This window comes from Rhizobium aethiopicum, from assembly GCF_900094625.1.
GTDB lineage: Bacteria > Pseudomonadota > Alphaproteobacteria > Rhizobiales > Rhizobiaceae > Rhizobium > Rhizobium aethiopicum.
Genome location: NZ_FMAJ01000004.1, coordinates 170,544 through 225,459, shown reverse-complemented (window position 1 = coordinate 225,459; position 54,916 = coordinate 170,544). Strand labels below are relative to the sequence as shown.

The 54,916-nt window shown below is 61.6% G+C and carries 59 protein-coding genes (2 of these 59 only partly in view); 30 read left to right on the top strand and 29 right to left on the bottom strand.

Annotation, left to right across the window (positions count from 1 at the left end):
- The 4 genes from GA0061105_RS10875 to GA0061105_RS10860 all read right to left on the bottom strand — a co-directional run.
- Window positions 1–154: the 5' portion of an ABC transporter substrate-binding protein gene (locus GA0061105_RS10875; RefSeq protein ID WP_092750089.1), read on the bottom strand. The gene continues 830 nt to the left of window position 1, outside the view; only the first 154 of its 984 coding nucleotides appear in the window; the start codon lies at window positions 152–154; the stop codon falls past the left edge of the window.
- Window positions 155–194: 40 nt separating this feature from the next.
- A complete protein-coding gene (locus GA0061105_RS10870) occupies window positions 195–1,046 on the bottom strand; it encodes an ABC transporter permease (protein WP_092750087.1) in 852 nt (283 codons plus the stop codon).
- Window positions 1,047–1,056: 10 nt separating this feature from the next.
- Window positions 1,057–2,409: an LLM class flavin-dependent oxidoreductase gene (locus tag GA0061105_RS10865; protein ID WP_092750085.1), complete on the bottom strand. Its 1,353-nt coding sequence runs from the start codon at window positions 2,407–2,409 to the stop codon at window positions 1,057–1,059.
- 328 nt (window positions 2,410–2,737) lie between these two features.
- Window positions 2,738–3,523: an IclR family transcriptional regulator gene (locus GA0061105_RS10860; RefSeq protein WP_092750083.1), complete on the bottom strand. Its 786-nt coding sequence runs from the start codon at window positions 3,521–3,523 to the stop codon at window positions 2,738–2,740.
- A 220-nt stretch (window positions 3,524–3,743) separates the two neighbouring features.
- Between GA0061105_RS10860 and GA0061105_RS10855 the strand changes: the two genes are divergently transcribed.
- The 8 genes from GA0061105_RS10855 to GA0061105_RS10820 are packed head-to-tail and all read left to right on the top strand — an operon-like array spanning window position 3,744 to window position 11,922.
- Window positions 3,744–4,814: an ABC transporter substrate-binding protein gene (locus tag GA0061105_RS10855; protein ID WP_092750081.1), complete on the top strand. Its 1,071-nt coding sequence runs from the start codon at window positions 3,744–3,746 to the stop codon at window positions 4,812–4,814.
- 21 nt (window positions 4,815–4,835) lie between these two features.
- On the top strand, window positions 4,836–6,350 hold the full coding sequence (locus tag GA0061105_RS10850) for a sugar ABC transporter ATP-binding protein (protein WP_092750079.1): 1,515 nt from the start codon (window positions 4,836–4,838) through the stop codon (window positions 6,348–6,350).
- Window positions 6,347–7,306: an ABC transporter permease gene (locus tag GA0061105_RS10845; RefSeq protein WP_092750078.1), complete on the top strand. Its 960-nt coding sequence runs from the start codon at window positions 6,347–6,349 to the stop codon at window positions 7,304–7,306. The genes GA0061105_RS10850 and GA0061105_RS10845 overlap by 4 nt, the downstream gene beginning before the upstream one ends.
- On the top strand, window positions 7,303–8,244 hold the full coding sequence (locus GA0061105_RS10840; protein ID WP_092750339.1) for an ABC transporter permease: 942 nt from the start codon (window positions 7,303–7,305) through the stop codon (window positions 8,242–8,244). The genes GA0061105_RS10845 and GA0061105_RS10840 overlap by 4 nt, the downstream gene beginning before the upstream one ends.
- The gene (locus GA0061105_RS10835; RefSeq protein WP_092750076.1) at window positions 8,241–9,197 is read left to right on the top strand and encodes an amidohydrolase family protein; all 957 of its coding nucleotides are present in this window, start codon (window positions 8,241–8,243) and stop codon (window positions 9,195–9,197) included. The genes GA0061105_RS10840 and GA0061105_RS10835 overlap by 4 nt, the downstream gene beginning before the upstream one ends.
- Window positions 9,190–10,497, top strand: a complete 1,308-nt coding sequence (locus GA0061105_RS10830) for an alanine racemase (RefSeq protein ID WP_092750074.1) — start codon at window positions 9,190–9,192, stop codon at window positions 10,495–10,497. Before GA0061105_RS10835 ends, GA0061105_RS10830 begins: the two co-directional genes overlap by 8 nt.
- 35 nt (window positions 10,498–10,532) lie before the next feature.
- Window positions 10,533–10,877, top strand: coding sequence for a RidA family protein (locus GA0061105_RS10825; protein WP_092750072.1), 345 nt, complete (start codon window positions 10,533–10,535; stop codon window positions 10,875–10,877).
- Between the two features lie 31 nt (window positions 10,878–10,908).
- Window positions 10,909–11,922 carry a succinylglutamate desuccinylase/aspartoacylase family protein gene (locus GA0061105_RS10820; protein ID WP_092750070.1) on the top strand — a complete coding sequence of 338 codons (1,014 nt, stop codon included), beginning with the start codon at window positions 10,909–10,911 and terminating at the stop codon, window positions 11,920–11,922.
- Here GA0061105_RS10820 and GA0061105_RS10815 read toward each other — a convergent pair.
- The 7 genes from GA0061105_RS10815 to GA0061105_RS10785 form a co-directional block, all read right to left on the bottom strand.
- Window positions 11,919–13,103, bottom strand: a complete 1,185-nt coding sequence (locus GA0061105_RS10815) for a hypothetical protein (RefSeq protein ID WP_092750068.1) — start codon at window positions 13,101–13,103, stop codon at window positions 11,919–11,921. The two genes, GA0061105_RS10820 and GA0061105_RS10815, sit on opposite strands and share 4 nt — an antisense overlap.
- Window positions 13,104–13,234: 131 nt before the next feature.
- Window positions 13,235–13,909 carry a 4-carboxy-4-hydroxy-2-oxoadipate aldolase/oxaloacetate decarboxylase gene (locus tag GA0061105_RS10810; RefSeq protein ID WP_092750066.1) on the bottom strand — a complete coding sequence of 225 codons (675 nt, stop codon included), beginning with the start codon at window positions 13,907–13,909 and terminating at the stop codon, window positions 13,235–13,237.
- A gap of 88 nt (window positions 13,910–13,997) precedes the next feature.
- Window positions 13,998–14,831 carry an ABC transporter substrate-binding protein gene (locus tag GA0061105_RS10805; protein ID WP_092750064.1) on the bottom strand — a complete coding sequence of 278 codons (834 nt, stop codon included), beginning with the start codon at window positions 14,829–14,831 and terminating at the stop codon, window positions 13,998–14,000.
- A 31-nt stretch (window positions 14,832–14,862) separates the two neighbouring features.
- Window positions 14,863–15,627, bottom strand: coding sequence for an amino acid ABC transporter ATP-binding protein (locus GA0061105_RS10800; protein WP_092750062.1), 765 nt, complete (start codon window positions 15,625–15,627; stop codon window positions 14,863–14,865).
- The gene (locus GA0061105_RS10795) at window positions 15,624–16,382 is read right to left on the bottom strand and encodes an amino acid ABC transporter permease (RefSeq protein ID WP_092750060.1); all 759 of its coding nucleotides are present in this window, start codon (window positions 16,380–16,382) and stop codon (window positions 15,624–15,626) included. Before GA0061105_RS10795 ends, GA0061105_RS10800 begins: the two co-directional genes overlap by 4 nt.
- Window positions 16,379–17,086 (bottom strand): amino acid ABC transporter permease, encoded by a 708-nt coding sequence (locus GA0061105_RS10790; RefSeq protein ID WP_092750058.1) that lies wholly within the window; start codon window positions 17,084–17,086, stop codon window positions 16,379–16,381. Before GA0061105_RS10790 ends, GA0061105_RS10795 begins: the two co-directional genes overlap by 4 nt.
- The gene (locus tag GA0061105_RS10785) at window positions 17,083–17,862 is read right to left on the bottom strand and encodes an SDR family oxidoreductase (protein WP_092750056.1); all 780 of its coding nucleotides are present in this window, start codon (window positions 17,860–17,862) and stop codon (window positions 17,083–17,085) included. The genes GA0061105_RS10790 and GA0061105_RS10785 overlap by 4 nt, the downstream gene beginning before the upstream one ends.
- 255 nt (window positions 17,863–18,117) lie before the next feature.
- Between GA0061105_RS10785 and nac the strand changes: the two genes are divergently transcribed.
- Window positions 18,118–19,023: a nitrogen assimilation transcriptional regulator NAC gene (nac, locus tag GA0061105_RS10780; protein ID WP_092750338.1), complete on the top strand. Its 906-nt coding sequence runs from the start codon at window positions 18,118–18,120 to the stop codon at window positions 19,021–19,023.
- 12 nt (window positions 19,024–19,035) lie between these two features.
- On the opposite strand, the gene GA0061105_RS10775 is transcribed toward nac, so the two are convergent.
- From GA0061105_RS10775 to GA0061105_RS10730, 9 genes are all read right to left on the bottom strand, one after another.
- On the bottom strand, window positions 19,036–20,238 hold the full coding sequence (locus tag GA0061105_RS10775) for a pyridoxal phosphate-dependent aminotransferase (RefSeq protein WP_092750054.1): 1,203 nt from the start codon (window positions 20,236–20,238) through the stop codon (window positions 19,036–19,038).
- Window positions 20,239–20,298: 60 nt separating this feature from the next.
- Complete coding sequence (locus tag GA0061105_RS10770; protein WP_064695101.1) at window positions 20,299–21,066, bottom strand: 5-oxoprolinase subunit PxpA; 768 nt, start codon at window positions 21,064–21,066, stop codon at window positions 20,299–20,301.
- A 21-nt stretch (window positions 21,067–21,087) separates the two neighbouring features.
- The gene (locus GA0061105_RS10765; RefSeq protein WP_092750052.1) at window positions 21,088–22,083 is read right to left on the bottom strand and encodes a 5-oxoprolinase subunit C family protein; all 996 of its coding nucleotides are present in this window, start codon (window positions 22,081–22,083) and stop codon (window positions 21,088–21,090) included.
- Window positions 22,080–22,787, bottom strand: a complete 708-nt coding sequence (gene pxpB, locus GA0061105_RS10760; protein ID WP_092750050.1) for a 5-oxoprolinase subunit PxpB — start codon at window positions 22,785–22,787, stop codon at window positions 22,080–22,082. Before pxpB ends, GA0061105_RS10765 begins: the two co-directional genes overlap by 4 nt.
- The gene (locus tag GA0061105_RS10755; RefSeq protein WP_064695098.1) at window positions 22,784–23,209 is read right to left on the bottom strand and encodes an acetyl-CoA carboxylase biotin carboxyl carrier protein; all 426 of its coding nucleotides are present in this window, start codon (window positions 23,207–23,209) and stop codon (window positions 22,784–22,786) included. Before GA0061105_RS10755 ends, pxpB begins: the two co-directional genes overlap by 4 nt.
- Window positions 23,206–24,600 (bottom strand): acetyl-CoA carboxylase biotin carboxylase subunit, encoded by a 1,395-nt coding sequence (locus GA0061105_RS10750; protein ID WP_064695097.1) that lies wholly within the window; start codon window positions 24,598–24,600, stop codon window positions 23,206–23,208. Before GA0061105_RS10750 ends, GA0061105_RS10755 begins: the two co-directional genes overlap by 4 nt.
- Window positions 24,600–25,031 carry an acetyl-CoA carboxylase biotin carboxyl carrier protein gene (locus tag GA0061105_RS10745; protein ID WP_092750048.1) on the bottom strand — a complete coding sequence of 144 codons (432 nt, stop codon included), beginning with the start codon at window positions 25,029–25,031 and terminating at the stop codon, window positions 24,600–24,602. Before GA0061105_RS10745 ends, GA0061105_RS10750 begins: the two co-directional genes overlap by 1 nt.
- A gap of 480 nt (window positions 25,032–25,511) precedes the next feature.
- A complete protein-coding gene (locus GA0061105_RS10735) occupies window positions 25,512–25,790 on the bottom strand; it encodes a CopG family ribbon-helix-helix protein (protein WP_092750046.1) in 279 nt (92 codons plus the stop codon).
- 135 nt (window positions 25,791–25,925) lie between these two features.
- Window positions 25,926–26,996 (bottom strand): LacI family DNA-binding transcriptional regulator, encoded by a 1,071-nt coding sequence (locus GA0061105_RS10730; protein WP_092750044.1) that lies wholly within the window; start codon window positions 26,994–26,996, stop codon window positions 25,926–25,928.
- A 221-nt stretch (window positions 26,997–27,217) separates the two neighbouring features.
- Here GA0061105_RS10730 and GA0061105_RS10725 point away from each other — a divergent pair, with 221 nt between their 5' ends.
- The 12 genes from GA0061105_RS10725 to GA0061105_RS10675 all read left to right on the top strand — a co-directional run bounded on the left by GA0061105_RS10725 (window position 27,218) and on the right by GA0061105_RS10675 (window position 40,382).
- On the top strand, window positions 27,218–28,171 hold the full coding sequence (locus tag GA0061105_RS10725; protein WP_092750042.1) for a sugar phosphate isomerase/epimerase family protein: 954 nt from the start codon (window positions 27,218–27,220) through the stop codon (window positions 28,169–28,171).
- A gap of 57 nt (window positions 28,172–28,228) precedes the next feature.
- Window positions 28,229–29,461 (top strand): ABC transporter substrate-binding protein, encoded by a 1,233-nt coding sequence (locus GA0061105_RS10720; protein WP_092750040.1) that lies wholly within the window; start codon window positions 28,229–28,231, stop codon window positions 29,459–29,461.
- 93 nt (window positions 29,462–29,554) lie between these two features.
- Window positions 29,555–30,442, top strand: a complete 888-nt coding sequence (locus GA0061105_RS10715; protein WP_092750337.1) for a carbohydrate ABC transporter permease — start codon at window positions 29,555–29,557, stop codon at window positions 30,440–30,442.
- Window positions 30,442–31,326 carry a carbohydrate ABC transporter permease gene (locus GA0061105_RS10710; RefSeq protein WP_092750038.1) on the top strand — a complete coding sequence of 295 codons (885 nt, stop codon included), beginning with the start codon at window positions 30,442–30,444 and terminating at the stop codon, window positions 31,324–31,326. Before GA0061105_RS10715 ends, GA0061105_RS10710 begins: the two co-directional genes overlap by 1 nt.
- A gap of 7 nt (window positions 31,327–31,333) precedes the next feature.
- Window positions 31,334–32,416: an ABC transporter ATP-binding protein gene (locus tag GA0061105_RS10705; protein ID WP_092750036.1), complete on the top strand. Its 1,083-nt coding sequence runs from the start codon at window positions 31,334–31,336 to the stop codon at window positions 32,414–32,416.
- An 83-nt stretch (window positions 32,417–32,499) separates the two neighbouring features.
- Complete coding sequence (locus GA0061105_RS10700; RefSeq protein ID WP_092750034.1) at window positions 32,500–34,152, top strand: GMC oxidoreductase; 1,653 nt, start codon at window positions 32,500–32,502, stop codon at window positions 34,150–34,152.
- 219 nt (window positions 34,153–34,371) lie between these two features.
- Complete coding sequence (locus GA0061105_RS32370; protein WP_141130194.1) at window positions 34,372–34,581, top strand: hypothetical protein; 210 nt, start codon at window positions 34,372–34,374, stop codon at window positions 34,579–34,581.
- 308 nt (window positions 34,582–34,889) lie between these two features.
- Window positions 34,890–38,045 carry a putative Ig domain-containing protein gene (locus tag GA0061105_RS10695; RefSeq protein WP_208601639.1) on the top strand — a complete coding sequence of 1,052 codons (3,156 nt, stop codon included), beginning with the start codon at window positions 34,890–34,892 and terminating at the stop codon, window positions 38,043–38,045.
- A 66-nt stretch (window positions 38,046–38,111) separates the two neighbouring features.
- The gene (locus GA0061105_RS10690; protein ID WP_245294391.1) at window positions 38,112–38,684 is read left to right on the top strand and encodes a phage tail protein; all 573 of its coding nucleotides are present in this window, start codon (window positions 38,112–38,114) and stop codon (window positions 38,682–38,684) included.
- Between the two features lie 36 nt (window positions 38,685–38,720).
- Window positions 38,721–39,248 (top strand): phage tail protein, encoded by a 528-nt coding sequence (locus GA0061105_RS10685; protein WP_064695087.1) that lies wholly within the window; start codon window positions 38,721–38,723, stop codon window positions 39,246–39,248.
- Window positions 39,249–39,276: 28 nt separating this feature from the next.
- Window positions 39,277–39,810 carry a phage tail protein gene (locus GA0061105_RS10680; RefSeq protein WP_064695086.1) on the top strand — a complete coding sequence of 178 codons (534 nt, stop codon included), beginning with the start codon at window positions 39,277–39,279 and terminating at the stop codon, window positions 39,808–39,810.
- Window positions 39,810–40,382: a GNAT family N-acetyltransferase gene (locus GA0061105_RS10675; protein ID WP_082929012.1), complete on the top strand. Its 573-nt coding sequence runs from the start codon at window positions 39,810–39,812 to the stop codon at window positions 40,380–40,382. Before GA0061105_RS10680 ends, GA0061105_RS10675 begins: the two co-directional genes overlap by 1 nt.
- Here the strand turns inward: GA0061105_RS10675 and GA0061105_RS10670 are convergent.
- The gene (locus GA0061105_RS10670) at window positions 40,375–40,758 is read right to left on the bottom strand and encodes a DUF6916 family protein (RefSeq protein WP_245294390.1); all 384 of its coding nucleotides are present in this window, start codon (window positions 40,756–40,758) and stop codon (window positions 40,375–40,377) included. The genes GA0061105_RS10675 and GA0061105_RS10670 overlap by 8 nt on opposite strands.
- Before the next feature lie 130 nt (window positions 40,759–40,888).
- Between GA0061105_RS10670 and ppk2 the strand changes: the two genes are divergently transcribed.
- The gene (gene ppk2, locus GA0061105_RS10665) at window positions 40,889–41,803 is read left to right on the top strand and encodes a polyphosphate kinase 2 (RefSeq protein WP_064695084.1); all 915 of its coding nucleotides are present in this window, start codon (window positions 40,889–40,891) and stop codon (window positions 41,801–41,803) included.
- 78 nt (window positions 41,804–41,881) lie between these two features.
- On the opposite strand, the gene GA0061105_RS10660 is transcribed toward ppk2, so the two are convergent.
- Entirely contained in the window at window positions 41,882–42,757 is an 876-nt protein-coding gene (locus tag GA0061105_RS10660; protein WP_092750030.1) for an aldo/keto reductase family oxidoreductase, read from the bottom strand.
- A gap of 97 nt (window positions 42,758–42,854) precedes the next feature.
- On the opposite strand from GA0061105_RS10660, the gene GA0061105_RS10655 reads away from it, so the two are divergent.
- Window positions 42,855–43,766, top strand: a complete 912-nt coding sequence (locus GA0061105_RS10655; RefSeq protein WP_092750028.1) for a LysR family transcriptional regulator — start codon at window positions 42,855–42,857, stop codon at window positions 43,764–43,766.
- A gap of 48 nt (window positions 43,767–43,814) precedes the next feature.
- On the opposite strand, the gene GA0061105_RS10650 is transcribed toward GA0061105_RS10655, so the two are convergent.
- The 4 genes from GA0061105_RS10650 to rpsU all read right to left on the bottom strand — a co-directional run bounded on the left by GA0061105_RS10650 (window position 43,815) and on the right by rpsU (window position 45,418).
- Complete coding sequence (locus tag GA0061105_RS10650; protein WP_064695081.1) at window positions 43,815–44,294, bottom strand: pyridoxamine 5'-phosphate oxidase family protein; 480 nt, start codon at window positions 44,292–44,294, stop codon at window positions 43,815–43,817.
- A gap of 61 nt (window positions 44,295–44,355) precedes the next feature.
- Entirely contained in the window at window positions 44,356–44,925 is a 570-nt protein-coding gene (locus tag GA0061105_RS10645) for an alpha-ketoglutarate-dependent dioxygenase AlkB (protein WP_064695300.1), read from the bottom strand.
- Window positions 44,926–44,945: 20 nt separating this feature from the next.
- A complete protein-coding gene (locus GA0061105_RS10640; RefSeq protein ID WP_064695080.1) occupies window positions 44,946–45,140 on the bottom strand; it encodes a hypothetical protein in 195 nt (64 codons plus the stop codon).
- A gap of 44 nt (window positions 45,141–45,184) precedes the next feature.
- Window positions 45,185–45,418: a 30S ribosomal protein S21 gene (rpsU, locus tag GA0061105_RS10635; RefSeq protein WP_011427834.1), complete on the bottom strand. Its 234-nt coding sequence runs from the start codon at window positions 45,416–45,418 to the stop codon at window positions 45,185–45,187.
- 637 nt (window positions 45,419–46,055) lie between these two features.
- Between rpsU and rapA2 the strand changes: the two genes are divergently transcribed.
- Together rapA2 and GA0061105_RS33320 are read left to right on the top strand one after the other, a co-directional pair.
- A complete protein-coding gene (gene rapA2 / locus GA0061105_RS10630) occupies window positions 46,056–46,772 on the top strand; it encodes a calcium-binding lectin RapA2 (protein ID WP_064695079.1) in 717 nt (238 codons plus the stop codon).
- Window positions 46,773–46,941: 169 nt separating this feature from the next.
- The gene (locus GA0061105_RS33320; protein WP_064695078.1) at window positions 46,942–47,130 is read left to right on the top strand and encodes a hypothetical protein; all 189 of its coding nucleotides are present in this window, start codon (window positions 46,942–46,944) and stop codon (window positions 47,128–47,130) included.
- Window positions 47,131–47,229: 99 nt separating this feature from the next.
- On the opposite strand, the gene GA0061105_RS10620 is transcribed toward GA0061105_RS33320, so the two are convergent.
- On the bottom strand, window positions 47,230–47,868 hold the full coding sequence (locus GA0061105_RS10620; RefSeq protein ID WP_064695077.1) for a TetR/AcrR family transcriptional regulator: 639 nt from the start codon (window positions 47,866–47,868) through the stop codon (window positions 47,230–47,232).
- A 281-nt stretch (window positions 47,869–48,149) separates the two neighbouring features.
- On the opposite strand from GA0061105_RS10620, the gene GA0061105_RS10615 reads away from it, so the two are divergent.
- From GA0061105_RS10615 to GA0061105_RS10595, 5 genes are all read left to right on the top strand, one after another.
- Window positions 48,150–48,713 (top strand): TRAP transporter small permease, encoded by a 564-nt coding sequence (locus tag GA0061105_RS10615; protein WP_064695076.1) that lies wholly within the window; start codon window positions 48,150–48,152, stop codon window positions 48,711–48,713.
- An 11-nt stretch (window positions 48,714–48,724) separates the two neighbouring features.
- On the top strand, window positions 48,725–50,005 hold the full coding sequence (locus GA0061105_RS10610) for a TRAP transporter large permease (protein ID WP_092750026.1): 1,281 nt from the start codon (window positions 48,725–48,727) through the stop codon (window positions 50,003–50,005).
- Between the two features lie 70 nt (window positions 50,006–50,075).
- Window positions 50,076–51,092: a TRAP transporter substrate-binding protein gene (locus GA0061105_RS10605; RefSeq protein WP_092750024.1), complete on the top strand. Its 1,017-nt coding sequence runs from the start codon at window positions 50,076–50,078 to the stop codon at window positions 51,090–51,092.
- Window positions 51,093–51,155: 63 nt separating this feature from the next.
- Window positions 51,156–52,016 (top strand): shikimate dehydrogenase, encoded by an 861-nt coding sequence (locus GA0061105_RS10600; RefSeq protein ID WP_064695073.1) that lies wholly within the window; start codon window positions 51,156–51,158, stop codon window positions 52,014–52,016.
- A gap of 23 nt (window positions 52,017–52,039) precedes the next feature.
- Window positions 52,040–53,929, top strand: a complete 1,890-nt coding sequence (locus GA0061105_RS10595) for a bifunctional sugar phosphate isomerase/epimerase/4-hydroxyphenylpyruvate dioxygenase family protein (RefSeq protein ID WP_092750022.1) — start codon at window positions 52,040–52,042, stop codon at window positions 53,927–53,929.
- Between the two features lie 87 nt (window positions 53,930–54,016).
- Here the strand turns inward: GA0061105_RS10595 and GA0061105_RS10590 are convergent, their stop codons facing one another.
- Window positions 54,017–54,781 carry an SDR family NAD(P)-dependent oxidoreductase gene (locus tag GA0061105_RS10590; RefSeq protein ID WP_092750020.1) on the bottom strand — a complete coding sequence of 255 codons (765 nt, stop codon included), beginning with the start codon at window positions 54,779–54,781 and terminating at the stop codon, window positions 54,017–54,019.
- A gap of 41 nt (window positions 54,782–54,822) precedes the next feature.
- On the bottom strand, window positions 54,823–54,916 hold the end of the coding sequence (locus tag GA0061105_RS10585; protein ID WP_064695070.1) for an SDR family oxidoreductase. Its footprint extends 635 nt past the window's final position; the window shows 94 of its 729 coding nt (coding positions 636–729); its start codon lies off the right edge, out of view — the gene reads right to left on this strand; the stop codon is at window positions 54,823–54,825.

Here is a 54,916-nt window from a genome sequence, read left to right as displayed (position 1 = left end):
TGAAATAGCCGAGCTCTTCGGCGAGTTCATGGGCGGCAAGACCGCCTTGGCTCGCGAGGTAGCGCAGCTTCACCGTATCGGTGGCAGTGGCCGGCGTGGCAAAACCGAGAGCGATCACGGCCGGCAGGAGAAGATTGCGGGGATGGAATGTCATGGAATGTCCTTTCGGGAGAGGAAAATCGGGGGAAGCCGGGTCAGGTGCTCGGCTGAGACCAGCGGCAGAGACGGCGCTGCAGGAGAACGAGCAGCCCATTGGCTATCAGGCCGAGGAAGGCGAGCAGCAGGATCGCCGCAAACATCAGCGGGATCTGGAAATTGTACTGGGCGTTCATCACCTGAAAGCCGATGCCTTTGTTGGCGCCGATCATCTCGGCGGCGATCAGCAGCAGAAGTGCAGTCGTCGCCGAAAGACGCAGGCCGACGAAAATTGCCGGCACGGATGCCGGGAGAATGACGCGGCGGAAGACGGTGAGCGGTCTGGCGCCATAGGTGCGCGCCATCTCGATGAGCTTCTTGTCCACTTCCTTGACGCCGCCGATCGTCGAAAGCAGCACCGGAAACAGTGTCGCCCAGAAGATCACGAAGATCTTGGACGTTTCGCCGAGGCCGAGCAGCAGGATGAAAACCGGATAGAGCGCCAGAGCGGAGGTCTGTCGGAAGAGCTGCAGGATCGGATCCAGCGCCTGCTCGACCAAGCGGAACTGGCCCATAAACAGGCCGAGCGGAATGCCGATCACGACGGCAAAGGCAAAGGCTGTTCCCGATCGCTGCAGGCTGATCGCGATGTCATCGAGCAGCGCGCCGTTGGCGAGATTGGTCCAAAGAGCCGACAGGATCACGTTCAAGGGCGGGAAGACGGCGGGATTGATCCAGCCCCTGGTGCTCGACACTTGCCAGAGCACGAGAAAGCTGATGAGCAGGCCGTACCGCGGCAAAAGTGAAGCGAGAACCCCGCGCAAATGCAATGCGAAAGTGGGCGTGTTGCTTTCTCGGGTTTTTAAGCGGCCAAAGCTTCTCGGAAGAGTCGGGTTGATCTCAAAGGTCATGGATTTGTCCTCACTCTGCTGCCTGCAGGGCTGCGGGTCCGGTAGCCCATCGGTTGGTCGGGAACGGCAAGCCGAGGTTCTCCCGCAGTGTCTTGCCCTCATATGCGGTGCGGAACAGGCCGCGGCGCTGCAGTTCCGGAATGACCAGATCGACGAAGTCGTCGAGCGCCGTCGGCAGCCAGGGCGGCAGAATGTTAAAGCCGTCGGCCGCTTCATTTTCGAACCATGTCTGCAGCGTGTCGGCGATCTGCTCGGCCGTGCCGACGATGGTGTAGTGGCCGCGGGCCGATGCGATCCACTGATAGAGCTGGCGGATGGTGAAGTTGTTTTCGTCGGCGATCTGGCGGATCAGCGCCTGGCGGCTTTTCATGCCTTCGGTCGGCGGTGCCGGCGGAAGGGGCCCGTCGAGATCATAACCGTGAAGGTCCAATGTGCCGCCGGTGAGGCCGTTGAGCAGACCGATCCCGTCTTCTTCCAGGATGAGCGAGGTCAGGCGATCATACTTTTCGCGTGCCTCCGCCTCGGTCCTGCCGACGAAAGCGGATACGCCGGGCATGACCAGGATGTGATCAGGGTTCCTGCCGAGACCACTGGCGCGCGCCTTGATGTCCCGATAGAACTCCTGGGCGGTTTCGATATGCTGGTGGGCGGTGAAGATGACTTCGGCCGTTGCGGCGGCGAGCCCGCGTCCGTCGTCGGACTGTCCGGCCTGCACGATGACGGGGTGGCCCTGCGGCGAGCGCGAGACGTTGAGCGGACCGCGCACGCTGAAATGCTCGCCGCGGTGATCGGTGTCGTGCAGTTTTGCCGGGTCGAAGAAGACACCGGTCTCCTTGTCGCGGATGAAAGCGTCGTCCTCGAAGCTTTCCCAGAGTTTGCGGACAACATCGACATGTTCGGCCGCACGGCGATAGCGCTCGGCATGCGGCAGCTGTGTGTCGCGGTTGAAATTTTGTGCCGTGGGATCTCCCGTCGTGGTGACGACATTCCAGCCGGCCCGGCCGCCCGAGATCAGGTCCAGCGAGGCGAACTTGCGGGCGGTGGTGTAAGGCTCCTCATAGGTGGTCGAGGAGGTCGCGATAAAACCGAGATGGGTGGTCAGAGGCGCAAGGGCGGAAAATAATGTGACCGGCTCGAAGCCGGCCACCCGGGCGTTGCCGCCTTCGCGCGCTCCGCCAAAACCGACGGCCAATCCATCGGCCAGGAAGTAGGCATCGAAGAGCCCGCGCTCGGCTGTCAGCGCGAGCTGCTTATGAAATTCGAAACTGGTCGCGCCGTCTGCCGGCTGATCTGGATGCCGCCAAGAGGCAACATGCTGTCCGCCACCGGGAAGAAATGCGCCAAGCCTGATTTTCCGTGTCATTTCGCGTCCTCTCCGTTTGCCGTCGACAGCCGGTCTTCCCCAAGGCAAAGGTGAAGATATCTGTCGTGAGAACGGTAAGATACGAAGTCTATAAATTTAATAGAGAAACTTCATTCCGTTGTTTCGGGCGAAGAGTGAATAGATTTTCGGGAATGGCTCAAACGGGGAAACAATCGGAGCGAACCGCACAGATCACTTACTGCAGCCGATCGATCGATCAGCGGTGCATGCGGCGAAGAGCCGGGCGCTATGATTAGAAGAGGATGCGGCTTGGTACTGATCGCGCGCGAAAGTCCAGCCGCCGATCAGTACGCTTTGCTCGGGAGCGTCAGCCACGCCTCGGCCGGGCCGGGGCATGCTCCAGGCCGGCGGCGGCCTTCTTCAGGCAGTCGAGATAACGGTCGCGGTTCGCAATGCCATCGTCGCGCGGGGTGACGAGGCAGAGCGTTGCGGCTGCGTGACCTTGCTCGCCGCGCACCGGCACGGCGAAACAATGGGTAAAGCTGTCGACGATGCTGTTGAAGGTGAAGAGACCTTCGCGCTCGGCTTGGCGGACCTCGGCGATGAAACTTTGCGGGTCGAGCCACTCGCCGTTCGGCAGACGAAAATCCTGCTGAGGAATGAAGTTAAGGATTTCCTGGTCCGGCAGATGTGCGACCAGCAGGCGTCCGGAGGCCGTCCACGGGATCGGCACCGACTGGCCTATATCCGTGGAAATGCGGAAGGGCCGCGCGCCTTCGCGCATGCGCACGACCGTATATTTGTTGCCATCCAGCATGCAGAACTGCGCCGTCTCCCGCGTCTCGTCGGCAAGCTGTTCCAGTGCGGCCTCGCATTCGCGGGTGAAATCGAAATGGTTTTCATAGGCGGCGCCGAGGAAATAGAGTTTGCGGCCGAGATAGACGCGCCCCTCGCCGCCGGTGAATTCGAGAATGCCGTTGCTCAGCAGCAAGTTGACGAGCTCGTATACCGATGAGCGCGGCGCGCCGATCTGGGCGGCGATTTCGTTCGGCTTCAAAGCCTGGCGCTTCTGGCGCAGGAAATCGAGGATTTCGAAGGCGCGGTCGAGCCCGCGTGCGCGTTTGCTGACCGCTTCGTCCTGAATTGCGTCCATTGCTGTCGATCCCAATTTCTGTTCGGCCAAGCTTTTCAAACCCTCTTCCGGATCTGTCAACCGATCCTGCTACTGCCAGCGAACGAAAATTTTTTTCACCCCTCTTGCGAGGCGGAAAAATCGGCATAAGATCGCCTCGTCCGCTATATAGATCACATGTACATTATAGCGGACAAAAATGAATGGCAAGTGATAACGCCGCCACAAAAAGGGGATCGATATGAAGAATTTTGAAAACAGCATTTCCGCTTCACTGCGCCGCCGCCTTCTCGCCGGCGCTGCCGCCGCCGCGGCCCTCCTCGTCTTTTCCACGAGTACGGCCTCAGCCGCCGCTAATTGCATCAAGGGCGACAAGAAGGCGCCCTACACGATCGGCTGGGCGAACATCTATTCCGTGCCGACCTGGATGAAGCAGACCGAAGGCACGATCACCGCCGAAGTGGAGGAGTTGAAGAAGGCGGGCCTGGTGAAGGACCTGATGATCACGGACGCGCAGGGCAACGCCCAAACGCAGATCCAGCATATCCAGTCGATGATCGATGCCAATGTCGACGCCATCGTCGTGATCGCCGGTTCTTCCACGGCACTCGACCGCGTCATATCGGATGCCTGCGACAAGGGCATCGCAGTCGTCAACTTCGACAGCCTCGTCGACACCGACAAGGTGACCGCCAAGATCAACACCGATTCCAATGAATGGGGCGCGACCGCCGCCAAGTGGATGGTCAGCCAGCTCGGCGGCAAGGGCAAGATCATCATCATGAACGGCCCGGCCGGCATCTCGGTGAGCGACGACCGCCGCAAGGGCGCCCAGCCGGTTCTCGACTCCAATCCAGGCCTGCAGGTGATCACCGAGACGAACACCGAATATAACGTCGCGCCGGCGCAGGAAGCGATGACCAGCCTGCTCTTCGCCAATCCTGAAATCGACGGTGTGCTGTCGCTCGGCGGCGCATTGTCGGCCGGCTCCGTCCTCTCTTTCGAGCGCCAAGGCCGCGATCAGGTGCCGACGACAGGCGAAAACGCCAGGCAGTTCCTGGAACTCTGGAAGGAGAAGGGCCTGAAGGGCTGGGCGACCATGCAGCCCAACTGGCTCGGCGCGCTTTCCGTCTACACCGCCGTACAGGCACTGCAAGGCAAGGACGTGCCCGCTTTCGTCAAGGTGCCACTGCCCGTCATCGACGACAGCACCATCGGCAGCTATCTCGCTCGCGCCGACAAGTTCCCGGCTGACGGCTATATCTACTCGGATTACGACCAGGCGCTCTTCGACAAGCTGCTTGCCAAGTAATCCTGAGCTGAGGAAACCGTCATGACGGAAGAACGGCCCCTGCTGGAAGCCCGGCAGGTGTTCAAGGGATTTTTCGGCAACCCCGTTTTGAAGGGGGTCGATATCGCCCTTCAGCCGGGCAGGGTTCACGCCCTGCTCGGTGAAAACGGCGCAGGCAAGTCGACGCTGATCAATCTCCTGTCCGGCGCCCTCCAGCCGGACAGCGGGTCGATCCTTGTCGACGGCAGGCCGGTCGGCCGCTTCAGCCCGGCGGCGGCGCGGGCGGCGGGCATCGCCGTCGTTCAGCAGGAGCTGAGCCTGACGGCCAGCCTGTCGATTGCCGAAAACATCGGGACCGGCGCCTTTCCGCGCCGGTTCGGACTCATCGATTACAGAGCGCTTCATCGCCGCGTGCAGGATGTCTGCGACATGGTCGGGCTCACCGAGCCGCTCGACATGCCGGTCGCCGATCTCGCGCTCGGCCGCCGTCAGATGGTGGAGATCGCCAAGGCGCTGTTCCGCAAACCGCGCGTGCTGATCCTGGACGAGCCGACCTCGTCGCTCTCCGCGCACGAAGCCGGCACCCTTGCCCGCCTCATCGAGACGCTCAAGGTTCGCGGCACCGCGCTTCTCTATATTTCCCACCGCCTCAACGAGGTGCAGGCGCTCTGCTCGCACGTCACCGTGCTCAAGGACGGCGGCGTCACGGCCGACCAGTCACTCTCCGGCATCGACGGCGAAGGCCTGGTCCGCCTGATGGTCGGCCGTGAAACCGGCGACCTTTTCCCGCCGCGCGCCGCGACCGAGCCGGGCGCAATACGCATCAACGTCGAAGATTTTTCCGCCGGCATGGTGCGCCATATCGGCTTTTCCGCCCGCGCCGGCGAGATCGTCGGCATCGGCGGGCTGGTGGGACAAGGCCAGGAAGACCTGCTGCTCGGCCTCTACGGCGCGATCCCGGCCTCCGTCGCGCGTGCGGAAGTAGCGGGCAAGTCAGGCTTGCCCGCCGATGTCGGTGCGGCTAATGCGGCCGGTATCGTCTATGTGCCGGCCGACCGCAAGCACGAGGGACTGGTACTGCCCCACTCCATTGCTTCCAATCTCATCCTGCCTTCGCTCGGACGGCTCGCCCGCAAGGGGTTACGCGACCGGCCTGCGGAAAACGGCCTGATCGCCGATCTCGCGCGTCGCCTGACGATCAAGGGCGATACGGCCCGCCCGGTGCAGGCGCTTTCCGGCGGCAACCAGCAGAAGGTGGCGCTCGCCAAATGGCTGCCGCTCGATCCGTCGGTTCTGCTGCTCAACGATCCGACGCGTGGCGTCGACATCGAAACCAAGCGTGAGATCTACCTGATGCTGCGCGCCTTCGCCGCCGAGGGGCGGCTCGTCATTCTCGCCAGTTCCGACACGCCCGAACTCGTGCATCTCTGCGACCGCGTCGTGGTTCTGCGCGAGGGGCGCGTCGCGGCCGTGCTGTCGGGCGATGCGATCACCGAAGGCGCGATCGTCGGCGCAGCCATGGGCATTGCGGCCACGACGCAGGGAGCGGCGGCATGAGCACGATTTCGTCGTCCCTCTACGGCTCGATCCAGCTCCGCCGCAATCGCGGCCTCGCCGGCCTTTATCTCGTCGTCGCCGCCTTTCTAATCCTGTATGCCATGCTCTTTCCCGGCATCCTTTCCATCGGCGGCTTCTCCAAGTTCACACAGAACTGGTTCCCGCTCGCGCTCGTCACCATGGCGCAGGCGCTGCTCATGCTGAACGGCGGCATCATGCTGGCGATCGGCCCACTCGTCAGCCTCGGCGCTGTGATCGCGGCGACGACAATGGAAGGAGCGCTCGGCGTCTCCGGGGGTATTCTTGCGGTCGCGCTCGCCGGCCTTTTGATCGGCGCGGTCATCGGCGCCATCGTCACGTATCTGAGATTGCCGGCGATCATCGTCACGCTTGCCGGTTCCTTCATCATCAGCGGCATCGCGCTCATCCTGCTGCCGCGACCGGGCGGGTCCATTCCCGATTGGCTGTCGACCGTGCTCGCCGGCCATACGCCCGTCGCCTTCCTGCTGCTCGTGGTGATCCTGGCGCTCTGGAAGGCTTTCCTGGCGACGCCGCTCGGTCTCGGCATCTATGCGGCCGGTGACAACCCGGTCGGCGCATTCCGCTCCGGTGTCGCGGTCGAACGGGTGAAGATCGCAGCCTTCGCGCTCTCCGGCCTTCTTGCCGCGCTGACCGGTCTTTTCGTCGCGGCGCAGACCGGCTCGGGCGATCCTGTGATCGGCACGCCCTTCACGCTGAACTCGATTGCCGCGGCTGTGCTCGGCGGGGTGGGTTTCCTCGGCGGCAAGGGCACCATGCGCGGGGCGATCTGCGGCAGCCTGCTGCTCTCGGTCATGATCAACGTCATGTTCTTCCTCGGTTTCCCGCCGGTTGCGCAATATGTCGCGCAAGGCCTGATCATCGTCGGGGCGGTCGCCGTTCCTGAGCTTCTTGGGGCATGGAGGGCAAGACGATGAACATCATCCGGTCCGCGTTGCGCAATCCGCCGCTTCTGACCTTGCTTCTGGTGGCGCTTGTCTGGATCGTTGCGAGTTTCACGCTGCGTGGTTTCGGCGCCTATGGCCATCTGCGCTATCTGCTCGAACTCGCCGCGGTGATCGGCATTGTCGCCGCCGGGCAGACGCTCGTCATCCTGATGGGCGGCATCGATCTTTCCGTCGGCGCTGTCATTACCGTCACGGCGATCCTGCTGCCGCTGATGTCGCCTGCCTGGGATCCGACCGGCCTTGCCGGCATCGCGGCTGCCCTTGCCATCGCCACCGGCATCGGCCTGATGAACGGCGCCGGAGCCGCCTATCTTCGCGTGCCGCCGATCATCATGACGCTTGCCATGGCGACCTTCCTGCAAGGGTTGCTCGTCATCGTCGCCGGCGGCAGTGCGGTCACCGTCAGCAATCCGGCGGTCATTCTGCTCGGGCAGGCGCGGCCGCTCGGCATTCCCTCGGGCATCATTCTCTGGCTTGCCGTTGCAGTTGTCGTCCTCCTGCTCGTCCATCGCATGCCGATCGGCGCCCGTTTCCTGGCGCTCGGCGCAAGCCCGCTCGCCGCCCGGCTTTCCGGCGTCAGCATCACCCGCAACACGCTGATCGTCCATACCCTGTCCGGCTTCTTCGCCGGGCTGGCGGGCATTCTCGTGCTCGGCATGAACCGGCAGGGTTATGTCGGCATCGGCGACCCCTATCTGCTGACGTCGATCGCAGCCGTCGTGCTCGGCGGCACCTCCATCCTCGGCGGCCGCGGCACCTATGCCGGGACCATTCCCGGCGCGATCCTGCTCGTCACCACGACTGCGCTGATCACCGTCGTCAACGCCTCGCCCGGCTGGCGGTCGATCATGTTCGGCACGCTAATCCTCGCGCTTCTGCTCGTTTCCGGGCGCGAGGCGCGCCGATGACGGGACGCTACGACGGGCCGGTGATCGACCCGCACCACCATCTCTGGGACCTCGGCCTGCAGCGTCACCCCTGGCTTCAGAAAGCGCGGGAGACCGGTGAAGGGATGGTGTTCGGTAGCTTAGCGCCGATCCTGCGCGACTATGGCATCGACGACTATCGCGCCGACGCCGCGCACCAGAATGTCGTAGCAACGGTGCATGTCGAGGCCGGCTGGTCCGCTGCCTATCCGCTAGAGGAGAGCCGTTGGCTTGACGGTCTCGACCGCAGCTCCGGCGTGGCGCACCGTTATGTCGCCGGCATTGCCCTCGACCGGCCGGACGCCCCGCGTCTGATCGAGGCGGAAGCGGAAAATCCCAATGTCGTCGGCATTCGCGATATTCTGAGCTGGCATGCCGATGCAGCGAAGAGTTTCGCGTCGCGTCCGGATCGCATGAGCGATCCTGCCTGGCGGGCGGGGCTTGCTCAAGCGACGCGGCTCGGGCTGGTCTTCGACCTGATGCTCTATCCCTGGCAGATGGCTGAAGCGCTCGAACTCGTACAGGCCTTTCCGGAGACGCTTTTCGTACTGAACCACGGCGGCAGCCCCGTCGACCGGACGCAGGAGGGCATGGCGCTCTGGCGCCGCGGCCTGCGGGCGCTCGGCAGAGAGCCCAACGTGCGGCTCAAGATTTCCGATCTCGTCGCCTATGATCACGCGTGGACGCTCGAAAGCCTGCGACCGGTGATCGAACATTGCCTCGATTGTTTCGGTCCGGCGCGGTCGATGTTTGCCAGCGACTTTCCGGTCGCCGGCCTGCACGCTTCTTTTGACGAGGTCTATGAGGTTTTCCGCACGGTTGCCGGCGGGCTCTCTCTCGACGAGCAGCGCGCCGTGTTCCTTGCCACAGCCAACGACACCTATCGCCTCGGTTTGGACGATCCGGCCGAGATCGGGAGAGGCCGCCATGTCTGACCTTCATGCCGCCAGGGAAAATATACTGATCGATGAGCGGGTGCGCGGTTTTCCGCCGGGCCATCCGCCGCTTCCGCCCTCGGAAATCGGCAAACAGGGGTGGAAGCCCTTCGACGGCAGGATGGCCCTGCCGCTGATCTCGCTCGACCGGCAGGCCTTCGCCGGTAATGTCGACCTGATGATGGCCTATGTGAAAAGCCATGGCATCGAAATCGCGCCGCACGCCAAGACGCCGATGTCGACGGCGCTGGCGGGGGCGCTTCTGGCGGCGGGCGCCTGGGGTACGACCGTTGCCGACATCCGCCAGGCCGCCGTCCTGCTCAAGGCGGGACAGCGCCGGCTGATCCTCGCCAATGAGATCGGCGGGATCGCCGCCGCCCGCCGACTTGCGGCCCTGCTCGGCCATTATCCCGATGCGGAATTGCATGTCTTCGTGGATTCGACGGCGCTCGTCGAGGCGCTCGCGTCCGCCTGGCAGGAGCGCGCGGATCTGCCGCCTCTCGGCCTCATGGTGGAGTTCGGCGCCAGCCGCGCCGGTCTGCGCAGCGCGAAAGCCGCGGCGGCAGTTCTCGACGCGATCCTGGCGGTAGAGACGCCGGCCTTCCGGCTGACAGGTATCGCCGCCTATGAGGGTGCTGCCGCGACCGCCGATGCGGAAGAGACGATGCTTCGTATCGACACGCTGATGGCGATGACATCGGATTTTCTGCCGAATATACGCACCCGCATCGGCAAAGAGCGGCCCCTTCTTGTCACCGCAGGCGGTTCGGTGTTTTTTGACGTGGTGGTGGCGCGGCTTTCGACCACCGTCTTGGCCGATCCCGCCTGCCGGCTCGTGCTGCGCAGCGGCGCGATCTTTTTCCACGATCACGGCATTTACGAGCGCGGCCTTGCCGGCCTCGATGCGCGCGGCTGCTTTCGCATCGGCGACAAGATTGTTTCCGCCACGGCCGGGTTCCGTCCGGCGCTCAGGGTCTGGGCCGAGGTCTTGTCGCGGCCGGAGCCGCGGCTTGCGATCTGCGGCATGGGCATGCGCGACGTGGCGATGGACCAGGGCCTGCCGCGGCCGTTGGCGCTCTATCGCGATGGGGCGTATCTCGCCGATCTCAGCGCCGAAGTTTCCCGCCTCAACGACCAGCATGCCTTCGTGGCACTTGCCGACGGCAGTGACGTTTCCGTCGGCGATGTTATCGAGTTCGGCATTTCGCATCCCTGCACCTGCCTTGACCGACACGCCATTCTCTACGGCCTTGGCCCCGACCATTCGGTGACGGCCGCCTATCTCACGAGCTTCGGCTGAACTTTCCCTCCAAAAGCAAGAAAAGGAAAAGCTGCATGATCCAGCGTTACCAGAAAGGTTCGCGTATGAGCCAAGCCGTCAGCTATGGCGGTCTCGTCTATATTGCCGGCCAAGTGGCGGAAAACCGCAAGGCCGGTATCGAAGAGCAGACTAGAGACGTGCTCGGCAAGATCGACGCCCTTTTGAAGGAAGCCGGCACGGATCGCTCGCGCCTCCTCGCCGTCGATGTCTTTCTGCCGGCGATCACCGATTTCGAGGCGATGAACGGCGTCTACGACAGCTGGATCGATATCGAAAACCCGCCGGCCCGCGCCTGCACCGAAGCACGCCTCGCCGATCCCGATCTGCGGGTCGAAATGACCGCGGTCGCGGCGCTGTAACGGCACGGCAACCGCCGGCACTGGAGAGATCATGCACAGCGGCCTCGTCAACCCGATCGACTTTTCGCGCGAGGGCCGGCAGGCCGGTCATCTCGCCATCCCCTATTCGGTCGACCGTTCGCCCTATTATCAGATCCGCATTCCAATCCTTCGGCTGCGGAATGGCGAGGGACCGTCCTTGCTGCTGACGGCCGGCAATCATGGCGACGAATATGAGGGCGAACTCCAGCTCGGGCGGCTGATGCGGCTGCTGGACGTCGCGGATATCCGCGGCGCCGTCACCATCCTGCCGCTGGCGAACCTGCCGGCGGTGATGGCGGGCAGGCGCTGCTCACCCTTCGACGGCGGCAATCTCAACCGGGCCTTTCCCGGCGATCCCATAGGGTCGCCGACGGCGCGCCTGGCGCATTTCCTTGAGCACGACCTCTTTCCGCGCCATGACGTCATGCTCGACCTGCATTCGGGCGGCACATCGATGGCCCACCTGCCCTGCACGCTGATCGAACGGCAGGCCGATGCCGATCGCTTTGAGCGATCCGTCTCGCTGATGCGCGCGATGGGCGCGTCGCATGCCTTTATCGCCGACAATGGGTCAGCGGCGCCGACATCGATGGGGGCTGCGGCACGGGCCGGGATCATCGGTCTTTCCGGCGAATTCGGCGGCGGCGGAACCGTGACGCCGGAGACGATGGCCTTCACGGCGGCGGCGATCGACCGGTTGCTTGTCACGCTCGGTATCGTCGGGTGTCCGGTCCTTTCCCGAGCGCCGCTCCCGGAGCCGGGGCCGTTGCAGCTGCTTTCGCTCTCCCGGCACAGCCAAGGCATCTACGCCAACCGCAGAGGCTGGTTCGAGCCGGCCGCAGCCCTCGGCGCCACCGTTTCCGCCGGCGATCTCGCCGGATGGTATCACGATCTGGAACGCCTGGAGCAGCCGGAGGAAGAACTGCGCTTTGCCGAGGACGGCATCGTCATTTCCCATAGGCTGCATTGCGGCAGTCAGGCCGGCGACTGCCTGATCCAGGTTGCCGAGCCGATCGCGGCTTAGCTTATGGAGGCAACCGCCGCCCTGATCCAGTCGAGCCGCTTTGCCGGGATGAGGCCGTAATTGTAGAAGTTCACGCCGTCGGCACCGGCATCGACGGCGGCCCTGGCGCGGGCGGCGAGCACCGCGGCTTCGCCAACTTCGGGATAGAAGACACGCAGGCCGACCCCGAGAAATTTTTCCGATCCAAGTGCCGCCCGGCCGGTGCGGATGACATCGCCGACGGCATTGGGCTCCATGTCGTAGCAGCAGAGAATGGCGCCGTCGCAGAGCCTGCCGACCGCCGCGAGATCGACGCCACCGAGCCAGCCGTCCTTCAGGTCGATAAGCACGATGCGGCTCGCCGGATCGGCCGCGGCCTTGATCTCGCCGATAAGGCTCGTCACCGGTTCGCAGCGCCATGAGAGATAGGCATAGAGATCGGGATGGTCGCGGAAGGCCTCGATGCCGGCTGCCGGGAAATCCGGGAACTGCCGCTCCGGCACGGCCCGTTCGCAGAGTTCGGCGATGAAGTGCGCAACCGTTCTGCGTGCCCCTTCGACCGGCACGCCAGCCGCTTCGGCGCGCGCGGTGCAATGATTGCAGAAGCAAAGCGACAGCAGGAAATCATCTTCGGCATTTAGGCCGACGCCGTCTTTTTCGTGATGGTATTCATGCGCGAAGCCCATGAAGTTGGGGCTCTCGAGCTCGACCATGTCAGGCCGGTAGTTCGTCGTGATGTCCTGCACGAGAGTGACGACATAATTGCGCGCCGCCGGGCTGGAAGGGCAGAGGTTGTAATAGTTGGGATTGCCGAAGGCGTTTCGTGTCACGTGGTCGGGATGCAGCATGCCGAGGCGGCTATTGTGGAGGCAGACCGTCCAGCAGGAGACCTTGAGACCTGTCGTCTCCCGCTCCCTGACGAGCGCTTCGAGCATGTCGCCGCGTTCGGTCACATTCCGTGCCATCAGCGGCCGGATAAGCTTGTTCTGCCACAGGCTTTCATCCGGTCGGAAATAGACCGTCCCATCCTCGGGGAAGTAGGCCTTCTGCTGCGGACTGCGCGGCTGGAGGAAACGGCCGGCATGATAGGAGGTCGCCAGGCTGACCGTTGTCAGGCCCGCCCGGCCGGTAAGCTCGGCGGCGAGCGGGCGGACCCCCTGCTCCTGAACGTCCCAGGGGTATGTCCACATGGAAAGATGCATCGCCTGCTCCCAACAAGTCTGTCCGCTTTATAGAACATGTGTCCATAATAGTGTCCAGACGGAGCTGTAGAAATCTCTGCAGGCGAGCCAAGCTTATACGGCCGTCTTGTAATGACGGCGTCAATGCCGTCTCAGATGTCGACGACAAGGCCCTTGGCTTTCAGCACTTGCGCCAGATTGCTGACCTCGATGACCGACCTCCCCTGCTTGTATGCGGCGATATAGCCGGCCTCGGCGTCTTCACGGGCCTGCGAGAGCCTGGTGGCTTCCTGGGCTTCGTGCCTGCGCACGACCACCAGCCCATCGGCATCGCCGACGATGATGTCGCCCGGATTGATGGTTTCACCGCCGACGATGATCGGGTCGTTCACCGCGGCGATTGATTCCTTGACCGTCCCCTTGATGCAGACGCTGAGCGAGAAGACCGGGAAACCGAGTTCCCGCAGCTGCAGCGTGTCGCGCACGCCGGTATCGGTCACGAGACCGCCGATGCCCTTTGCAAGGCAGGCATTGGCAAGCACATCGCCGAAGGAACCAGCCTCTTCGTATTCGCCGGCGGAGACGACGATGATATCGCCCGGCTTTGCATAGTTGATGGCGAGCTGCAGCATGATGTTGTCGCGCGGCGCGCATTTGACCGTGAATGCCGGACCACACAATTTCATGCGGTAATCGACGGGCTTAAGGCGCGAGGAGAGTGCGCCGCGGCGGCCCTGGGCTTCGTGAATGGTCGCGGGCGAAAATTTCGAAACCGCCTCGATGTCAGCTTTGCTGGGCCGTTCAGCGATATCTTTTATATGAATCATGGATGCCTCACATCGTTGGCAGACGGCGGGCAAATCCCGCCGTCTTATTTCGGTTGATTGTCATCGGGAGGTTCCGAGACCGGTCGGTCTACGGGATCGGGTCGAACTTCAGCTGCGTGAGCGGCACGACTTTGTCGGTGCGGGTCATCTTGTATTCGGTGCTCGGGCCGAGCCACTTGTCCCAGATCTTGTTGATCTCGCCTGATGCGTCGAGCTTGTGCAGGATCTCGTTGATCTTGGCGGTCAGCGCCGGTTGATCCTTGGCCATGCCGATGCCGATCGGTTGGTAGAGCATCGGCTCCTCGATCATCCGCATTTGTTTGCCCTTGCTCTTCGATTCATTGACGAACTTGGTCGTCGTCATGGTGTTCGCCACCATGCCGCGCGCCTTGCCCTGCTGAACGGCGAGATAGGCCGAGGCGGTATCCTGGAAGGTCAGCGGTTCCGATTTGTTGAGCTTGATCGACATTTCCGAGGTCGAGCCCTTGGTCGAAGCGATGCGCTGGCCGGCATAATCGGCCTTCGTCTTGCCGGCATCGTCGGCCGGTACGATCAGCATTTCCTTAGCGAGATAATAGGGATCGCTGAACTGGATCTGCTCGGCTCGGCTCAGCGTATAGGCAAGGTTGGCGACGGTGATGTCGACGCGGCCGAGTTTGACCTCGGGCACGCGGGCCTCGACCGAAACCGGCTTGATTTCAGCCTTGACGCCAAGCTCCTTGGCGATTGCGCTGCAGAGATCGACGTCGAAACCGGCCATTTCGCGGGTCTTCGGATCGGGCGAAGCGAAGGGAGGAACGTCGGCGAAAGTCGCGCAGCGCAGGGTCTTTGCCGACATGATGGTATCGAGCTGATCGGCCTTTGCGGGCATGGCTGCGGCCAGGCCGGCGAATGCGACGGTAAGGCTGAGGTATTTCCTCATTGCTGTTCTCCTTTGTTTTTGGTGGTTGGTATCAATGCCTGAGATCAGCGAGGAAACGCTGAGCCCGGGGATGGGTCGGATTGGTGAAGAAGTCCTCAGGCGTCGCCATTTCGATGATCTGACCGGCATCGATGAACCAGATCCGGTCGGCGACCTCGCGCGCGAAAGCCATTTCGTGGGTGACGCAGAGCATGGTCATGCCTTCCGACGCCAGGCTCTTCATGACGGCGAGCACTTCGCCGACCATTTCGGGGTCGAGCGCACTCGTCGGTTCGTCGAACAGCATCACCGGCGGCTCCATCGCAAGGGCGCGGGCGATCGCCACCCGCTGCTGCTGGCCGCCCGAGAGCTGGCCGGGATAGGCCCGGGCCTTGTCGGCGAGGCCGACGCGGTCGAGGAGCTTGAGCGCCTTTTCATGCGCGACATCGGGCGCCACGCCTTTCACCCGGATCGGCGACATCGACACATTTTCAGCCACCGAAAGATGCGGAAAGAGGTTGAAGTTCTGGAAGACGAAGCCGATCCGGCTGCGCATTGCGTTGAGCTCCTTCGCCCGCATCGACGCGTGGATGTTTTGCCCGTCGAGCGTGATTGATCCGCTGTTGATCTCCTCCAGGCGATTGATCGTGCGGATCAGCGTGGATTTTCCCGAACCGGAGGGACCGCAGATCACGACCACCTCGCCGCGCGCGACCTCAGCATCGATGTCCTTCAGGACCGGATAGTCGCCGTAGCTCTTGCAGACCTGCGAAAGCCGGATCGTCTGCGCTTGCTGCGCGGGAACTGACGTGGTCATAACTGCTCCGATACGATTTTCGCTGGCGTGACCAGGGAGGTCGTGGGAATGTTGAGAAGTCCCGCACGCCGCCGCGTGATGCGCCGCTCGAGGCGATTTGCGAAATAGGTGAGCGTCCAGCAGATGATGAAGTAGACGATCGCCAGGATGAGGAAGACCTGGAAGGGCTGCGTCAGGAGCTGGTTGTTGACCTGGCTTGCCGCAAAGGTCAGGTCCGGCACGTTGATCACATAGCCGAGCGTCGTATCCTTGATCGTCGAGACGAACGTGGAGATGATACTCGGGATCATGTTGTAGAGCGCCTGCGGCAGGATGATGTAACGCATCGCGCCGATATAGCCGTGGCCAAGCGCACGCGCGGCATCCATCTGGCCCGGTCCGAGCGCGACGATGCCGGCGCGGACGACTTCGCTGAGAAACGCGCTCTGATAGACCACGAGCGTCGTCAGCATGGTGACGAAGCTCGGCACATCGGCGCCGGTCAGGAGCGGCACCAGGAAATAGCTCCACAGGATGAGCATCAGGAGCGGCACGCCGCGGGTGAAATAGACAAGCGCGGTGACCGGCCAGCGCAGTAGCGGCGATTTGGAAAGCCGCGCCATTGCGAACAGAATGCTTACCGGAAAGGCGAGAGCGATGCTGAGCGCCGAAAGGATCAGCGTATTGGCGAGCCCGCCGAGCGGCCCGTTCGGATATTGGCCGATCAGGAGCAGCAGCCAGTAGTCGCGGACGATGGCGATCATGTCCTGGATCATGCCCGCGCACTCCGGGCAGGATCGGCGCGCATCGACAGATAGGCGCCGATGCTCATGATCACGAGCGAGAAGAAGAGGTAGAGGACCGTGCCGATCAGGTAGATCTCGAAGGTGCGGAAGCTGAGGTTTTCGATTTCCTTGACGGCATGCGTCAGCTCCGACGCGCCGATGACGACGGCAAGACTGCTGTTCTTGAAAAGCGAGACGCTGTGATTGATGAGCGGCGGCAGCGCGTTGCGTAAGCCCTGCGGCATGATGACGAAGCGCATCGCCGAGACGTAGCCATGGCCGAGCGCACGGGCCGCCTGCATCTGGCCGTCACTGACCGAGCGTACGCCCGAACGAAGATCTTCGCTGAAATAGGCTGCCTGGCAGAGCCCGAGACCGATCACCGCGAAAATGGCTTCCGCATTATGGCTTGCAAGCCATGTCGCGATGCCGCTCGGCATCAGCGTGAAGATCCCGAAATACCAGAGCATGAGCTGCACCAGGGTCGGGACGTTGCGGTGATAGGATACGTAAGCGGCGACCAACGGATTGCCGAAACGAACGGGCGACAACCGCACACCGAGCAGCAGAAGTGCCAATACCATCGCCAGCGACCAGGATCCGGCATAGATGATGAAGGTCATCTCGATGCCATGCAGCAGCATGGCGGCATATTCGGGATTTCCCACGATTGCCGATAGGTCGAAACCGCTCACGGTTTTGGTTCCCCGGCTTGATCAGTCGTCGCCGCCGGCTGTGGCTTGGCCGTCTGAAGGCCGCCCATGACCTGAAGCGTCGGCGTGATCTCCATATGTCCGATGTTGACGGCGATCGGAGCTGATATCGCGAAGGCGATCGCGTCGGCGATATCGGTAGCCTGCGGCAGCTCGAAACCGTCGATGAACCGTTCCCGAATGCTCGGGTCGTTGCCATGGACGTGATTGAAAATGTCGGTGGCGACCCGGCCGGGGCAGATTTCGGTGACCCGTACCCGCTTGCCGAAAGCGTCGAGCCGCAGCTGGTTGGAGAGCATGCTCACGCCGGCCTTGGTGGCGTGGTAGGATGAGTTGCCGCCGAAATTATAGGCGCCGGCGATCGACGAGATATTGATCACGTGGCCGCGATCGCGCGCCACCATGCCTGGCACCACCAGGCGGCAGAGGTGCAGCACTGCCCGGAGATTGACGTCGACGATGAGATCGATGTCGCCTTCGTCGGCTTCCAGGAACTTCTTCGGCCGGTCGACGCCGGCATTGTTGACGAGAATGTCGAATTCCACCCGAGCGGCGAGCTCGGCCATCGCCTGTCGGTCGGTCACATCGATGACATGAGGGATGCAGCCCGTCCGCGCGGCCAGCTGCTGCAGTGCCTCAGCGCTGCGAGCGACAGCATGAACCTCGATGTTCTCCCGACGGAGCCGCTCAACCACGGCTGCGCCGATTCCCGAAGATGCGCCGGTCACCAGTGCGGTCTTGTAGTCGGAGAATGGCATTGTCGTTCCCTTGTTGTTGGTAGAACAGTAGCGAAGCTTTAACCCCTTGCCTAAGACCGATTATCTCTGGAGCAATAAGCAACGGTTATGGAGCCTTGGGCGGCTGGCGAAGTAGAGAAAGAGGCGATGTCGGCGCCATTTTGCGGTGTGCGTGCCTCAGGCAAGCCCGGCGGATCGACGGTTGCGTCGCGTTGCAAAAGCAAAGCGCCTCTGCAAACATGGCGCCATGCAGATCAGAATGGTACCCCGATCCTCATGGACATCAGACGCCTCAAATCTTTCATCGTGATCGTCGACAGCGGCAGCATCACGCGCGCGGCGGATCTCTTGCATATCGCCCAACCGGCGCTGAGCCAGCAGCTTGCGGGGCTGGAGGAGCATTTCGGCCACAAGCTGCTGATCCGCAGCCAGCAGGGTGTGAGCATGACCGATGCGGGGCATGCGGTATATCGCCATGCGCAGATCATCCTTCGGCAGATGGAGCAGGCGCAGGCCGATGCCTCGGCCGCCGGCAATTCGCTTGCCGGACGGGTATCCGTCGGCCTCGTGCCGTTCAGCAGTGCTGCGACGCTCTCGGTCGATCTGCTGGCCGAAACCCGGAAATTGCATCCCGGCATCCTGCTGCATCTGACTGAAAGCGTCGGTCAGACCTATAGCCAGATGATCATGAACGGCCGGCTGGAGATGGCGCTTCTGCATGGAACCGGGCCGATCAAGGGGGTGCGGTTCGAGCCGATCCTCAGCGAAGAATTCTTTTTGGTCGCCCATCGCCATTTTGCGATCGAGGCGGATGCGAAACCCGTTCCGGTCGGCGCGCTCGACGGGATACCGATGCTGTTGCCGCCGGCCTATAATTTCGTCCGCCGGGCGGTCGATACCGCCTTCACCCGCACGCGCACTAACCTGAAGGTCGTGGCGGAAGTCGAAATCGTGCGCACCCTCGCGCGTGCGGTCGCGAGCGGTCTCGGCGCGACGATCATGCCGAAAGCCATCGCCGATCGCATCGTCTCGGAATCGGGCGAGCCGCTGATCTGCCGGCTCGTCTCGCCGAGAATAGAGGAAACCTTGTCGCTTTGCGTTTCCGACCAGAATCCCTTGTCGGAGCCGGCCCTTGCCGTGCGCGACATCCTTCTCGAGCTGACGGCGCGGCTGAAAACCTAAGGCCGTCGCGCGTCAGCGCATATCCTTGCAGAACTCAGCGATGCGGGCGCAGCCTTCGGCGAGTTTTTCCAGGCTTGTCGCATAGGAAATACGAAAGAAGGGGCTCATCCCGTAAGCGGCGCCTTGCACGGTCGCGACATGATGCTCGTCCACCAGCGCCATGACAAAATCGACGTCGGTCTCGATCTTACGACCGCCCTTGCTCGTCTTGCCGATCAGCCCTGAAATGTTGGGATAGATGTAGAAAGCGCCTTCGGGTCGGTGGCAGCGCAGCCCTTCCACCTCCGACAATTTGTCGAGGACGAAGTCGCGCCGCGTCTTGTAGATCGCCGCCCGCTCCTTCAGGAGATCCTGAGGTCCGTCGAGCGCCGCGGTCGCGGCCGCCTGGGTGAGCGTTGCGATGCCACCGCCATTCTGGCCGTTGACGTTGCTGATGGCTGCAATCAGCTCTTTCGGGCCGGCGCAGAAACCGAGCCGCCAGCCCGTCATCGCGTAAGCCTTGGAGACGCCGTTCATCGTCAGCACGCGATCGTACAATCGCGGCTCGACTTCCGCGATCGTGCAGAACTGGAAGTCGTCATAGACGAGGTGTTCGTAGATGTCGTCGGTCATGATCCAGACATTGGGATGGCGCTGCATGACCTCGGCGATCGCGGCCATCTCGGCCCGGGAGCAGGCCGCACCCGTGGGATTGTTCGGGAAGTTCAGAAAGAGCCATTTGGTGCGTGGCGTGATCGCCGCCTCCAGATCCTCCGGGCGAAGCTTGAAGCCGGCCTGCTCGTGGCAGGGGACAGGAACCGGGACGCCACCGGCGAATTTGACGATATCGGCATAGCTGACCCAGGAAGGCGTCGGGATGACGACCTCGTCACCCGGATTGCAGGTGGCCAGCATCGCATTGAAGATCACCTGCTTGCCGCCGCCCGAGACGACGATCTGGCTGGCGTCGTAGTCGAGATTGTTGTCGCGCTTGAACTTCCTGATGACGGCGGCCTTGAGCGCCGGCGTCCCGTCCATCGGCGGATATTTCGTATCGCCCGCAAGCGCTGCGGCATGCGCCGCTTCGATCGCGTGCGCCGGGGTGGGAAAATCCGGCTCGCCGGAGGAGAGGCTGACGACCTTGATCCCTTGGGCGGCAAGTTCCCTGGCGCGCTGGGTCATGGCGGCTGATGCGGAAATGGAGACGTTCTTCAGGCGGTCGGCTTTGATGGACATCGGAATGGTCCTTCGGTGAGGATTGAAGTTGTGGACCGCCCGCGGGCGATCGGACTTGTGTCATTCGACGAGTTCGGCAGCGGGAGCGAGTGCCGCGCCCGTAGCTTCGATTTCGCCGCGAACGATGCCGGCAAGTTCGAGGGCGCCGGGCGTGTCGCTGTGAACGAGAATGGAGCGCGCCGGCATGGCGATCACGGCGCCGTCGATCGTCCGGACGGTTCCGTCGAGCAGGAATTTTCTCACGCGGGCGCGCACGTCGGCTTCGTCCTTGACGAGGGCACCAGGGAGCCCGCGTGCGACAAGTCTGCCGGCGGCGTCATAGGCCCGGTCCGCGAGGAAAAGTGCCAGCGTCTTCAGGCGCGCACGTCTGGCCGCCGATTCGATCTCGCTGCCCGACGTGACGAAGACCGCGAGACCGGGGTCCACGGTAGCAATCGCATCCATCATCAGGTCGGCGAGGGCGGGATCGCGGTTGACCATATTGCCCATGGCCGCATGGAAGCTGATATGGGAGACGGTGACCCGCTCGGCTCTCGCGATCGCCATCAGCGCGCCGAGCTGGTAGAGCATCTGCTGGCGAAGCTCGTCTGCCGAGAAGGGTATTTCGCGCCGGCCGAAGCCGAGCCGGTCGGGCAGGCCGGGATGAGCGCCGATGCCGACGCCATTCTGTTTCGCAAGCCGGACCATGCGCCCCATCGTGTCGGGGTCACCGCCGTGGAAGCCGCAGGCGATGTTGGCCGAGGAGACGATTTTCATCATCGCTTCGTCGTCGCAAAGCCGATAGGGGCCAAACCCTTCACCCATGTCGGAATTCAGATCGATCTTCATCGGTTCCTCCTTGCGACGGTCCTACGCCATCGCCTTCAAAGCGCGCTTGACCATCAGGGACGTTTGCTTGACGTCGTCGACATAGCGGGCAACGGCCTGTTCGACCTCGCGCGCTTCGGCATGCGTCGAGCGAACAAAGCTCAGGCGGGCGCCGATGGGAGCCTGCCCGAGCCGCCAAAGATCGCATTCGATCACGCCGGCGATCTTCGGATATCCGCCGGCGGTGTTCGCATCGCTCATCTGCACGATCGGTTCGCCGCCGGGCGGCACCTGGATTACGCCGGGCACGACGCCGTGGGAGCGCATCTCGATCGATGCCGTCGGCTGGATCGGTTCGCCTGACAGGCGGTAGCCGGTCCTGTCGCTTCGGGAGGAAATCCTCCAGCTCTGGCTCCAGAAGGCTTCGCCATCTCCTGCGAAAAGATCGTGCTCGCCGGCCGGCAGGGCGCGGATCGGCAGCACGCCGTCGACCGGGGCCGGGAAGACATCGCTGAGTGCTGCAGCTGGCTCGACGACGGCGAGGCCCGTAGCCGGCATCATGGCAATCTCCGCGTTCTCGCCGACCGCAATCCGATCGCCTTTCGCCAGGGGCCGGCCAGCATTGCCGCCGAAGCCGCCACGCAGAGACGTGCTGCGCGAGCCCATGACGAGAGGGATATCCAGCCCGCCTCCAAGCGTGACGTAGGAGCGCGCAAGCCGCGGAGGCCGCTTCAGTTCGAGAACCTGGCCCGGCTCGGCGATATAGGCGCACCAGGCAAGCCGTTCCGATCCGTCGAGATGAGGATTGCCGTCGGCGCCGGTCACGGCGAAGGCGACGCGCCGCTCGAAACGCAGACTGAACGGGAAAGTCTGCACCTCGATAGCGGCCGCATTCTCGTCATTGCCTAGGAGAATATTACCGATCCGGACCGCAAGCGGATCCATCGCGCCGCTCGCCGATACGCCGATATCGCGATAGCCGGGACGGCCAAGATCCTGCACGGTGTTGAAAGGGCCGCTTTCCAGAATTTCGATCATAGCTCGAGCCTCGCCGGCAGAAACCGCACCGTATCTCCCGGCGCCATCATGGCCGGGTTCGGCGAATTGGGGTCGAACATCTCAAGCGTCGCGAAGCCGATGGAATTCCAGCCGTTCGGCCCTGTCAGCATGGCGACGCCGGTCTGCATGCCGCCGATGGTCACGCAGCCCTTCGCCATCTTCAGCGAGGGTACGGTCTTGCGCGGCATGTAGATGCGCGGATCGAGGCCATGGAGATAACCGAAACCGGGCGCGCTGCCCACGGCGAAGACACGATAGGTGGCTTCATGATGGATGCGCACCACCTCGCGATCGGTCAGGCCCGAGAGATCACAAAGGGCCGGAAGATCGCTCGCATGTTCGCCGCCGTAATGGACGGGGATTTCGATGGTCTTGCCGTCGAGATCGATGCTCTCGGCATTCGCCCATGCATCGAGGAGACGGGCGACCACCGCATCGGGATCTTCGGGCGTCTCCTTGAAAATCACCAGCAGGTTGGTCATCCCCGGAATGTCTTCCGCAAGGTCCGCCCAGCCTTTCACGGTCCGGGAGAGAGCCCAGATCCGCCGCTGCGCGGCAAGATCGAAATCGCCCGGCGCCTCGAGCAGGAAGGATCTGGCGCCGATCGAGGAAACCCGCGCCCGGCTTTTGGTGGCCGGAATGATCTCGCGTTGCGATGCGTGCCTGTTCGTCGTGACGATCATGATGGGGACTCGATTTCGAACAGTGGATCGCCGAAGCCGACCAATGCACCCGGTTCGGCCAATAGCCTGGTCAAACGACCGGAACGGCCGGCGCGAAGGGGAAGCAGAATATGCCCTACCCCAACGAAGGCGACGACATCGGCTTCGGATACGGAGCGCGGCACCTTTCGGTGTGCGGCGCAGAATGCGGAGTGATCGACACAGAAGCGGCCCGCCATCGGCGCGTTTACGACTACAGGAGGGGAACCCGAAGAACGGGGCGTTGCTTCACGCGCGCTCTTTTGGGCGCTGCCCTCCCCTGAGGTGACGATGCGAAGCTGTCCGCCCGGCCGGGAGATTTCGAGGCCTTCCACGCCCGCAGCTATCAGCGCGTCGGTCAGCAATGTGATGGTCGCCGGATCGCTGAAATCGATCGCGCTCATGCGGCCGCCCTCCGCAGCTTCAGCCATTGCTCAAGATAATGGATATCGGTCTGGCCGCGGGCGAATGCGTGGTCCTCGAACAGGGCGCAGAGGAAGGGGATGTTGGTGGCGATGCCCTCGATTTCAGTGCCGGCAAGCGCCTCGCACATTCTGGCCATCGCTTTCGCCCGCGTCGGCGCATGGACGATCAACTTGGCGATCAGCGAATCGTAATAGGGCGAGACCCTGTAGCCGGGATGAATACAGGTGTCGACGCGGATGCCCGGCCCCTCGGGGAAAGCCAGGTGGGTAATGACACCTGCCGACGGCAGGAAGGTGTCGGGATCTTCGGCATTGATGCGGCATTCGAACGAGTGGCCTTCGCAGGTTACGTCGCTCTGGACGAGGTTCAGAACGTCACCTTGTGCCGCCTTGATCTGCGCCTGGACGATATCGACCCCGCTTGTCAGCTCGGTGACGGGATGCTCGACCTGAAGCCGCGTGTTCATCTCGATGAAATGGAAGGCGCCGTCCTCATAGAGGAATTCGAAAGTGCCGACGCCGCGGTAGCCGATCTGGCGGCAGGCCTCGACGCAGGCCATGCCGACCGGCCGAATGATATCGGGCGAAATCCCAGGCGCCGGCGCCTCTTCCACAACTTTCTGATGGCGTCGCTGCATCGAGCAATCCCGATGTCCCAGCCACACGGCATTGCCGTGGTCGTCGCAAAGAACCTGTATCTCGATATGGCGCGGATGCTCCAGGAATTTCTCCATGTAGAGCGAGGGTGAGCCGAAGGCCTTGCGCGCCTCCTCGCGTGTCAGGGCGATCGCTTCATGCAGCTGGTCGGCCTTCGGAACGACGCGCATGCCGCGGCCGCCGCCGCCGCCTGATGCCTTGACGATGACGGAATAGCCGATCTCCAGCGCTATGCGTTCGATCGAGGCGAGGTCGTCGGGCAGCGCGCTATCAGGGCCGGGAACGCAAGGGACGCCGGCCGCAATCATCGCCCGCTTTGCCGCGATCTTGTCGCCCATCGTCGCGATCGATGAAGCCGTCGGACCAATGAAGGTCAGCCCAGCCTTTTCGACGGCGTCGGCGAATGCGGCATTTTCCGATAGAAATCCGTAACCGGGATGAATGGCGCCGGCGCCGGTCAGGCGCGCCGCGAGAAGAATGGCATCCTGATTGAGATAGCTCTTGCCGGCAGTGGAGGGACCGATGCACAGAGATCTGTCCGCGGTCGCGATGTAGGGCGCGTGCCTGTCGGCCTCGGAGCAGATGGCAACCGTCTTGAGGCCGAGTTCGCGGCAGGCGCGCTGAATCCGGGCGGCGATCTCGCCGCGATTGGCGATGAGGACGGTGTCGAAACGGCCCCCTGGGGCAGCGGATTGTTCCAGCGTTTCCGGCATCAGCCGATCTCCGCCAGCAGGTCGCCGGTCTCGACCTCGCCACTGTCCATATCGGTCAAATGCGTGATGCGCCCTGATCGCGGCGCGGCGATCGTGTTGAAGACCTTCATTGCCTCGATGATGAAAAGGGTCTGCCCCTCCTCCACCTGGTCACCGATCGCGACGAAAGGAGGCTCGCCGGGCGCCGGTGCCCGGTGCAGCACGCCGAAGACGGGCGCCTTCACCCCATGGGAGGTTTTTTCAGCCCTCGAAGGCGCATCGGTGACGGGACTGATCGTCGATTCCGGCTTTTGGGAGGCCCCGGCAATAGTGATCTCTCCCGGCGACGTGCGAAAAATCCGAACCGTCACGTCCTTTTCCGTCACGGTCAGCTCGGTAATATTAGATCGTCCGACAAAGTCGATCAGCGTCTTGATCTTCGAGAGGTCCATGTGCGTGCTCGGAATTTCAGAATTCCACCGGGCAGACCTGAAGTTTCACGTCGCCCGGTGTCGTGATTTCGTACCACGACGCGCTGGCTGATGGGGTCAGACGAAGTTTTGATGGAGCGCTATCGGCCCTGTGGGAGCTGCCGCCGAACGCTTGCGAATTCCTCAACCGACAGGCGTGGGACCCCTCGAAATCCTGATCAGAACCCTGCTTCCTTTTGGTGTCGCACGGCGAGGATCGTCAAAGTGTCGCTATCCATACGATAACGAGCGACGTATCCGCTATCGCCGAAATCGATGAGCCATTCCCGGTATTGCTCTGGCAAGTCTTCGATGAGACCTCCCATATGGGAATGTGCGCTGAGGAGGCGAGGCCCACACCTTTCAGGATAGTTTCGCCTGCCCGCTTGGCGACTGATGGGTTTTTGGGCCGCAAGAATTCCCGGAGCCGTTCGAGGTCGCGGATTGCGGCCGGCGAGAAGATCACTTGTGGCATTCGGGTGCGGGCAATTCGTCGTCAGTTCCCCAAGTCGAAAGCCATTTTTCGACCTCGGCGCCGGTGACGTGCAGTCCCGTCGCTTCAAATTCATTCCAGGCACCAAGCGTCTCCTGCCGCAGCTTCTCGCGCTTTTCCTCGCGCTCGACATATTGCGCAATCGCTTCACGCATGATCCAGTGGGACGAACGGCGGCGAGCCTTGGCCAGTTGTTGGACGCGGCCCTTCAGCTCGTCATCGAGCTTGAGCGAGGTTGGCGATGCCATAGTGCTTTCCTTAGCTACAGGTAATACCTGGCGCTAACTTAGGTTTCCCTGCGGGTATTTGTCGATGAATTTACCATCGCGCAGCGCTTATTCTTACGGTCATGTGCTTCTGTGCAGTGGTTGGTTCCGGCACCGTCAATCCCTCGCAGGGGCAATGCTCTCCCGCAGGATAAGCTGGCTGCGGATGACGGTGCGCATCGTTGCCGCATCCTGCGTCTGGCCGATGGCGCCGAGCAGAAGTTCCACGGCCGTGCGTCCCATCTCTTCCACGGGCTGTTTGATCGTCGAGAGCGGCGGCGAACAGAATTCGCAGACCGGGGAGCCGTCGAAGGAAACGACGGACACATGCTCTGGAATAACAAGGCCTGCGCGTTGAATAACGCTCATGAACGAGATTGCCATGTCATCGCTCGTTGCGATGACAGCCGTCGGCCTGACGGCGAGCTTCATGAAATCATCGGCTGCGCGAATGCCGATCTCGAAGCCATGCTGGTATTCGAGGTCGCCGCCAGATCTCGACACGGCTTCCTCGGAAAGTCCCCCTGTGCGTAGAGCCTCAAGGACCCCGGCGTAGCGCTCGACGTCGTGGTAGTTTCCCTCGGGGCCGGCTATATAGAGGAAGCGCCGATGACCCGAACGGATCAATTCCATCGTCGCGTCACGGATCGCCTCGCGGTCGTTGGTGACGACGCTCGGCAAACCGGCATCACTCATGTCGAACAACATCGAGACGATCGGCAGGCCTGCCCCCGCAGGCGAACGTCCGTCGATCTCCGGAAGTTTCGAGGAGAAGATAATGGCTCCCCGAACCGTGCCGCTGAAGGCAAGATCAAGTATGTGCCGTTCGGAAGCTTCCTCGCGATCGAGATTGGCAATCATCAAGTTATACCCCCTCTGGATCAGGGATTTATTGATGCTTTGCAGGACCTGCGGGATGATCTGCGAGGCGCCATAATAAGGCGAACCCGGCAAAATGATCATGATGGTATTGGATTTCCCGACCCTGAGGCCGCGCGCCATTGCGTTCGGCGTGTAGCCGAGTTGCCTGGCGGCTGCATTGATCTTGGCGCGGGTCTTCTCGTTGACCCGTCCGGGATTGGCAAGCGCCCGGCTGACCGTTGATATCGCGACACCGGCAAGTCGCGCTACGTCGGCCATCAACGCGCCCGATGGCTCCTCTCCCGCTACATCCTTGTTTTTATTCACCTTTAATTCGATCTCCCGGATGCCTCGAATTGTAGTTCTAAGGCAGGTGACGGTTTATAGCAAACGTTTGCCAAAAATCGCTTGCTTAAAAAACCAGCTTGGCTATCATCTCAGCATGGCAAACGATTGCCATATCTTAATGCTTTGAAAATGCATGACTTATTTAATGCGGAGCCGCTGTTTCGCAGGGAGATGGGTCGTGGCTTGACAATGGATAGGTTATGGCCACTGGCGATAGACTACGCTTCGGCGTCGATCTCGTGACATTCTTTCATCCCGGCTTCTGGGGCGTCGACAGCCACGACGCAATCGTCGACCACTCGCGGGCTCAGCCTCGCGCCTTCTGGGACAAGATCCTCGACAGCGTCCAGGCTTCCGGCGTTGCCGGCGTCGAGTTGACCTTCTCTCCCTTCAACTGGCAGGACGCGATCAAGACCTATGGTTCGATCGATGGCTTTGCTGCCGAACTGGCGAGGCGCGGGCTGACACTTTGCAGCGGCTTTTTCGCAGAGCTCGAGGCAGCGGGAGACTTTACCAACCCCGAAGCCCAGCGCGCGCTGATCGACAAGGCGGAACGATATGCCGATTTCCTGAAAGCCTGCGGCAGCGACATCATGGTGATCGGCGCCCCCCTGCGCCAGACGCTCGGCGCCCAACCAGTGCAGTTCCATGACTTCGACCGTGCCAAGGCGATCGCGGACTTCCTCAACCGGCTCGGCGCGACCCTTTATGCCAAGGGCGTGCGGCTTGCGCTGCACACCGAGGCGCATTCGGTCTTTGCCAGCGCGCGCGACGTCGACCTGATGATGCTGCTGACCGATCCGGCCTATGTGCATATGTGCCCCGACACGGCCCATATCATCGTTGCCGGCTCCGATCCCGTCCAGCTCGTCGACCGCCATCATGAGCGGATGATCATCGCTCACTGGAAGGATGCGATCGGTCCGATGCCTGCCGATACCCCGATCGACAAGCACATCCACGAACGCCATCAGCCCTATTTCTGCGGCTTCGGTCTCGGACGGGTCGACTGGCCGGCCTGGATCCGGCTGCTGCGCGACCGGGCCTATGAAGGCTGGGCGATTCTCGAACTCGATGCCGCGCCCGACCCCGTCCGCGACATTGCCAACGGGCTCACGCTCGTCCGGCAGGCACTCCTGCCGATCTACCGCTGATATCATTCCGAAGACGACAAACGCCCCGCCAAGAGGGCATTTTCAAGAGGTGGAACAATGAAGACCATGATGAAGCTTTTTCTTGCCGGCGTGGCTTTCGCCGGTCTCTTCGCCGCGGCGTATGCCGAGGACAAGCCGACGATCGAGATCATGTCGTCCTGGACGTCGGGCGGCGAAGCCGCGGCCCTCAACGTCATCAAGACGGAATTCGAAAAGCGAGGCGGCGTCTGGAAGGATTCCTCGATCGCCGGTTTCGGCGCGGCCGATGCGGCTTTTCAGAACCGTATCGTTGGCGGTGATGCGCCCGGCGCCAAGCAGGGCGTCATCGGCCTTGCCGCCGCCGATTTCGTCAGCCAGGGCCTGTTCAATTCGATCGACGACGTGGCCGCCGCCGGCAAATGGGCCGACGCCCTGCCGAAATCGATCCATGACCTCATCTCCTATGACGGCAAGATCTATCTCGCGCCGACCGGCGCCCATGGCGAAAGCTGGGTCTTCTATTCCAAGGAAGCCTTCGACAAGGCCGGTATTGCGCAGGAACCGAAGAGCTGGGACGAATTTTTCGCCGATCTCGACAAGCTGAAGGCCGCCGGCCTCGTTCCGGTCGCCTGGGGTGGTCAGCCCTGGCAGCAAACCAAGGTCTTCAATATGATCCTGCTCTCGCAAGTCGGGATCGATGGCTTTCTGAAGATCTATGTCGACAAGGACAAGAGCGAAGCGTCTGTCGCCGGCGTCAAGAAGTCGCTTGAAATCCTCGGCAAGCTGCGCGGCTATGTCGATGCGGGTGCGGCCGGCCGCAACTGGAATGATGCGACCGCCATGCTGATCACCGCCAAAGCAGGCGTGCAGTTCATGGGCGACTGGGCCAAGGGTGAATTCACCGTCGCCGGCAAGGAGCCGGGCAAGGACTATGGCTGCATGATCGCTCCCGAGTCCAAGGGCATGGTCTATATCGCCGACGCGCTCTGGTTCCCCAAGACCGGCAACGCCCTGACCGACAAGGCGCAGAAACTTCTTGCCGAGGTCGTCATGGACCCGACCGTCCAGGTCGAATTCGCCCTCAAGAAGGGCTCGGTCCCGATGCGCGCAGATGTCGACAAGTCGAAGCTTGATGTCTGCGCCCAGAAGGGTGCGGAGCTGATGGCCGCCGGCGCGATCGTACCGGATCAGGCGATCGTGCTCACGCCGCAGCAGGTCGGCGCGCTCGACGATTTCGTCGACGAATACTGGAGCGGCGGCTCGGACGACGCGGGCTCCGCTGCCGAGAACTTCTTCGCCATCTTCGAGTAGGATATGTCTGCGGCGTCGGTCGATTCCGACGCCGCGGCCGCCGCCCTGCGGGGCGGCGCCATCTCCGCTTTCCATCTGTCGACGAGCTGGCCGATGTCCCTCAAACGCAAGCGCAATCTTTCCGCCACCATCGCCCTCCTGCCGACATGGCTCGCCGCGGTCGCGGTCTTCATCGGCACCATGGCCTGGTCGATCCGCCTGTCCTTTACCAATTCAACCCTCTTTCCGTCCTCGACCTATGTCGGCTTGGCGCAGTATTCGAAGCTCTTCGCCTCCGCCAAATGGCTCGCCTCGCTGCAGAACCTGCTGATCTTCGGCGTTCTCTATGTCGCGGGCTGCCTGGCGCTCGGCTTCCTGCTGGCCGCCGCCCTCGACCGCAAGATCCGTTTCGAAAACGCCTTCAGGACGATCTTCCTCTATCCCTACGCCATGTCCTTCGTGGTGACCGGACTCATCTGGCAATGGATGCTCAATCCAACGCTTGGAATCCAGGCGAGTATGCGTTCGCTCGGCTGGGAAAGCTTCGTCCTCGACTGGGTGGTCAATCGGGACATGGCGATCTATGCGCTGGTGCTTGCCGGCGTGTGGCAGGGCGCGGGGCTCGTCATGGTCATTGCGCTCGCCGGTATACGCGGCATCGAGGCCGAGCAATGGAAGGCGGCGCGCATTGACGGCATTCCCGTCTGGCGCATCTATGTCTCAATCATCCTGCCCCAGCTCGGGCCCGCGCTCGCCGCCGCCGGCATGCTGCTCGCCATGGGCGTGATCAAGACCTACGACATCGTCGTCGCCATGACCAATGGCGGCCCCGGCAATGCCACCGAAGTGCCGGCGAAATTCATCATGGACAATCTGTTCGGGCGCCAGAATCTCGGCCTCGCTACAGCAGGCGCGACGGTGCTCGTCCTCACCGTCATCATCGCAGTCGCGCCCTTTCGCTATGTGATGCACATGCGCAATCGGGCAAAGGGAGCGGTGTGATGAACCAGCCTCACCCCAATGGGCCGAAGCCGGCGCGCCTCACGGCAGGGCGCATCGGTCTCTACTCCTTTCTTGTCGTTGCCGCGCTTTTCTTCCTTCTGCCGCTCTTTACGATGGTCGTCACCTCGCTGAAGAGCATGGACGAGATCCGGCTCGGACAGATCTTCGCCCTGCCCGCCACGCTCGATTTCTCCGCGTGGGTGACCGCCTGGTCGGGCGCCTGCATGGGAACCGTCTGTGTCGGCATTCGCAGCGGCTTCTGGAATTCGGTGGCGATTACCGTTCCCGCGGTCGCGATCTCGGTCTTCATCGGCGCCGTCAACGGCTATGCGCTGTCGCTCTGGCGGCCGCGCGGGGCAAATGCGCTCTTCGGCCTGCTGATGGCCGGCGGCCTCATCCCCTACCAGATCTTCCTCTATCCGATGGTCCGGGCGATGGCGAATATCGGTCTCTACAATTCACTCGCCGGCATCATTCTCGTCCATGTCATCTTCGGACTGCCGCTGGTGACGCTGCTCTTCCGCAATTATTTCGTCAGCGTGCCGGAGGAGCTCTGCAAGGCGGCGCGCGTCGATGGCGCCGGATTCTGGCGCATCTTCTTCGAAATCATGCTGCCGATCGCCGTGCCGATGGTGGTCGTGGTCTCGATGCTGCAGTTCACCGGCATCTGGAACGACTTCCTGCTTGGCCTCGTCTTTGCCGGGCGAGACAACCTGCCGATGACCGTCCAGCTCAATAACATCGTCAACACCACGATGGGTGAGCGCACCTACAATGTGAACATGGCGGCGACGATCCTGACCGCCATCGTGCCGCTCGCCATCTATTTCCTATCCGGTCGCTGGTTCGTGCGCGGCATCGCAGCCGGCGCAGTCAAGGGGTAACGCTTTCATGCAATCCGCCGTTTCCGTCAAGGATTTGAAGATCGCCTATGGCGACCACACCGTCATCGAAGAGATGTCGATCGACGTCGCGCCGCGGGAATTTCTGGTGCTGCTCGGTCCATCCGGCTGCGGCAAGTCGACGCTTTTGAGCGCCATTGCCGGACTCCAGGACATTACCTCGGGCGAGGTCTGGATTTCGGGCAGGAATGTCAGCTGGGAGGAGCCGAAGGGCCGCGGCATCGGCATGGTCTTCCAGTCCTACGCGCTCTATCCGCGCATGTCGGTGCGCAAGAACCTTTCCTTCGGCCTTCGCGTCGCCGGCCTGCCGAAGACCGAGATCGAGGCGCGTGTTGCCCGCACCGCTGCCCTTCTCCATCTTGAAAAGCTGCTCGACAGGCGCCCCGCCGAACTGTCGGGCGGCCAGCGTCAGCGTGTCGCCATCGGCCGGGCGCTTGTCCGCGAAGTCGACGTCTTCCTCTTCGACGAGCCGCTGTCGAACCTCGATGCCAAGTTGCGCAACGAATTGCGCGTCGAGATCAAAAAGCTGCATCAGCGTCTCGGCAACACAATGATCTATGTGACTCATGATCAGGTCGAGGCCCTCACGCTTGCCGACCGCATCGCCATCATGCGGGATGGCGTGATCCAGCAGCTCGCCTCGCCGGCGGAGATCTACCGCCGTCCAGCCAACCTTTTCGTCGCCGGCTTCATCGGCGCTCCGGCGATGAACTTCATCGAGGGGCGCATCGAGCGCGACGGCGCCTCGCCGGTCTTCCGGAGCAAAGGCCTGACCATCGATCTCTCCGGCTACGCTTTCCGGGCGGGCGCGGTCGAAGGGCCTGCCACGCTCGGCTTTCGGCCTGAGCATCTCGTGCTCAATGGGACCGCAGGCGGTCTGCCCACCATTCCCGGCAGGGTCTCCGTCGTCGAGCCGATGGGTTCGGACGCTGTCATCTGGTTCGACTGGGAGGAGAGGAGTCTGTCGCTTCGGCTCATGGGTGACGTCGCCCTTGAGCCCGGCAACGCCCTGCTTGTCGGGCTCGACATCGCCAAGGCCTCGCTCTTTGGCGCTGACGGCTCGCGGCTGTGAAGCGCCATTTCGTTGTTTTCTGCAATTTGGGGCGCACTTCTCGCCGCTTTGACGAATTGCTCCAGGACAGGATCTGAAAAGATATGGCTGAGATCGTTTATGATGCGCTGGTGATCGGCTCCGGCGCGGCGGGTTCCTTCGCGGTCAAAGAGCTGACGGCCCAGGGCCTCTCGGTGCTGCTGCTCGAGGCCGGGCCGGCCGTAGGCCCCAGAGATTTCGACCCGGCGCGCAAGAAGGCGCCTGCAAGCAGCATCAATATTTGGGAGCGTGCACGCGCCACCCTGAAAGGCCAGCCGATCCAGGCGCGGGCGGCCTTCTTTACCGAACGCTTCAGCCATTTCTTCGTCAACGATCGCAAGAACCCCTATACGACGCCGAAGGGCGAGCCCTTTCTCTGGATCCGCGGCCGCCAGGGCGGCGGACGTCTGCACAGTTTCGGCCGCGTGCTGCTGCGCTGGACCGACGATGATTTCAAGATCCGATCGCGCACCGGAAAGGGCGTAGACTGGCCGGTCTCCTATGACGAGCTTGCGCCCTTTTATGACGAAGTGGAGTCTTATCTCGGGCTCTACGGCAACAAGGACGATGTGCCAACCTTGCCGGACGGCCTATATGAGAAACCGGCAAGCCTGACGCCCGCCGAGCAGATCTTCAAGCAGGCTGTAGAAAGCCGCTGGCCGGACCGGCACGTCGTCTCCTGGCGCTATATCGCGCCGGACGCCGAACGCATGCCGCGACCGCTGCGGGACGCAAAGGCGAGCGGGCGGCTGACGATCCGTTATGACGCCGTCGTTCGCCGCATCACCACCGATGAAAAAACAGGCCGCGCCACCGGTGCGGAATTCATCGATCGCAACACGGGGAAGGTTTCGACAGCGCGCGCCGCGACGGTGGTGCTCTCCGCCTCGCCGATCGAGAGCGTGCGGCTGCTGCTCAATTCGTCATCGGCAAGACATCCCGGGGGGCTCGGAAACAGCTCGGGGGCGCTCGGGCGCTATTTCATGGATCAGCTTCCTTGCCTCGCCTTCGGTTCCTTTTCCAAGGCGAAGGGTTGGGCGCCTGACGAATCCGCTCCCACGGACCCGTTCTACAACCCGTCGGGTGGCATCTTCATTCCCCGCTTCGGCGAGGGCGACGCCGCCCGTGGCGATTTCGACTATCAGGGCAGCGTCGGCCGGGCGCCGGTCGCTGGGGAGGCTGATGCGCGTCTGGCCTTCTTCGGCTTCGGCCGCATGCTGCCCTATGCCGAGAACCGCATCACACTCGATGCCAGGCGCAGGGATGCCTGGAACATTCCGGTGCCGCATATTCGCTGTGTCATGCAGGAAGAGGAGCAGGCGCTGCTTCGCCGGCAGGAGGAAACGCTGATCGCCATGGTTAAAGAGGTCGGCGGCGATCTTGAATTCATCGGCTCGCCCACCGGCCTCAAGGAGATGGGCAAGGGCGCCTTTCCCGACGCCGACGCCTTCAGCCGTTTCATGTTCCGCACATGGTTCCGCAAGACCATGTGCATGGGCGCAGCGATCCATGAGACGGGCGGTGCGCGCATGGGCGAAACCCCGGAGGCTTCGGTGCTCAATCCCTACAACCAGCTCTGGGATGCGCCGAACCTCATCGTCACCGACGCCAGCGCCTTCCCGGGCAGCGGCATCGCCGGCACGACGCTCACCGTCATGGCGCTGACGATCCGTGCCTGCCGGAACCTCGTCGACTGCTATCGGTCGGGACAGCTGTAGACGCACTTTCGCTTATGGCGCCTGCACGGGCGATGCCGGCTTAGCTTTTTCACATAGGCCGTGTGACGCCGGGTTCAGGCAGGGCTGGGGAACGCGACCTCACCAGGCATCCTGCTCAAATCAACTGTGTCTTTTGACCGGCGCCGCTCTGGACGGTGCCGCGAGCTTCACCGCCCTTGCGGAGGGCTCGGATCCTCTCTGGAACAGACGCAATCCGCGATGTTGCCAATCTACAACAAGAAATTGAAAATCATTTCTGATCAACCGAAATCGCGTGATTTACGGCGGCAGAAAATTGCCTTTCAAGATGCTTCCACTACTACTGTAAATGCGTGGGTCGGCGTCAGCTACAATGCAGGCGGGCAAGCGCAAGCGCAGCCTCCTGCTGTTTGCAGTGGAGTGCGCTCGGTCTTCGGGTTGGGCAAATGACAAGTGACGAACAGCTGGACATCGGACTTTCCGGAAGAGAATCCGCGCCTGGAAACGTGAGCGGCATCTCACAAAACGACCTGATCAGAACCCGGCCGCGCTACAGGATGCGGAAGGCGAAGCAGGCCTTTAAAACAGATAGAAGATCAATTGCTGCCGGCACGCTCGCTTGCAAGCTGCTGTTGAAGCTAGCGCTGCTCGTTACTCTTTTCTGTTCTGGTTTATCGCTGGCAAGCCCGGGTGTGGCTTATGGTGCTTGTACCGTCTTCAACTTCCCTGATGCGAACACGACGCCATCGACAAGTCCGATGGCCTCCGGCGGGTCGATTGATGTCAACATCGGCACTCAGTGCGATCCCGTTGGCCTCAATCCCCTCAACGACCCAAGTGCAACCTCTCCGCAGCATGGCTCGATAACGAACTACAATGCCGCCGCGGGGACGTTTACGTATACAAACAATGGCGACGGAGCCACCAGCGACAACTTCATCCTGGTCGATGCCAGCGCCAATCCTTTCACGATCAATATTGCGATTGCGGCAAGTGTGGCGCCACCGGTTGCCGGGCCGGCCAGCGCAACAGTCAGCCATGGAAGCAGTTCGAATCCGATTACGTTGAATCTGTCGGGGGGAGCGGCCACATCTGTGGCTGTCGGCACGCAGGCGGCTCACGGCACAGCCTCGGCAAGCGGCACGTCGATCACCTATACGCCGACGGCAAGCTATGCCGGCCCGGACAGTTTCACCTATACCGCGACCAATGCCGGCGGTACTTCCGCACCGGCAACGGTAACGATAACCGTCAGCCCGCCGACGATCTCGCTCAGCCCAGCGACATTGCCATCCGGCGCAACCGGGGCGGCCTATGGCCAGATCGTCACGGCCTCCGGCGGCACGGCCCCCTACTCCTATGCGATCACCGCCGGCGCTCTTCCGCCCGGTTTGAGCCTGTCGGCCGCGACGGGCGCGCTCGCCGGTACACCGACGGCGGGAGGTACATTCAACTTCACTATCAGCGTGACCGACAGCTCGACGGGGGTTGGACCGTTCACCAGTTCGAGGCCCTACAGCATAACCGTTGCTGCACCGACGATCGCGATCAACCCTTCCTCTTTGCCGGCCGCGACCACCGGAACCGCCTATAGCCAGACCATCACCGCCTCGGGCGGAACAAGCCCCTACAGCTATGCGGTGACGGCAGGCACGCTTCCGTCCGGCCTGACCCTGTCATCGAGTGGTGTTCTCTCCGGCACTCCGACGATATCGGGCACATTCAACATCACGATCACCGCGACGGACAGTTCGAGCGGCACGGGACCCTTTACCGGCTCCAGGGCCTATACCCTGACAACCAACATCCAGCCTCCGGTCGCGGGTGGCGTTACGGCAACCGTCGCCGCCAACTCGTCGAACAATCCCATCACGCTCAATATCACGGGCGGAGCGGCGAGCTCGGTTGCGATCGCAACCGGAGCCGCCAATGGGACGGCGATCGCATCGGGAACGTCCATCACCTATACGCCGACGTCAGGCTACAGCGGATCCGACAGCTTCACCTATACCGCAACCAATGGCTCGGGTACCTCGGCGCCGGCAACGGTCACCATCACAGTCAGTCCGCCGACGTTGGCATTCTCGCCGCCGAGCGGCGCCCTGCCGAATGGTGCAGTCGGCATCGCCTACAGCCAGACAGTTACTGCTTCGGGTGGTGCCAGCCCTTACAGCTACGGCGTTACCGGCTCGCTGCCGGCCGGGCTGACGCTCAATCCGTCGACGGGGGCGATCACCGGCACGCCGACGACGCCAGGCAATTATGGTTTCTCCATCACGGCCACCGATGCCAACAGCGCCGCCACGTCGGCCGCCTATACGATCACAATTCCGGTGCCCACGAGTTTTGTCTTCTCGCCGGCCGATGGTGCGCTGCCCGAGGCCATGGCGGGCGAAGCCTATAGTCAGCAAATCTCGGCGACCGGCGGGGTCGGCACGAAGATCTACAGTCTGGCATCCGGCAGTTTGCCGAGCGGGCTGGTTCTGAACATCTCGACCGGGCAGCTAACCGGCCCGCTGGCGATTGGCACGGAAGGCGATTACAGCTTCACGATCGAGGTCCGCGACGGCAACGGCGCAACTGGAATAGCCTCCTATACGCTGAAGGTGAAGACCCGCTCCGTCACTGTCCAGGACATGGTCGTCGACGTGCCGGCCGGTTCGACGCCTCCCGACGTCTACCTCAATCGCGGCGCAACCGGCGGTCCGTTCACCGCTGCGGCCCTCGCATTCGTAGAGCCCGCCAATGCGGCCACCGCGACGATCATCCGGGGTCAGCTGGCCCAGGCCGGCCCGGCGACCCCGGCCGGCTGGTATCTGCACCTTACGTTGAACCCAGCCTATTCCGGCCAGGTCCGCGTCGGCTACAGGCTCGTCAGCGCGCTCGGAACCTCCAATACAGCCACGGTCACCTATAATGTCAGCTATGACGCCGGCAAGGTGGCCGACGATATCGACAAGCTCGTACATGACTTCGTGGAATCCCGACAGAACATGATCGCCAACACGATCAAGGTTCCGGGACTCCTGCAGCGCCGGCGGATGCAGGAGGCGACCGATCCGATCACCGCGCGCATGATGCCTTCCGAAGAAGGGATGACGTTCGGCTTCGCCACCAGCCTGTCGCAGATTCGCGCAGCCGGTGGTGATGCGGATGCGGCCTCGGCACCCTTCAACGTCTGGATCGACGGCGCCTTCCTGGCCCATAACGACAGGAATAGGGACGACGGCGCCGGTGAGTGGGGCAGCTTTGCCATGATCAATATGGGAGCGGATTATCTTCTCTCTGACAAGGCGTTGATCGGGCTGTCCTTCCACTATGACCGCATGACCGATCCGACCGATCAGGATGCCGAGCTGACGGGCAATGGCTGGCTTGCGGGACCCTATGCCTCGCTGGAGATCGGCAGGGGCGTATTCTGGAACGGTAGCCTGCGCTACGGCGGTTCCGGCAACACCATTGACACGGAGTTCTGGGACGGTGATTTCGAGACGACGCGGTGGATGGCCGATACGTCAATCGAAGGACAGTGGAATCTCGACGATGAAACCACGATCGCGCCAAAACTGCGGGCGATCTACTTCTCGGAAAAGGTCGACGATTATACCGTCAAGAATAGATCCGGCGATGCCATCATCATCGACGGCTTCAACGACGACCAGTTCCGGGTCAGCCTGGGTGCCGAAATCGCCCGGTCCTTCCTGCTGGAGAGCGGCGCGAAGCTCACTCCGAAGCTCGGCCTTACCGGCGGCTTCTCCGGACTGGACGGGTCAGGTGCCTTCGCTTCTCTTACCGCTGGGCTGACGATGCAGACCGCGAACTTCTGGATGCTCGACACAAGTCTGCTCTTCGACGTCGAGGGCGACGGGGAGCAATCCGTTGGCGCCAAGGTCGCCGCGTCAAAGAAGTTTTAGAAGTTGCCTCAATTTGCTGCACTTAAGATAGCAAATTGCTCTTGCGTTTAGCGCAATGATTGAGTGATGATGCTCTTCAATATCGTTGGTATATTCAGGGGTATGGGTATGTCGGAATTCTTTCTCGGCCAGATCATGCTCACAGGGTTTCCGTTCGCGCCCAGAGGCTTTGCCCTGTGCGACGGCCAGTTCCTCAGCGTGAACCAGAACCAGGCCTTGTTCTCACTCTTGGGCACGCATTACGGTGGTGATGGGCAGACGACATTCGCCTTGCCCAATATGCAGAGCCGTACGCCGGTGGGATTTGGATCATCCTACGATCCCACATGGCAGCCTTCGCCCTATGGGATTGGCGCAACCGGCGGCGTCGAAAGTGTGACTTTGCTGCAGCAACAATTGCCTCAGCACATTCACCTGGCGACAGGAACCACGAGCAGCGGCACCGTGCGAAATCCGAGCGATGCGCTCTACGGAACCAACAGCGCCGAAATTTACGGCGCTTCCGGTGGTGATCAGGTCACGCTGTCGAGCCAGACTGTGATCCCCGCCGGTAATGGCCAGCCCCATGAGAATAGGCAGCCCTGTGACGTGATCAGCTTTTGCATTGCACTGTCGGGGATTTTTCCGTCCTCCAATTGAACAGCGCTTGTCAACCCATTGCTTGGAGGATCAATCATGAGCACTCCCTTCGTCGGAGAAATCCGGTTATTTGGCTTTTCCCGAGTGCCCAGCGGGTGGTTGCCCTGCAACAATTCCCTACAACCCATTTCCGAATATGAGAACCTGTTCACGCTTATCGGGACGACGTATGGCGGCGATGGAGAGACAACGTTTGCGACCCCCAATCTTTGCGGGCGCGTACCGGTGCATCAGGGCAGCGGGCCGAACTTGTCGACCTATGTGATCGGTCAATTCGCCGGTAGCGAGAACGTCACGCTTCTGCCCACACAAATGCCAGCACACACGCATCCGTATCTTGCCACTACCGGACTGGCGGAAGCGACATTGGTAAGCTCGTCCGAACTCGCCGCGCTGAGCGGCGACACGATGTATGCCACCGATATCAGCGGCGCCACTCCGATCACAGCATCACAGGCGGCAATACAGGCAACCGGATCGACGGTCATGCATGACAATACGATGCCGACGTTGACGGTGCAGTATTGCATCGCATGGGCCGGTATCTTTCCCTCATCCCGATGAGCCCGCTTCATCCATCAAGGACATTGCCATGACAGAACCTTATCTCGGCGAGATCCAACTGTTCGGTTTCGATTTTGCTCCCCGCGGCTGGGCATCGTGCAACGGTACATTGCTCCCCATCCAGCAGAACTCCGAACTTTTTTCCCTGCTCGGCACCCAATATGGCGGCAATGGCAAGAGCACGTTCCAGTTGCCTAACTTTGCCAACCGGGCAGGCTGCAACCAAGGTCAAGGCGTAGGTCTGACGCCGCGCACCATCGGCAACAGCTTCGGCAGCAACTTCATAACGCTGACGCAGGCGGAGATGCCGGCACACACGCATTCCTTGACTATCTATAATCAAGGCGATGCATCCAAGCGAGCCGCCTCGCCCAGTGAAGGCAATGCCCTGAGCCTGCCGAATTCGAGCAGTCCGTTTCTTCCCGATGCCCAGCCGAATACCCAATTTGCCCCGAACGTCATCGGCATTGCAGGCGGGAGCCAGCCGCATGAAAACCGTCAGCCTTTTCTTGCCGTCAACTTCTGCATCGCGCTGGTCGGCGTTTATCCATCCTTCGATTGATGATCGACCCGCTACCGGAGTTTCCTGCGCGAACGAGCCATCATCGGCTTTGTGTTCCGGCCTGTATCCTGCGTCCGGCAAAGCAGGACGATCTCCCCTTTCTACGTCAGCTTTACCATTCGTTCCGGAGCGATGAACTGGCTCGGATCCCGTGGTCGCAAGAAGACAAGCAGGTATTCCTCGACCAGCAATTTAATCTTCAACATCGCTACTACGTCGCCGCATTCCCGCAAACGGACTTCCTGATCATCGAGAAGGACGGCACCTCCATCGGCCGCCTCTACATCGATTTCGACGCTGATATCTGGCATATTGTCGATATCGGCTTCCTCCCCGAACGTCGTAATCTGGGTCTGGGCTCCGGGACACTGAAAGCCATTCAACATGCGGCAGTGACAAGGGAAATCCCGGGAATCGCACTGCATGTCGATCGAAACAACAGGCGCGCATACGACCTTTATATGGCCTTGGGATTCATGGTGATTGAAACGACCGTTACCCACATTCGTATGGAATGGCGCTCGCACCGGCTCCTGCCAGAGCCGGCGGATGAGCCGTCAGGCGTTAATTGAAGACGGCCTGATAGATGATCCCGTCTTTGTCCCTGGCGACCGGTACAAGGAAAATATCGAGAATCCCAAGTGTGGCGTTGCGCAGCCTGTAAATCTGTTGTGGCAACAGCACCTTTGACGCACTGCGAAACAGCAATGAAAACGGCGCTCTCACCATCCCTGCGAAGCCCCGCTCGGGCAAGGGCCGTGCCTCGGTCAGCGTAAAAGCAAGGCATCCTGTCCCCATATCGACTTGGAAGCTTTCCCCGACACAGCGGGCGAAATGATCCAGCGTTACGATCGCCATCCGGACCCCATTTGCTTGCTCCCTCTCTGCTTGCAGATGCTTGCACTTCATTCCCTGGTTGAAGTTTATCAAGAGATTGGAGTGACGCAAGCACCTCTCCAGCAAGCCGATGCGTTAGCGCCCAATCGGGAGGCCGTTGTTCCAGCTCTCGGTCGGCCGAACCGTCACACAAACTTCGCAGTGACATGCTCCTGTCAAAAAAAGCAAAAGGGAAAAGACCATGTCTCAAAAAGATCAGGACCAGCTCAGCCGGATAAAGGCCGAAATCGCCGACAGCTTCGATGAGGAGCTGGAAATGCAGATGGAGGAGGACAGGCTGGACGATCTGGTCGTCGAAGGAATGACGGAACCGGCGGAGCAGACGCTCGATCGAAAGATCTATTTCCGGGAACTTTTCCGGCTGCAGCACGAACTGGTGCGGCTGCAGGATTGGGTTCAGTACAAGAAGCTGAAGGTGGTCGTGTTGTTCGAAGGCCGGGATTCGGCCGGCAAGGGCGGCGCGATCAAACGCGTGACGCAAAGGCTCAACCCACGCGTCTGCCGAACCGTGGCATTGCCCGCTCCGACCGAACGCGAGCGCCATCAATGGTATTTCCAGCGGTATGTCCCGCATCTTCCGACCGCCGGCGAGATCGTGCTCTTCGACCGCAGCTGGTACAACCGCGCAGGCGTCGAGCGCGTGATGGGGTTCTGCACCCCTGACGAACTCGAGGAGTTTTTCCGCTCGGTGCCCGAATTCGAACGGATGCTCGTCCGGTCCGGGATCGTGCTGATCAAATACTGGTTCTCGATCACCGACGAGGAGCAGGAATTCCGCTTCAAGATGCGCATCCACGATCCGCTGAAGCAGTGGAAGCTTTCGCCGATGGATATGGAAAGCCGCATCCACTGGGAAGAATATACCAAGGCCAAGGAAGAAATGCTGGCGCGCACACACACCAGGGAAGCGCCCTGGTGGGTGGTGCAGGCCGTCGACAAGAAACGGGCGCGGCTGAACTGCATCGCCCATCTTCTTGATCAGATTCCCTATGACGATGTGCCGAAGCCTGAAATTCAGCTGCCGGATCGTATTCGCCATGCCGATTATATCAGGGCGCCGGTTCCGGCCGAAATGTTTGTACCGGAGCGCTATTGAAAGCATAGCCGCGACGTCCCGCAAGACCGCTAAGCGGCCCGAGAACCGCAGCGTAGCGACCTGTACCGTCGGCGACCGTCAGGCGGCCATATGGGCCATTCGGTTCAGTTCCTCAACAGCATCATCCGGTAGCACCAACCGGGCAGCGGCGAGATTCTCCCTGAGATGGCCGAGCGAGGACGTGCCCGGGATCAGCAGGATATTGGGTGCACGCTGCAGCAGCCAGGCGAGCGCTGCCTGCATCGGCGTCGCACCGAGACGTGCCGCGACATTGGAGAGCGTGGCCGACTGCAGCGGCGTAAACCCACCGAGCGGGAAGAACGGCACATAGGCAGTGCTTTGACCGGCAAGATCGTCGATCAGTCCGTCGTCGGTCCGATGCGCCAGATTATAGTGGTTCTGCACGCAGACGATCTCGGTGATCCCACGGCCTTCGATAACCTGTTTCGATGTGGCGTTGCTTAAGCCCACGTGACGGACCAAGCCTTGCCGCTGGAGATCAGCGAGAACCGTCAGGGGTGCTTCTATCGAGCCCTCGGCCGGGCTATGCAGGTCAAATGCGATCCGGAGGTTGACGACATCAAGCACGTCCAAGCCGAGGTTACGAAGATTGTCGTGGACCGCCTGCGTCAGTTCCTGGCGCGAGAAGGCGGGAATCCAGGATCCGTCCGCGCCGCGCCGTGCGCCGACTTTCGTGACGATCACGAGATCGTCGCGATAGGGATGGAGCGCTTCACGGATGATCTGGTTGGTCACGTGCGGACCGTAGAAATCACTGGTATCGATATGATGCACGCCGCTTGCGACCGCCTCGCACAACACCGCCAGGGCGGCGCCATGATCCCTGGGCGGCCCGAACACACCGGGCCCGGCGAGTTGCATGGCGCCGTAGCCAAGCCGCCTCACTTTGCGGTCGCCGATAGTGAATGTGCCGGACTGATCTATGATGGACATGATCTCGCTCCCTTCAAGAGATGGGATCGAAATTACTCGTTGGCGACGCGTGTGATAATTGAGTACAATGCGCACAGGCTGTGCGGAGTGGCGAACAGTGAAAGCAGACCTGAGTGACCTCAACGCCTTTGTCGCGGTGGCGGGGGCAGGTGGTTTTCGCGAGGCAGCGCGTGCCAGTGGCAGCAGCGCCTCCTTCTTGAGCGAAGCGGTGCGTCGCCTGGAGGCCAAACTTGAGGTCAGGCTTCTAAATCGCACGACGCGCAGCGTCGTTGCGACCGAAGCGGGAAAGGGTTTGCTTGAGCGGCTCGGCCCCGCTTTGACGGAGGTGGAGGCCGCGCTCGACGTGGTCAACCGTTTTCGCGACAGGCCTGTTGGTTCGCTGCGGCTCAATGTGCCGGTCAGCGCTGCGCGGCTGGTGCTGCCCGCAATCGTTCCGCCATTCCTCGCCGCCTATCCCGATATCCGCCTGGAAATCGTCGCCGAGGAGAGCTTCGTCGACGTGCTCGCTGCCGGGTGCGATGCCGGCATCCGTTATGACGAGCGATTGGAGCAGGATATGATCGCGATTCCGATCGGTCCGCGCCACCAGCGCTTTGCCACTGCGGCGTCGCCTGCTTATCTCGGCCGCCGCGGGCGGCCGCAACATCCGAGTGAACTCCTCGGCCATGCTTGCCTGCTGGGCCGTTTTGCCAGCGGCGCAATGACGACTCCATGGGAATATGAGCGAGACGGTGAGGTGGTGCGGGTCGAACCCACCGGCCCCTTGATCGTCAGGGTTGGTGGGGCGACGGATCTTGCCGTCGACGCGGCGATAGCGGGCACAGGCATCATCTGCATTTTTGAAGATTGGCTGCGGCCGCATTTCGACAGCGGTGCCCTCGAACCCGTCCTGGAGCCGTGGTGGCAGCGCTTTTCCGGGCCGTTCCTCTATTATCCCGGCCGGCGTCTGGTGCCCGCGCCGCTGAGGGCATTCATCGATTTCGTCAAGGAGTCGGCCAACCGATCCTGATTTCCTTTGGTGAGCGGCAGGCATCAATCTTCGTTGAGCGCCTATTCGTCAGAGGGTGACCTCGGCATTGTCACCCATATCCGGTTTGCTGTTCGTAACCGCTGCGGCCGCCATTTTGATATAGCTGATGATGGTGCCGGGGCTGTCCCAATATTCGGCCGAGACCGGGCTAACCTTGAGGATGCGGATGGAGGGATCGTCGGGGTTGTCCCACCATGCCTTTGCCGGCGTCGCCCACAATTCACGGATCTTCTCGCGATCGTTCTGCACTTCCGCCGTCCCTGACACTGAAACATATTTCTGTGCCTTGGTGTCGGCAAAGGCCAGGCAGACGCTCGGCCAGCGGGCGACCTCGTCGTCCTTGTGGCTACCGAGATCCGTGAGAAAATAGACCGCGTTTTCAAGTTGCGCGCTATAGGCGGACATCGGTCGGGCGCGCAGGTTGTCGCCATTTCGGGTCGTCAACATGCAAAACCCTATTCTGTCGATTAACTCCCATACCCGTGTCGCATCATCCTGCTCAACCATCGTTATCTCCGTTTGTGCGAAAGACGGAGTAACCATCTGTTAGAGCCGATGTTCCCGTAGTTTACGCGGCCAATTCCCGGAAGGTGATCGAATAACGCAGTTGATCGACAGGCGGGATGGAATGCTCCCAGAGCGTTCTTGAGGCGCCGGCCATAAGATAGGCGGAGCCGGGTTCAATCACCAGCGATCGCCGCAGCCATTTGTCGCCGTCCCGGCGCCTCAGCCTGAAGGTGCAGGACGAAAGCAGGGAGATGCCGACGACTCGGCCGAACACGAATTTATCCTTGTGCCAGCCGATTGGAGCGCCGGGCGAATATTCCGTCACGAGAGCATGTTCGAACGCCTCGGGCACGATATCCGCGAAGCGTGCTGCGACCTCGCGAATGGGGAGCAGCAAAGACGGTATTTCCTCTGCTCTTCTCATGCGCTGACTGTCGAAGTCGTATTTCCAGCCGAAGGAGACCGTCCTGCGTTTGCCTTCGAACCCGTGGAAATCGAAGGCTTTGAACGGCAGGGCCGGTATCGCTTCGAGAACCGAGCGCTGCAGATCGACGGGCACAATATCCTGGGAATATCGGAAACCCTCAGGAAAATCGTCATCGGCCACACCAAAGAGATCCTTTTGTACCATCGTGGCCACTGCTCATGTCCTCAATGCACGCTCGGGGTTTCCATAACAATCGCGAAGTCTTCTGCGACCAATTCGCTGACTGCTATGAGGATTTCCTCCCGCGAAAAGCCCGATGTCAGTGCGCGCTGGATCAGGTCCTGCAAATCCGGCTCGACCACATCGCGGCAATCCTCGAGGCGTTCCTCCGAAACGGTGAGGCTAATCAGTTCGTCCATTGTCTATCCTTTCGGGAATTGTAATCGCTGGGACCGGGTAGATTCTAACGCGCGGCGGTCCGCTTGCGCCCGACCAGCAGCCCTTCGCGCTGCATCTTCTTGCGGGCAGCCTTTCGCTGCCGGCTGATTGCCTGCGCTTTTTCCCGGACGCGGCGTTCGGACGGTTTCTCATAGGCGCGCCGTTCCTTCATTTCGCGGAACAGCCCTTCGCGCTGCATTTTCTTCTTCAAGGCCCTGAGGGCCTGATCGACGTTGTTGTCTCTGACGAGTACCTGCATGTCGAGTCTCCTTGTTGGGATTATGATCATTTCTCAGCCGAACTGTGCAGCGATCGGCGCCTACATTCGCGGCGGCAAAGAGGCAGGGGAAATGCCGTTCAGGCTCCCGCAGTTTAGGACAGCATGCCGCGCTTGCGCCGCGGCCGACCTGCCGCAATCGCAGTCGCTGTGTTTCGTGGTTCAAAAGAAATCCTCTGCCGGCCGCAGCCGTGATCATCGCTTGTTCTTGGGATTGCCCATAGTGCGCCGGCTGGCACACACCGCCGATCCTTGGCGTTCGCGGACGAGTCGGCACCACTCCGGTGTCCGATGGGATCAAGGTCGACCTAAAGATAGGTGCGGGTGTCTGGGATTGCAATGGTGTGCAGGCACCGTAAAGCAGCATCAGAGAAGCGCCGCGGTAACGTAGTCGCCGCAGAGGTTCTTTCAAGTTTACCGCGTGTAAATAGGTCGAAATTGCTTCAAATTTGATTGAAGTGAAAAGCGTATTAGTCGATTTATAAGCGGCTGCACACGCTAAACGCGAATGTTAACCTTGCGTTAAATAACCCATTGACTTGTAGTATTAATAAGTTGTTAAAGGAGCGGCTCGCTACGGTCAAATTGGCCTGCTGATAAACAATTTTAGGAGAAACTAATGGCTTCGTTGATTCACGCAACTGACGATAGTGCAACATTTCAAGAAACTGACGTAATTTCCGGAAATCTTCTTTCCAACGACTCGTCCGAAAACGGTCATCTGTTCCTGCGTGCATTTGACGGCGCTAGCGTTGGCGCCAAGAGCGGCATGAACCAGATCACCGAAATCCAGGGCGAGTACGGCACGTTCTTCGTCAAGCCGGACGGCAGCTATACCTATGTGCTGAGCGATGCAGCCAAGATCGGCTTCAGCAACGGCGAGCTGCTCCAGGAGAAGGTATCGTACAAGATCTCCGACGGCAGCGGCCATACCGATGTCGGCCTGTTCACGCTCAACATCCAGGGCGTCACCCAGAAGCCGATTGCTGTCGACGACGTCTACAGCTTCACCGAAGGCAGCCCCATTGCCGGCAACGTTCTCGATAACGACATCGCCGGCGACAATGGCAAGATGTTCCTGCGTCAGTTCCTGAGCACGCAGGTGGATTCCAAGGCTGATGCCGTAACCGATATTGCCGGTACCTATGGCACCTTCCATGTCAAGGCGAACGGCGAGTTCACCTACGAGCTCACGGCCGATCTCGAAGCGGGTCAGACCTACACTGAAGTTCTCCGTTACTACAAGATCTCCGATGGCGAAGGCCATACGGACACTGCCAAGGTGACGCTCAACATCCTCGGCACGGACGCTCTGCCCGACGGCGTCGGCGTTTGATCCGCAGCCCATAGATCAGTGAGACAAGACGCCCGCCGCGCAATCGGCGGGCTTTTCATATATACGCCGCTTTTACTGAAATGCCCGATGCACGCCGACATATAACCCCTTTTAGCTAGTTCGTATAAAAGCCGGGCGGGCGTAGTCTCAATGTTCGGAGGACAAGCTCTTGACCGAACACATCGAACCCAAGCAAATCGAGTCGGAGGATCTGACGAAAGTCTGGTCCGTAACCGAGTTCTGCGCTCGCCATCGGATAAATGCCGAGGAGCAGGCGCTGCTTCTCAAGCTCTTTGGGCCATTCGCGACAGCTTGCGAACTGCTCCACAATGCCAGGCGCACGCCGCGATTTCGATAAAAACTCCACATTGGTCGCTGGCGGTTGCCGGTTTTTTTGCCTCGGCGCCGATTTCGAAATTGGAGTACCTTGCTTCCCAGCGCGGCTAGGCGCGCGCCGTCAGCTCTTCAGATAGCTGACGACCGCATCGGCGATCATTCCACGATGGCGTTCGATGATCTCGCCATCCGACAGATTGCGCCGGAAGATCGTGCCGAAAGTATAGCGGTTCGAAACGCGAAAGAAGCAGAAGGCGCTGATCATCATATGGATGTCGATCGGGTCGGCCCTCCGCCGGAAGACGCCCTTGTTGAAGCCGCGCTCCAATATGCCGGCAATGGTTTCGATGACGGAGACGTTGAGATCCCGGATCGCTTCCGAGCGAAGCATATGGGCAGCATGATGGATGTTCTCGATGCTGACGAGACGGACGAAATCCGGATTGGCTTCGTCGTGATCGAAGGTCGTCGAGATTAGCGTCCGCAACGCCTCTTCCGGCTCGAGATTGGACAGATGCAGATCAGATTCCAGCGAGCGGATCTTGCGGTAGGACTGTTCGAGGACGGCAAGGTAGAGCCCCTCCTTGCTGCCGAAGTAGTAGTAGATCATCCGCTTCGAGGTGCGCGTCTTCTCGGCGATCGAGTCGACGCGGGCGCCGGCGAGCCCATGGGTCGAGAATTCCTCGGTAGCGACGAGCAGGATATCCTCTCTCGTCTGCTGTGGATCGTTCTTCCGGCCGTTTTCGCCCCGTTCCGCCATGAGCCTGATTATCGCACTTCCTAATCTCTTGTTTTATGTCTCGATTTTCGGCTTTCGAGCTTCATCGGAAACAAGTGCTCCTGTTTCCGTGTCCGCGAGTCTTATTCACGTCGACGGCATGTTTCAATAGATGCCGCTTGACATACGAACTAGTTAGTACATTTTGTAGTGGCGAACAGTGGAGGAATTGATCGCGACGGCAATATCTTGGTCATGACCTGCATTTTGCGGGTCTGACAACGGTCGGCTGGCAAGGGCAAGGCCTCGCCTGGGAGGAGCGAATGACCCGTATCATCGATTTCTACTTCTTCGTGCTGAAGGTGACGATCGCGTTGCTGCTGGCAGGTATGGTGGTGCTGGTTTTCGGCAATGTCGTGCTTCGGTACGCCTTCAACCAGGGCATCACCTCCTCGGAGGAATTGTCGCGGATCTTTTTCGTTTGGCTGACTTTTCTCGGCGCCGTCGTCGCGATGCGCGAGCATTCTCACCTCGGGGTGGATTCCCTGATCACTCGCCTGCCGAAACCTGTCGCCAAGTTCGCGGTGCTGCTCGGTTACGGCATGATGCTCGCCGCCACGTGGCTGATGATCAGTGGCAGCTGGACTCAGACGCTGATCAACCTCCACGTTTCGGCGCCGGCGACCGGGATCTCGATGGGCGTTTTCTACGGCGCCGGGCTCGCCTTCGGTGTGCCGGCCTTTTTCATCCTTCTCTGGGATGCTTTTGCCATCGCGACCGACCGCATCGACGTGACGACCGCCGAGCTTGTGCGTGACAGCGAGGAACAGGCGGCACTCGAAGTTCCCGCGCACTCGACATTCCCCGCGCTGAAGCCGAAGCACTGAGGAGCCGCGTCATGACCGTCACCATCTTTCTCGGCGCGCTTCTCGGCTCCATGGCGCTCGGCGTTCCGATCGCCTTTGCCCTCATCATCACTGGCGTGGCGCTGATGATGTATCTCGACATGTTCGATGCGCAGATCGTCGCGCAGAATGTGCTGAATGGCGCCGACAGCTTTCCGCTGATGGCCGTTCCCTTCTTCCTGCTCGCCGGCGAGGTGATGAACACAGGCGGTCTTTCGCGCCGCATCGTCAACCTCGCCATGGCCATGGTCGGCCATATCAGGGGCGGCCTCGGCTTCGTCGCCATCTTCGCGGCCTGCGTGCTGTCAAGTCTTTCCGGGTCGGCGGTCGCCGATGCGGCCGCACTTGGCGCCCTGCTCTTCCCGATGATGCTGAAATCAGGCCATGATCCTGCTCGCGCCGGCGGTCTGCTCGCTTCGGCCTCGGTCATCGGCCCGATCATCCCGCCTTCGATCGGCTTCATCCTCTATGGCGTCATCGGCGGGGTCTCGATCACCAAGCTGTTCCTGGCAGGCATTGTTCCCGGTCTGCTGATCGCCGCTGCCCTTTGCGTCACCTGGTTGATCGTGGCGCGCAAGGAGCAGTTCGCCCTGCCGCCGAAGCAAAGCGGCAAGGTGCGAATGAAAGCCTTCGTCGAGAGCATCTGGGCGCTGATGCTTCCCGTCATCATCATTGTCGGCCTGAAATTTGGCGTGTTCACGCCGACAGAAGCCGGTGTCGTGGCGGCGGTCTATTCACTGTTCGTATCGATGGTGGTCTATCGGGAACTGCCGCCGTCTCGGCTGTTCGAGGTCTTCGTCGCGGCAGCAAAAATCACCTCGGTGGTGATGTTCCTGGTGGCCTGCGCCGCCGTTTCGGCCTGGCTGATCACCGTCGCCGACGTGCCCGGCGAACTCGCGGTGCTTGTCGAGCCCCTGATGGACAATCAGACGCTGCTACTGCTTGCGATCATGGTGCTGATCGTCATCGTCGGCACCGCCATGGACATGACGCCGACGATCCTGGTCATGACGCCGGTGCTGATGCCGATCATCAAGCAGGCGGGGATCGACCCGGTCTATTTCGGCGTGCTGTTCATCATCAACAATTCGATCGGGCTGATCACGCCGCCGGTCGGTACGGTGCTCAACGTCATCTGCGGCGTTTCGAAGCTTTCGATGGAAGATCTGATGAGGGGCGTCATCCCCTTCATGGTCGCCGAACTGATCGTTCTCTTCCTGCTCGTCCTTTTCCCCGCGCTGGTGACCGCCCCGGTCGCCTGGTTCGGGCACTGACTTCGCCGATGACGGCGATGAATTGCAACGCGGCCGGAGGGAGATGCCGGCTCTATCCTGGGAGGAAATCATGCTGAACAGATTGACGAAACTGGCGCTGGGACTGGCTTTGCCCATCGCCCTCTTGGCGAGCGGCCCAGCAATGGCCGAAATTCGCGAACATAGCCTCAAATTCGCCGCCGCCAACAATAAGGGCCATCCCCAGGTCATGGGCATGGAGAAGTTTGCCGAGCTGGTGAAGGAAAAGAGCGGGGGCAAGATCGAGGTCAAGCTGTTTCCGGGCGGCGTGCTAGGCGGCGACGTCCAGACGGTGTCGGCGCTGCAGGGCGGCGTGATCGAGATGACGGTGCTCAATGCCGGTATCCTCGCCAGCAACGTCAAGCAGTTCGGCGCCGTCGACCTGCCCTTCCTCTTCAACAGCGGCGAAGAGGCCGACAAGGTGATGGACGGCGCGTTCGGCACCGACCTGATGAAGCTCTTGCCCGATACCGGCCTCGTCGGTCTCGGCTATTGGGAACTCGGCTTCCGCAATCTCACCAATAATCGCCACCCCGTCACCAAGCTCGAGGACATCAAGGGTCTGAAGATCCGTACGATCCAGTCGCCGATCCCGATCGAGCTCTTCAACAGCCTTGGCGCCAATGCGGTGCCGCTGCCCTATACGGAGCTCTATACCGCGCTCGAAACCGGCACCGTCGACGGCCAGGAGAACCCGGCCGCCAACATCATCAACGCCAAATTCTTCGAAGTGCAGAAATACATGACGGTCACCCGTCACCAGTACAATCCGCAGATCGTGCTCATCAGCAAGAAGTTCTGGGACGGCCTGAACGACGAGGAAAAAGGGGTCTTCCAGTCCGCCGCGACGGAAGCCCGCGACTATCAGCGCAAGGTGTCCAGGGAGAAGGACGCCAATGCGATCGAGGAAATCAAGAAGACCGGCATGGAGGTCGCCGAACTCAGCCCCGAAGAGACGCAGAAGCTGCGCGACGCGGTCAAGCCGCTGGTCGACAAGTTCTCGGCTCAGATCGGTGCAGAGACCGTAACGCAGCTCTTCAAGGAGCTCGACACGGTTCGCGGCAAGTAAGTGACCAGGGCCCGCGGTGATCCTTCGGGCCTTTTCCATCTCGAGCAAAACGGGAACTGGCGTATGGCCGAGACACTGCTGAAACCGCTGAAGGCCGGGCTGATCGGCTCCGGCATCCAGGCCTCGCTGACGCCTGCCATGCATATGAAGGAAGGTGCGGCACAGGGGTTGGACTATGACTATGAGCTGATCGATCTCCTCAAACTGAATGCGTCGCCCGCCGATCTTCCGCGTCTGATCGAGGATGCCGAAACTCGTGGACTTGCCGGCCTCAATATCACCCATCCCTGCAAGCAGCTCGTCATTCCCCTGCTCGACGACCTGTCGCCGGAAGCTCGGGCGCTCGGCGCCGTCAACACCGTCGTCCTGAAAGACAACAGGCGCTTCGGGCATAATACCGACTGGTGGGGCTTTGCCGAGAGCTTTCGGCGCGGGCTGCCGCAAGCAGACCTTTCCGCCGCCGTGCAGCTTGGCGCCGGCGGGGCGGGTGTTGCAACTGCCTATGCGATCCTGACGCTTGGCCTGAAGAGACTGACGGTCTTCGATAGCGAGCATGAGCGCGCCGTCGATCTGGCGGAAACCATGTCCGCGCTCTTTCCCGAAGCGTCGGTCACAGCCGGCAGCGACCTTGAGGCCGCGATGAAGGATGCATCCGGTCTTATCCATGCGACGCCGACCGGCATGGCCAAATATCCCGGCACGCCGCTTCCGCCGGAACTCCTGGAGAGGCGCCATTGGATCGCCGAGATCGTCTACTTCCCGCTGGAGACGGAGCTTCTGCAGCAGGCGAGACGGCGCGGCTGCCGGACGCTCGATGGCGGCGGCATGGCGGTCTTTCAGGCTGTCGCCGCCTTTCGCCTGATTACCGAAAGGGAACCCGATGCCGGTCGTATGCTCGCGCATTTCAAGACCATGACGACTTAACGCTCTCCGCAAGGACCACTGCGATGAAGACATCGATTGCGACTGTTTCGCTAAGCGGCGATCTCCGCGACAAGCTGGAGGCGATCGCCAAGGCCGGCTTCGACGGGGTGGAGATTTTCGAGAACGACTTCCTGATCTTCGACGAGAGCCCGAAAGAGGTCGGGCGGATGGTGCGTGATCTCGGCATGGAGATCACTCTGTTTCAGCCGTTCCGCGATTTCGAAGGCATGCCGGAACCGCTGCGCGGCCGCACCTTCGACCGGGCGGAGCGCAAGTTCGACCTCATGCAGGAGATGGGCACCGATCTCGTGCTGGTCTGCTCGAATGTCTCGCCGGCATCGCTCGGCGGCCTCGACCGGGCGGCGGCGGATTTTCGTGAACTCGGCGAGCGCGCCGCCAAACGCGGCCTGCGCGTCGGCTACGAGGCGCTCGCCTGGGGCCGCCACATCCACGATCACCGCGACGCCTGGGAGATCGTCCGGCGGGCCGATCATCCGAATATCGGACTGATCCTCGACAGCTTTCACACGCTGTCGCGCAAGATCGACGTCAACTCGATCCGGTCGATCCCGAAGGAGAAGATCTTTATCATCCAGCTTGCCGATGCGCCGTCGATCGACATGGACCTGCTCTACTGGAGCCGGCACTTCCGCAACATGCCGGGTGAAGGCGACCTGCCGGTGCTCGATTTCATGAAGGCGGTGGCCGCAACCGGCTATGACGGCTATCTCTCGCTGGAGATCTTCAACGATCAGTTCCGCGGCGGTTCGCCGAGCGCGATCGCCGTCGATGGCCGCCGCTCGCTGATCTATCTCGGCGATCAGGTGAAGCGGCAGCAGCCGGAGAGCGCATTGCCGGTGCCTTCAATGCCGCCGCGCGCCGCCGTCGAGGGCATCGCCTTCATCGAATTCACCGCCGACGAGGACGAGGCGTCGCAGCTCGAGGCGCTGTTTTTAAGCCTCGGCTTCCGCAGAGCTGCCAGACACAAGAGCAAACGGGTCACCGTCTTCCGCCAGGGCGCCATCAATCTCGTGATCAATACCGAACGGAAAGGTTTTGCCAGCGCCTCCTATGCCGTCCACGGCACTTCGGCCTATGCCGCCGGGCTGATGGTCGACGATGCCGAGGCAGCCCTGCAGCGCGCCGTGGCGCTCGGCGCCGAACGGTTCGAACAATCGCTCGATGCCGGCGAGATCGAGATGCCGGCGGTGCGCGGCGTTGGCGGCGGCGTGCTCTATTTCCTCGACCGCAAGAGCGAGCTCGGCCGCATCTGGGAGATTGAATTCGATGCGATCGAAGACGGTGGCGCTTGCGAGCCGGCCGGGCTGCAAGCGATCGACCATATGGCGCAGACGATGAAATACGAGGAGCTGTTGACCTGGCTGCTGTTCTATACCTCGCTGATCGAGGCCGAGAAGACGCCGATGGTTGATATCGTCGATCCCTCCGGTATCGTCCGCAGCCAGGTGGTGGAGAACAGCGAAGGCTCGCTGCGCATCACCATGAACGGCGCGGAGAACCGCAATACGCTCGCCGGCCGCTTCATCGCCGAAACCTTCGGCTCCGGCATCCAACATCTCGCCTTCAGGACCGACGACATTTTCGCCACCGCCGCCTCCCTTGCCGCCAACGGCTTCGTCACCCTGGCGATTTCGCCGAACTATTACGACGATCTCGAAGCCCGCTTCGGCCTCGACGCCGAATTTGCCGATCGCCTCAAGGCCGGCAACATCCTTTATGACCGCGATGATTACGGCGAATATTTCCAGCTCTATAGCCCGACCTATGGCGAGGGCCTGTTCTTCGAGATTGTCGAGCGGCGCGGTTATCGCGGTTATGGCGCCGCCAACGCCATCTTCAGGATTGCGGCTCTCAGAAAACATCTGCGGCCGGCAGGCCTGCCGCGTAGCTGAGGCGCGATCTCAGGGCCGACTTCCGCAGCATCAGCACCGCTTGACCAAATGCGAGCGTAGGCCCCTCCCCCGACGATCGCTGACACTTTACCGCGTCGTGTAACCGCCGTCGATGACAAGCACTTCGCCGGTGACGTAACTTGCCGCCGCCGAGCAGAGAAACAGGGCCGCAGCCGCCACCTCTTCCGGCTGCCCGACACGTCCCATCGGCGTCATGCTTCGCCAGGTCGGGAACCAGTCGGGATTGGCGATGCCGCCGCGCGACATATCGGTCTCAATATAGCCGGGTGCAATCGCATTGACGCGGATGTTCTCTGCGGCGACTTCGCTCGCCAGGCTCTTCGTCATCATATGCACGGCCGCCTTGGAGGTGTTGTAGGCAACCTGGTTCTGCGGAATGTTGGACACGATGCCGGAGATCGAGCCGATATTGAGGATGACGCCGCCGCCCTGGCGCCGCATGGGTGCAAGTGCTGCGCGGCATGTGCGGAAGACGGCGTCGACATTGACGGTCATGATCTCGCGCCAGATGGCGTCGGAGAATTCGCCGCTGTCGCCATGAATGGCGATGCCGGCATTGTTGACGAGGATATCGAGCCGGCCAGCCCGCGAGAGGGTTTCGGCAACGAGTGCATCGGCGGCATTGTCTTTCATCATGTCGGCGGCGACGAAATCGCAATCGACGCCGGCCTTGGCAAGCCGGTCTTCCGCCGCCCCGCTGCGGGTTCTTCCGCTGATGTAGATCTTGGCGCCCGCCTCGCCGAGTGCCTCGGCGATCGCGAGCCCGATGCCGCGTGTACCGCCGGTAACGAGGGCCACCTGTCCGTTCAGGCGAAATCTGTCGAAGATCATGGCCGATTCCTTCTCCGGTTAGAGAGCCTGGCACATCCTCCTCATATGTCGGTGCTCTGCGGCAGAATGACGAGGTCGCGGATGGTGACGTTGCGTGGACGCGTCAGCATGAAGAGCACCGCTTCGGCCACCTCC

Bases quoted from the DNA above. Each gene is read 5' to 3' on its own strand.
- GA0061105_RS10695 (WP_208601639.1), top strand. From the start codon at position 34,890: ATGGCCTCCGGCGGGTCGATTGATGTCAACATCGGCACTCAGTGCGAT.
- GA0061105_RS10675 (WP_082929012.1), top strand. From the start codon at position 39,810: ATGATCGACCCGCTACCGGAGTTTCCTGCGCGAACGAGCCATCATCGG.
- GA0061105_RS10710 (WP_092750038.1), top strand. From the start codon at position 30,442: ATGAACCAGCCTCACCCCAATGGGCCGAAGCCGGCGCGCCTCACGGCA.
- GA0061105_RS10750 (WP_064695097.1), bottom strand. From the start codon at position 24,600: ATGCCGGAAACGCTGGAACAATCCGCTGCCCCAGGGGGCCGTTTCGAC.
- GA0061105_RS10680 (WP_064695086.1), top strand. From the start codon at position 39,277: ATGACAGAACCTTATCTCGGCGAGATCCAACTGTTCGGTTTCGATTTT.
- GA0061105_RS10605 (WP_092750024.1), top strand. From the start codon at position 50,076: ATGCTGAACAGATTGACGAAACTGGCGCTGGGACTGGCTTTGCCCATC.
- GA0061105_RS10810 (WP_092750066.1), bottom strand. From the start codon at position 13,909: ATGATTCATATAAAAGATATCGCTGAACGGCCCAGCAAAGCTGACATC.
- GA0061105_RS10820 (WP_092750070.1), top strand. From the start codon at position 10,909: ATGCACAGCGGCCTCGTCAACCCGATCGACTTTTCGCGCGAGGGCCGG.
- GA0061105_RS10700 (WP_092750034.1), top strand. From the start codon at position 32,500: ATGGCTGAGATCGTTTATGATGCGCTGGTGATCGGCTCCGGCGCGGCG.
- rpsU (WP_011427834.1), bottom strand. From the start codon at position 45,418: ATGCAGGTACTCGTCAGAGACAACAACGTCGATCAGGCCCTCAGGGCC.
- GA0061105_RS32370 (WP_141130194.1), top strand. From the start codon at position 34,372: ATGTTGCCAATCTACAACAAGAAATTGAAAATCATTTCTGATCAACCG.
- GA0061105_RS10825 (WP_092750072.1), top strand. From the start codon at position 10,533: ATGATCCAGCGTTACCAGAAAGGTTCGCGTATGAGCCAAGCCGTCAGC.
- GA0061105_RS10850 (WP_092750079.1), top strand. From the start codon at position 4,836: ATGACGGAAGAACGGCCCCTGCTGGAAGCCCGGCAGGTGTTCAAGGGA.
- GA0061105_RS10645 (WP_064695300.1), bottom strand. From the start codon at position 44,925: ATGGTACAAAAGGATCTCTTTGGTGTGGCCGATGACGATTTTCCTGAG.
- GA0061105_RS10795 (WP_092750060.1), bottom strand. From the start codon at position 16,382: ATGATCCAGGACATGATCGCCATCGTCCGCGACTACTGGCTGCTGCTC.
- GA0061105_RS10755 (WP_064695098.1), bottom strand. From the start codon at position 23,209: ATGAGCGCGATCGATTTCAGCGATCCGGCGACCATCACATTGCTGACC.
- GA0061105_RS10705 (WP_092750036.1), top strand. From the start codon at position 31,334: ATGCAATCCGCCGTTTCCGTCAAGGATTTGAAGATCGCCTATGGCGAC.
- GA0061105_RS10775 (WP_092750054.1), bottom strand. From the start codon at position 20,238: ATGTCCATCAAAGCCGACCGCCTGAAGAACGTCTCCATTTCCGCATCA.
- GA0061105_RS10840 (WP_092750339.1), top strand. From the start codon at position 7,303: ATGAACATCATCCGGTCCGCGTTGCGCAATCCGCCGCTTCTGACCTTG.
- GA0061105_RS10745 (WP_092750048.1), bottom strand. From the start codon at position 25,031: ATGGACCTCTCGAAGATCAAGACGCTGATCGACTTTGTCGGACGATCT.
- GA0061105_RS10800 (WP_092750062.1), bottom strand. From the start codon at position 15,627: ATGACCACGTCAGTTCCCGCGCAGCAAGCGCAGACGATCCGGCTTTCG.
- GA0061105_RS10615 (WP_064695076.1), top strand. From the start codon at position 48,150: ATGACCCGTATCATCGATTTCTACTTCTTCGTGCTGAAGGTGACGATC.
- GA0061105_RS10620 (WP_064695077.1), bottom strand. From the start codon at position 47,868: ATGGCGGAACGGGGCGAAAACGGCCGGAAGAACGATCCACAGCAGACG.
- GA0061105_RS10805 (WP_092750064.1), bottom strand. From the start codon at position 14,831: ATGAGGAAATACCTCAGCCTTACCGTCGCATTCGCCGGCCTGGCCGCA.
- GA0061105_RS10770 (WP_064695101.1), bottom strand. From the start codon at position 21,066: ATGAAGATCGATCTGAATTCCGACATGGGTGAAGGGTTTGGCCCCTAT.
- GA0061105_RS10725 (WP_092750042.1), top strand. From the start codon at position 27,218: ATGGCCACTGGCGATAGACTACGCTTCGGCGTCGATCTCGTGACATTC.
- GA0061105_RS10600 (WP_064695073.1), top strand. From the start codon at position 51,156: ATGGCCGAGACACTGCTGAAACCGCTGAAGGCCGGGCTGATCGGCTCC.
- GA0061105_RS10640 (WP_064695080.1), bottom strand. From the start codon at position 45,140: ATGGACGAACTGATTAGCCTCACCGTTTCGGAGGAACGCCTCGAGGAT.
- GA0061105_RS10815 (WP_092750068.1), bottom strand. From the start codon at position 13,103: ATGCATCTTTCCATGTGGACATACCCCTGGGACGTTCAGGAGCAGGGG.
- GA0061105_RS10735 (WP_092750046.1), bottom strand. From the start codon at position 25,790: ATGGCATCGCCAACCTCGCTCAAGCTCGATGACGAGCTGAAGGGCCGC.
- GA0061105_RS10590 (WP_092750020.1), bottom strand. From the start codon at position 54,781: ATGATCTTCGACAGATTTCGCCTGAACGGACAGGTGGCCCTCGTTACC.
- pxpB (WP_092750050.1), bottom strand. From the start codon at position 22,787: ATGATCGTCACGACGAACAGGCACGCATCGCAACGCGAGATCATTCCG.
- GA0061105_RS10690 (WP_245294391.1), top strand. From the start codon at position 38,112: ATGATGCTCTTCAATATCGTTGGTATATTCAGGGGTATGGGTATGTCG.
- GA0061105_RS10720 (WP_092750040.1), top strand. From the start codon at position 28,229: ATGAAGACCATGATGAAGCTTTTTCTTGCCGGCGTGGCTTTCGCCGGT.
- GA0061105_RS10660 (WP_092750030.1), bottom strand. From the start codon at position 42,757: ATGTCCATCATAGATCAGTCCGGCACATTCACTATCGGCGACCGCAAA.
- GA0061105_RS10610 (WP_092750026.1), top strand. From the start codon at position 48,725: ATGACCGTCACCATCTTTCTCGGCGCGCTTCTCGGCTCCATGGCGCTC.
- GA0061105_RS10835 (WP_092750076.1), top strand. From the start codon at position 8,241: ATGACGGGACGCTACGACGGGCCGGTGATCGACCCGCACCACCATCTC.
- GA0061105_RS10765 (WP_092750052.1), bottom strand. From the start codon at position 22,083: ATGATCGAAATTCTGGAAAGCGGCCCTTTCAACACCGTGCAGGATCTT.
- ppk2 (WP_064695084.1), top strand. From the start codon at position 40,889: ATGTCTCAAAAAGATCAGGACCAGCTCAGCCGGATAAAGGCCGAAATC.
- nac (WP_092750338.1), top strand. From the start codon at position 18,118: ATGGACATCAGACGCCTCAAATCTTTCATCGTGATCGTCGACAGCGGC.
- GA0061105_RS10865 (WP_092750085.1), bottom strand. From the start codon at position 2,409: ATGACACGGAAAATCAGGCTTGGCGCATTTCTTCCCGGTGGCGGACAG.
- GA0061105_RS10855 (WP_092750081.1), top strand. From the start codon at position 3,744: ATGAAGAATTTTGAAAACAGCATTTCCGCTTCACTGCGCCGCCGCCTT.
- GA0061105_RS10650 (WP_064695081.1), bottom strand. From the start codon at position 44,294: ATGGTTGAGCAGGATGATGCGACACGGGTATGGGAGTTAATCGACAGA.
- GA0061105_RS10715 (WP_092750337.1), top strand. From the start codon at position 29,555: ATGTCCCTCAAACGCAAGCGCAATCTTTCCGCCACCATCGCCCTCCTG.
- GA0061105_RS10845 (WP_092750078.1), top strand. From the start codon at position 6,347: ATGAGCACGATTTCGTCGTCCCTCTACGGCTCGATCCAGCTCCGCCGC.
- GA0061105_RS10870 (WP_092750087.1), bottom strand. From the start codon at position 1,046: ATGACCTTTGAGATCAACCCGACTCTTCCGAGAAGCTTTGGCCGCTTA.
- GA0061105_RS10830 (WP_092750074.1), top strand. From the start codon at position 9,190: ATGTCTGACCTTCATGCCGCCAGGGAAAATATACTGATCGATGAGCGG.
- rapA2 (WP_064695079.1), top strand. From the start codon at position 46,056: ATGGCTTCGTTGATTCACGCAACTGACGATAGTGCAACATTTCAAGAA.
- GA0061105_RS10595 (WP_092750022.1), top strand. From the start codon at position 52,040: ATGAAGACATCGATTGCGACTGTTTCGCTAAGCGGCGATCTCCGCGAC.
- GA0061105_RS10685 (WP_064695087.1), top strand. From the start codon at position 38,721: ATGAGCACTCCCTTCGTCGGAGAAATCCGGTTATTTGGCTTTTCCCGA.
- GA0061105_RS10785 (WP_092750056.1), bottom strand. From the start codon at position 17,862: ATGCCATTCTCCGACTACAAGACCGCACTGGTGACCGGCGCATCTTCG.
- GA0061105_RS10860 (WP_092750083.1), bottom strand. From the start codon at position 3,523: ATGGACGCAATTCAGGACGAAGCGGTCAGCAAACGCGCACGCGGGCTC.